Annotated in this window: 56 protein-coding genes (2 of these 56 only partly in view); 27 read left to right on the top strand and 29 right to left on the bottom strand. The window is 58.6% G+C overall.

Annotated elements, in window-relative coordinates:
• The 3 genes from HDF09_RS07335 to trpD form a co-directional block, all read right to left on the bottom strand.
• Positions 1-153, bottom strand: the beginning of a protein-coding gene (locus HDF09_RS07335) for a YbjQ family protein (RefSeq protein ID WP_183764042.1). 207 nt of this gene lie to the left of the window's left edge; 153 of the gene's 360 nt are visible here — the first part of the coding sequence; the start codon lies at positions 151-153; its stop codon lies off the left edge, out of view.
• A 62-nt stretch (positions 154-215) separates the two neighbouring features.
• Positions 216-569, bottom strand: coding sequence for an L-rhamnose mutarotase (locus HDF09_RS07330; RefSeq protein ID WP_260181009.1), 354 nt, complete (start codon positions 567-569; stop codon positions 216-218).
• A 25-nt stretch (positions 570-594) separates the two neighbouring features.
• Entirely contained in the window at positions 595-1,653 is a 1,059-nt protein-coding gene (gene trpD, locus HDF09_RS07325; RefSeq protein ID WP_183764039.1) for an anthranilate phosphoribosyltransferase, read from the bottom strand.
• 205 nt (positions 1,654-1,858) lie between these two features.
• Between trpD and HDF09_RS07320 the strand changes: the two genes are divergently transcribed.
• Positions 1,859-2,191, top strand: coding sequence for a hypothetical protein (locus HDF09_RS07320; protein WP_183764036.1), 333 nt, complete (start codon positions 1,859-1,861; stop codon positions 2,189-2,191).
• Between the two features lies 1 nt (position 2,192).
• On the top strand, positions 2,193-3,002 hold the full coding sequence (locus HDF09_RS07315) for a hypothetical protein (protein WP_183764033.1): 810 nt from the start codon (positions 2,193-2,195) through the stop codon (positions 3,000-3,002).
• Between the two features lie 47 nt (positions 3,003-3,049).
• Here the strand turns inward: HDF09_RS07315 and HDF09_RS07310 are convergent, their stop codons facing one another.
• The gene (locus HDF09_RS07310) at positions 3,050-4,663 is read right to left on the bottom strand and encodes a B12-binding domain-containing radical SAM protein (protein WP_183764029.1); all 1,614 of its coding nucleotides are present in this window, start codon (positions 4,661-4,663) and stop codon (positions 3,050-3,052) included.
• A gap of 265 nt (positions 4,664-4,928) precedes the next feature.
• Here HDF09_RS07310 and sucC point away from each other — a divergent pair, with 265 nt between their 5' ends.
• Both sucC and sucD read left to right on the top strand, forming a co-directional pair.
• Positions 4,929-6,107 carry an ADP-forming succinate--CoA ligase subunit beta gene (sucC, locus tag HDF09_RS07305; protein WP_183764026.1) on the top strand — a complete coding sequence of 393 codons (1,179 nt, stop codon included), beginning with the start codon at positions 4,929-4,931 and terminating at the stop codon, positions 6,105-6,107.
• A complete protein-coding gene (gene sucD / locus HDF09_RS07300) occupies positions 6,107-6,982 on the top strand; it encodes a succinate--CoA ligase subunit alpha (RefSeq protein WP_183764023.1) in 876 nt (291 codons plus the stop codon). The genes sucC and sucD overlap by 1 nt, the downstream gene beginning before the upstream one ends.
• Positions 6,983-7,447: 465 nt before the next feature.
• On the opposite strand, the gene HDF09_RS07295 is transcribed toward sucD, so the two are convergent.
• Positions 7,448-10,285, bottom strand: a complete 2,838-nt coding sequence (locus HDF09_RS07295; RefSeq protein WP_183764021.1) for a M16 family metallopeptidase — start codon at positions 10,283-10,285, stop codon at positions 7,448-7,450.
• A gap of 147 nt (positions 10,286-10,432) precedes the next feature.
• Between HDF09_RS07295 and HDF09_RS07290 the strand changes: the two genes are divergently transcribed.
• Entirely contained in the window at positions 10,433-12,184 is a 1,752-nt protein-coding gene (locus HDF09_RS07290; RefSeq protein WP_260181008.1) for an alpha/beta hydrolase, read from the top strand.
• A gap of 211 nt (positions 12,185-12,395) precedes the next feature.
• On the top strand, positions 12,396-13,430 hold the full coding sequence (gene egtD / locus HDF09_RS07285; protein ID WP_183764018.1) for an L-histidine N(alpha)-methyltransferase: 1,035 nt from the start codon (positions 12,396-12,398) through the stop codon (positions 13,428-13,430).
• 1 nt (position 13,431) lies between these two features.
• On the opposite strand, the gene moaC is transcribed toward egtD, so the two are convergent.
• From moaC to HDF09_RS07235, 10 genes are all read right to left on the bottom strand, one after another.
• Positions 13,432-13,995, bottom strand: a complete 564-nt coding sequence (gene moaC, locus HDF09_RS07280) for a cyclic pyranopterin monophosphate synthase MoaC (RefSeq protein ID WP_260181007.1) — start codon at positions 13,993-13,995, stop codon at positions 13,432-13,434.
• Positions 13,996-14,004: 9 nt separating this feature from the next.
• Positions 14,005-15,240, bottom strand: coding sequence for a molybdopterin molybdotransferase MoeA (locus HDF09_RS07275; RefSeq protein ID WP_183764015.1), 1,236 nt, complete (start codon positions 15,238-15,240; stop codon positions 14,005-14,007).
• Positions 15,241-15,330: 90 nt separating this feature from the next.
• A complete protein-coding gene (locus HDF09_RS07270; RefSeq protein WP_183764012.1) occupies positions 15,331-16,524 on the bottom strand; it encodes a tetratricopeptide repeat protein in 1,194 nt (397 codons plus the stop codon).
• A gap of 93 nt (positions 16,525-16,617) precedes the next feature.
• Entirely contained in the window at positions 16,618-17,310 is a 693-nt protein-coding gene (gene queC / locus HDF09_RS07265; RefSeq protein ID WP_183764009.1) for a 7-cyano-7-deazaguanine synthase QueC, read from the bottom strand.
• Positions 17,300-17,632 (bottom strand): putative signal transducing protein, encoded by a 333-nt coding sequence (locus HDF09_RS07260; RefSeq protein ID WP_183764006.1) that lies wholly within the window; start codon positions 17,630-17,632, stop codon positions 17,300-17,302. The genes queC and HDF09_RS07260 overlap by 11 nt, the downstream gene beginning before the upstream one ends.
• Before the next feature lie 19 nt (positions 17,633-17,651).
• Positions 17,652-18,431, bottom strand: a complete 780-nt coding sequence (locus HDF09_RS07255) for a DUF3108 domain-containing protein (protein WP_183764002.1) — start codon at positions 18,429-18,431, stop codon at positions 17,652-17,654.
• Between the two features lie 99 nt (positions 18,432-18,530).
• Positions 18,531-19,106, bottom strand: a complete 576-nt coding sequence (locus tag HDF09_RS07250) for a methyltransferase family protein (protein ID WP_183763999.1) — start codon at positions 19,104-19,106, stop codon at positions 18,531-18,533.
• Complete coding sequence (locus HDF09_RS07245) at positions 19,103-20,254, bottom strand: glycosyltransferase family 9 protein (protein ID WP_260181006.1); 1,152 nt, start codon at positions 20,252-20,254, stop codon at positions 19,103-19,105. Before HDF09_RS07245 ends, HDF09_RS07250 begins: the two co-directional genes overlap by 4 nt.
• 38 nt (positions 20,255-20,292) lie before the next feature.
• Positions 20,293-21,321: a tetraacyldisaccharide 4'-kinase gene (gene lpxK, locus HDF09_RS07240; protein WP_183763996.1), complete on the bottom strand. Its 1,029-nt coding sequence runs from the start codon at positions 21,319-21,321 to the stop codon at positions 20,293-20,295.
• Entirely contained in the window at positions 21,318-22,610 is a 1,293-nt protein-coding gene (locus tag HDF09_RS07235; protein WP_183766087.1) for a 3-deoxy-D-manno-octulosonic acid transferase, read from the bottom strand. The genes lpxK and HDF09_RS07235 overlap by 4 nt, the downstream gene beginning before the upstream one ends.
• Before the next feature lie 136 nt (positions 22,611-22,746).
• On the opposite strand from HDF09_RS07235, the gene HDF09_RS07230 reads away from it, so the two are divergent.
• Both HDF09_RS07230 and HDF09_RS07225 read left to right on the top strand, forming a co-directional pair.
• Positions 22,747-23,370: a hypothetical protein gene (locus HDF09_RS07230; RefSeq protein WP_260181005.1), complete on the top strand. Its 624-nt coding sequence runs from the start codon at positions 22,747-22,749 to the stop codon at positions 23,368-23,370.
• A gap of 44 nt (positions 23,371-23,414) precedes the next feature.
• Entirely contained in the window at positions 23,415-23,915 is a 501-nt protein-coding gene (locus HDF09_RS07225) for a GNAT family N-acetyltransferase (protein ID WP_183763990.1), read from the top strand.
• Positions 23,916-23,924: 9 nt separating this feature from the next.
• Here the strand turns inward: HDF09_RS07225 and HDF09_RS07220 are convergent, their stop codons facing one another.
• Positions 23,925-24,458 (bottom strand): hypothetical protein, encoded by a 534-nt coding sequence (locus HDF09_RS07220; RefSeq protein WP_183763987.1) that lies wholly within the window; start codon positions 24,456-24,458, stop codon positions 23,925-23,927.
• A 337-nt stretch (positions 24,459-24,795) separates the two neighbouring features.
• Between HDF09_RS07220 and trmFO the strand changes: the two genes are divergently transcribed.
• Complete coding sequence (trmFO, locus tag HDF09_RS07215) at positions 24,796-26,154, top strand: methylenetetrahydrofolate--tRNA-(uracil(54)-C(5))-methyltransferase (FADH(2)-oxidizing) TrmFO (protein WP_183763984.1); 1,359 nt, start codon at positions 24,796-24,798, stop codon at positions 26,152-26,154.
• Positions 26,155-26,205: 51 nt separating this feature from the next.
• Here the strand turns inward: trmFO and HDF09_RS07210 are convergent, their stop codons facing one another.
• Positions 26,206-26,523, bottom strand: coding sequence for a hypothetical protein (locus tag HDF09_RS07210; protein WP_183763981.1), 318 nt, complete (start codon positions 26,521-26,523; stop codon positions 26,206-26,208).
• Positions 26,524-26,744: 221 nt separating this feature from the next.
• On the opposite strand from HDF09_RS07210, the gene HDF09_RS07205 reads away from it, so the two are divergent.
• Complete coding sequence (locus HDF09_RS07205; RefSeq protein WP_433977743.1) at positions 26,745-27,788, top strand: DUF7544 domain-containing protein; 1,044 nt, start codon at positions 26,745-26,747, stop codon at positions 27,786-27,788.
• 10 nt (positions 27,789-27,798) lie between these two features.
• On the opposite strand, the gene der is transcribed toward HDF09_RS07205, so the two are convergent.
• Positions 27,799-29,718 carry a ribosome biogenesis GTPase Der gene (gene der / locus HDF09_RS07200; protein WP_311718957.1) on the bottom strand — a complete coding sequence of 640 codons (1,920 nt, stop codon included), beginning with the start codon at positions 29,716-29,718 and terminating at the stop codon, positions 27,799-27,801.
• A 123-nt stretch (positions 29,719-29,841) separates the two neighbouring features.
• Between der and yoaA the strand changes: the two genes are divergently transcribed.
• From yoaA to HDF09_RS07175, 5 genes are all read left to right on the top strand, one after another.
• Complete coding sequence (gene yoaA / locus HDF09_RS07195; protein ID WP_183763972.1) at positions 29,842-31,890, top strand: DNA repair helicase YoaA; 2,049 nt, start codon at positions 29,842-29,844, stop codon at positions 31,888-31,890.
• A 31-nt stretch (positions 31,891-31,921) separates the two neighbouring features.
• A complete protein-coding gene (locus HDF09_RS07190; RefSeq protein WP_311718955.1) occupies positions 31,922-33,721 on the top strand; it encodes a glycoside hydrolase family 13 protein in 1,800 nt (599 codons plus the stop codon).
• A gap of 41 nt (positions 33,722-33,762) precedes the next feature.
• Entirely contained in the window at positions 33,763-34,008 is a 246-nt protein-coding gene (locus HDF09_RS07185) for a hypothetical protein (RefSeq protein WP_183763969.1), read from the top strand.
• A 112-nt stretch (positions 34,009-34,120) separates the two neighbouring features.
• Positions 34,121-34,501: a 6-carboxytetrahydropterin synthase QueD gene (gene queD, locus HDF09_RS07180; RefSeq protein ID WP_183763966.1), complete on the top strand. Its 381-nt coding sequence runs from the start codon at positions 34,121-34,123 to the stop codon at positions 34,499-34,501.
• A gap of 58 nt (positions 34,502-34,559) precedes the next feature.
• Entirely contained in the window at positions 34,560-35,243 is a 684-nt protein-coding gene (locus HDF09_RS07175) for a 7-carboxy-7-deazaguanine synthase QueE (RefSeq protein WP_183763963.1), read from the top strand.
• Between the two features lie 6 nt (positions 35,244-35,249).
• On the opposite strand, the gene HDF09_RS07170 is transcribed toward HDF09_RS07175, so the two are convergent.
• Positions 35,250-35,507, bottom strand: coding sequence for a hypothetical protein (locus tag HDF09_RS07170; RefSeq protein ID WP_183763960.1), 258 nt, complete (start codon positions 35,505-35,507; stop codon positions 35,250-35,252).
• 127 nt (positions 35,508-35,634) lie between these two features.
• On the opposite strand from HDF09_RS07170, the gene HDF09_RS07165 reads away from it, so the two are divergent.
• Both HDF09_RS07165 and HDF09_RS07160 read left to right on the top strand, forming a co-directional pair.
• On the top strand, positions 35,635-36,735 hold the full coding sequence (locus HDF09_RS07165) for a purine nucleoside permease (protein ID WP_311718952.1): 1,101 nt from the start codon (positions 35,635-35,637) through the stop codon (positions 36,733-36,735).
• 75 nt (positions 36,736-36,810) lie between these two features.
• Positions 36,811-37,542: a hypothetical protein gene (locus tag HDF09_RS07160; RefSeq protein ID WP_221270065.1), complete on the top strand. Its 732-nt coding sequence runs from the start codon at positions 36,811-36,813 to the stop codon at positions 37,540-37,542.
• Between the two features lie 47 nt (positions 37,543-37,589).
• Here the strand turns inward: HDF09_RS07160 and HDF09_RS07155 are convergent, their stop codons facing one another.
• The 5 genes from HDF09_RS07155 to rph form a co-directional block, all read right to left on the bottom strand.
• On the bottom strand, positions 37,590-38,069 hold the full coding sequence (locus HDF09_RS07155; RefSeq protein WP_183763957.1) for a DUF1440 domain-containing protein: 480 nt from the start codon (positions 38,067-38,069) through the stop codon (positions 37,590-37,592).
• A 144-nt stretch (positions 38,070-38,213) separates the two neighbouring features.
• A complete protein-coding gene (locus tag HDF09_RS07150; RefSeq protein WP_183766079.1) occupies positions 38,214-39,203 on the bottom strand; it encodes a tagatose 1,6-diphosphate aldolase in 990 nt (329 codons plus the stop codon).
• A 152-nt stretch (positions 39,204-39,355) separates the two neighbouring features.
• A complete protein-coding gene (locus HDF09_RS07145; RefSeq protein ID WP_183763954.1) occupies positions 39,356-39,715 on the bottom strand; it encodes a hypothetical protein in 360 nt (119 codons plus the stop codon).
• A 560-nt stretch (positions 39,716-40,275) separates the two neighbouring features.
• Positions 40,276-41,613 (bottom strand): sugar MFS transporter, encoded by a 1,338-nt coding sequence (locus HDF09_RS07140; protein ID WP_260181004.1) that lies wholly within the window; start codon positions 41,611-41,613, stop codon positions 40,276-40,278.
• 213 nt (positions 41,614-41,826) lie between these two features.
• Positions 41,827-42,594 carry a ribonuclease PH gene (rph, locus tag HDF09_RS07135; protein ID WP_183763951.1) on the bottom strand — a complete coding sequence of 256 codons (768 nt, stop codon included), beginning with the start codon at positions 42,592-42,594 and terminating at the stop codon, positions 41,827-41,829.
• Between the two features lie 331 nt (positions 42,595-42,925).
• On the opposite strand from rph, the gene HDF09_RS07130 reads away from it, so the two are divergent.
• From HDF09_RS07130 to HDF09_RS07085, 10 genes are all read left to right on the top strand, one after another.
• On the top strand, positions 42,926-43,882 hold the full coding sequence (locus HDF09_RS07130; protein WP_183763948.1) for a sensor histidine kinase: 957 nt from the start codon (positions 42,926-42,928) through the stop codon (positions 43,880-43,882).
• The gene (locus HDF09_RS07125) at positions 43,876-45,483 is read left to right on the top strand and encodes a sigma-54-dependent transcriptional regulator (protein WP_406704533.1); all 1,608 of its coding nucleotides are present in this window, start codon (positions 43,876-43,878) and stop codon (positions 45,481-45,483) included. The genes HDF09_RS07130 and HDF09_RS07125 overlap by 7 nt, the downstream gene beginning before the upstream one ends.
• 291 nt (positions 45,484-45,774) lie before the next feature.
• Positions 45,775-46,035: a UBP-type zinc finger domain-containing protein gene (locus HDF09_RS07120; protein ID WP_183763946.1), complete on the top strand. Its 261-nt coding sequence runs from the start codon at positions 45,775-45,777 to the stop codon at positions 46,033-46,035.
• 221 nt (positions 46,036-46,256) lie between these two features.
• A complete protein-coding gene (locus HDF09_RS07115; RefSeq protein ID WP_260181002.1) occupies positions 46,257-46,880 on the top strand; it encodes an alpha/beta hydrolase in 624 nt (207 codons plus the stop codon).
• A gap of 208 nt (positions 46,881-47,088) precedes the next feature.
• Entirely contained in the window at positions 47,089-47,313 is a 225-nt protein-coding gene (locus HDF09_RS07110; RefSeq protein WP_183763940.1) for a CDGSH iron-sulfur domain-containing protein, read from the top strand.
• 11 nt (positions 47,314-47,324) lie between these two features.
• Complete coding sequence (locus HDF09_RS20665; RefSeq protein ID WP_260181001.1) at positions 47,325-47,849, top strand: arsenate reductase/protein-tyrosine-phosphatase family protein; 525 nt, start codon at positions 47,325-47,327, stop codon at positions 47,847-47,849.
• Positions 47,737-49,869 carry a CocE/NonD family hydrolase gene (locus HDF09_RS07100; protein WP_260181000.1) on the top strand — a complete coding sequence of 711 codons (2,133 nt, stop codon included), beginning with the start codon at positions 47,737-47,739 and terminating at the stop codon, positions 49,867-49,869. Before HDF09_RS20665 ends, HDF09_RS07100 begins: the two co-directional genes overlap by 113 nt.
• Positions 49,870-49,890: 21 nt before the next feature.
• Positions 49,891-50,457, top strand: coding sequence for an NUDIX domain-containing protein (locus tag HDF09_RS07095; RefSeq protein ID WP_183763937.1), 567 nt, complete (start codon positions 49,891-49,893; stop codon positions 50,455-50,457).
• A gap of 72 nt (positions 50,458-50,529) precedes the next feature.
• A complete protein-coding gene (locus tag HDF09_RS07090) occupies positions 50,530-51,939 on the top strand; it encodes an amidohydrolase family protein (RefSeq protein ID WP_260180999.1) in 1,410 nt (469 codons plus the stop codon).
• Positions 51,940-52,108: 169 nt separating this feature from the next.
• On the top strand, positions 52,109-53,686 hold the full coding sequence (locus HDF09_RS07085; RefSeq protein ID WP_183763933.1) for an AsmA family protein: 1,578 nt from the start codon (positions 52,109-52,111) through the stop codon (positions 53,684-53,686).
• A gap of 3 nt (positions 53,687-53,689) precedes the next feature.
• Here HDF09_RS07085 and HDF09_RS07080 read toward each other — a convergent pair whose 3' ends face one another.
• From HDF09_RS07080 to HDF09_RS07060, 5 genes are all read right to left on the bottom strand, one after another.
• Positions 53,690-53,908, bottom strand: a complete 219-nt coding sequence (locus HDF09_RS07080; protein WP_183763930.1) for a hypothetical protein — start codon at positions 53,906-53,908, stop codon at positions 53,690-53,692.
• 10 nt (positions 53,909-53,918) lie between these two features.
• Complete coding sequence (locus HDF09_RS07075) at positions 53,919-54,677, bottom strand: COG4280 domain-containing protein (protein WP_183763927.1); 759 nt, start codon at positions 54,675-54,677, stop codon at positions 53,919-53,921.
• Between the two features lie 200 nt (positions 54,678-54,877).
• Positions 54,878-56,122, bottom strand: coding sequence for a vWA domain-containing protein (locus tag HDF09_RS07070; RefSeq protein WP_183763924.1), 1,245 nt, complete (start codon positions 56,120-56,122; stop codon positions 54,878-54,880).
• Positions 56,123-56,131: 9 nt separating this feature from the next.
• Positions 56,132-56,551, bottom strand: a complete 420-nt coding sequence (locus HDF09_RS07065) for a hypothetical protein (protein WP_183763921.1) — start codon at positions 56,549-56,551, stop codon at positions 56,132-56,134.
• 76 nt (positions 56,552-56,627) lie between these two features.
• Positions 56,628-56,677 carry the 3' portion of a sigma 54-interacting transcriptional regulator gene (locus HDF09_RS07060; RefSeq protein WP_183763918.1) on the bottom strand. Its footprint extends 1,483 nt past the window's final position, so 50 of the gene's 1,533 nt are visible here — the last part of the coding sequence; its start codon lies off the right edge, out of view — the gene reads right to left on this strand; its stop codon occupies positions 56,628-56,630.

Below are 56,677 nucleotides of genomic sequence, written 5' to 3'. Positions count from 1 at the left end.
GCCGGCACCGATCGTGGCAACGATGTTGCGCGAGCGGACGACGATGCCGCGGACGATGCCGAGGTTCTGGACGATGCGGTAGCCGGGGAGCTCGAGGGCAGAGGTGACGAAGGCCGGGTTGATGGAGTTTGCGGGCGGCGGGTAGGTCGACATTTGGAGCAGGCTCCTGACTTGCTGGAGAAGATACGGGTTGGGGGGTGGTTTGGTTCCGGCGGCTAATCGATGTGGAAGACTTCGTCGAGGGGGGACATGAGCTGGTCGGGGTCTTTGCTGGTGGTCTGGACGAAGAAGTCCTTCATCTCGGACTGCCAGAGGGCGTTGATGGGTTCGTAGCGCATTCTGGTTTGGGCCAGCTGGAAGTCGTTGGTTTCGAGGTAGCCGATGAGCTGGCCGCTGGGCGTGAGGAAGAGGGAGTAGTTGTGCCAGCCGGTGCGCTGGAGGGCGGCGATCATGTCGGGCCAGACGGCGGCGTGGCGGCGGCGGTACTCGTGGAGGCGGTCGGGCTTTACCTGGAGGAGGAAGCAGACTCTTTGTTTGGTGGGGTGTTCTGGGTTCATAGGGTTGGTCATGGGTTTCTCTTGTTGGCTGCTTGATTCAGGTGCGGAGGTTGGCGATGAGTCTGGTAACGGCTCCTGAGTCAATGTTTTTGGCGGCGAGGGCGATGCCGTTGGGGAGGTCGAGGGCGAGGTCTGCGGCGACGAGGACGGCGGCGGCGTTGAGCAGGACGATGTCGCGGCGGGGGCCTTGCTCGCCGGAGAAGATGGCGGTGAGGATGGCGGCGTTGGTCTGCGCGTCGCCGCCCTGAAGGGTCTCGATGGGGGAGCGCTGGAGGCCGAGGTCTTCGGGGGTGATGGTGGCGATGGTGATGGCGCCGTGGTGGACTTCGGCTAGTTGGGTGGGGCCGCTGATGGAGATCTCGTCTAAACTCCCGTCTGGGCTCCCGGCAGGACCCTTTTCGCGGAGGGTGCTGCCGTGGACGACGAAGGCGTGATGGGTGCCGAGGAGGCACATGGCTTCGGCGACGATGGGGACGAGATGCGCGGAGTAGACGCCCATGACCTGCGCGGAGGCTCCGGCGGGATTGGTGAGGGGGCCGAGGATATTGAAGACGGTGCGGACTCCGAGGGCGCGGCGGACGGGCATGACGGCCTTCATCGCAGGGTGCAGGCTGGGAGCGTGGAGGAAGGCGAAGTGGTGGGTGCGGAGGGTGGTCGCGGCTTGGTCTGGGGTGAGGTCGACGGGGATGCCGAGGGCTTCGAGGACGTCGGCTGAGCCGGTCTGCGAGGTGATGGCGCGGTTGCCGTGTTTGGCGACCATCAGGTTTGCGTCGGGGGTGGCGGCGGCGACGAGGGCGGCGGCGGTGGAGATGTTGAAGGTGCCGCTGGCGTCTCCGCCGGTGCCGCAGGTGTCGACTAGATTCTTCCGCTCGGCGTCGGTGAGGGGGATGGGGGTGACGGCGGTGCGCATGACGTCGACAAAGCCGGCGATCTCGGAGGCGGTTTCGCCGCGGGCTGCGAGAGCTCCGAGGAGGGCGGCGATCTCGAGGTCGGTGAGCTGGCCGGAGAGGATCTGCTGCATGAGGTCGCGGGCTTGTTCGCGGGTGAGGGTGGAACGGGCTTCGAGGATCTGCTTGAGATGGGGCTGGGGCGGCATCGGTTTAAGCGTAGCAGGTGGATGGGGCAGCGAGTCAGCAGTTAGCAAGTTAGCAAGTCAGCGGGGCAGCGGAATTGAGGCAGGTGTTGCTTGCTAGAAAGGAGTAAGTGCAAATGTAGGGGATACTTTACTGCGTTCAGGGTGAAGACTGCCAAAAAACGGGAAATGGAATGCCTCCTCCATTGGACTCGCTCTAGCTGGCTGGATGACGCTTATTGATCTGCTGACTGGCTGGTGTTTGCAGCGAGCTGATAGGCATCGAATCTCCATAGAAAACCACCGCGAAAGATGGTTGGTTTACTGCGTAAGTTGTAATTCGGCGCTTTATTCTGCTGCTAGGCTTGAGAGCATGAAAGCTTTTGCGCTGCTTCTACTGCTGAGTACCACTGCGTTCGATAGAAAAAAGCCAGATCCTGCTGACTATAAAGACGGAATGCTGGTATCTCTCAAAGAAGTGATCACAGGTAAAACCTGTTCGCACTACTCTCTAAAAGTGGATGACAGGGAATCTAAGTTCGATATCGTTGAGGCTCGCTAACATGAAAAGCCTCGTTTGGGCCATTACAAAAATGGCTTCCAAGTACGCGATAGCTCTATCTGTCATGCACTATTTAGGTGGCTTGAATTGGTTGACGGGCTTGTCAATCGCCATATTTCTACCCCTTTATCTGCCATGGTCTTCATCAAACAAGGTAGATATCTCTCATTTCACGCCGCACATAATTGACCTGAATCCTCATATAGCGTCAATGCTGATCGATTTGGGCCTAATTACTGATGAAAAATGGAAACAACTCGTTTCAGAGGATGTCGCCCGTAAACCATGGGACGGCCTTTCTTTCGCGGTTCATGGCATTCGCGGAGTGGTGCTATCGGTAGATCCGAATGGCGATAACGTCGTTCACTGGACTGGATGGGATTACTACACCACGCAGACAATGATTGAGGTGCCGTTAGATTTTGTGCAATTCTCAGGTGCGTATTTTCCTTGGTCTCCTAGATTCTTTTTCAGGACAGGCAAAGGGGGCTATCACCTTGGAATCGAAGTGAACGATACATGGCTAAAAGAAAAACGAAAAGACCTGGAACAGAGTGGGATCGTTAAAGAATTTGACACTGATTACAGGTTCGGCACGACCAGACTTACTCTTGATGTTCTTCCGCCCGACGTGTTTTGGAAATTCTACAGAGAGCATGACAAGAAACAATGGGAGGCAGCAAAGCAAAAAGCTATCTCTTCAGGATGGAAACCGGAAGAGATCGGGATTGAAGAGATCGGTTATTTTGGCGATAGATACGAAGGCAAATATGGAACAGTAAATTTAAGATTTATGCCGGATGGTCGATAAAATCGTGGTAACCCCGTCAACTCGCTGACTCGCTAACCAACGACCCGCTACAGCTTTGTGATGACGGTGAAGGGTGACGGATTCTCCTGGGGGCCGAGGAAGGCTGGGCGGCGGAGGTTTGCCGAGGAGAAGGCGTGCTCCCATGCTGGGGATTGGAGTTCGGGCATGGGTCTGGCGGCGAAGAGTTTGCGGCATTGCTTGGCGGTCCAGCGGGCCCAGGTTTTGGATTTTTTGCGGCGCGCGCTGTCGGTGGAGATGCCGGTGCCGGCGTACATCTGGCGGTAGAGCTTGGAGAGGAACATGAAGGCTACGCGTGCGCGGAGTGTGGGTGTGCAGGCGGAGCGCTCCCAGATGGAGGACCAATCGTAGAAGCGGTCCCAGACTTTTTGCGTGCGCTGGCTGATTTCCAGCGAGCTCATCGTAGGGTGAGGGGTGAACATCTTGGGGCGGATGGCGGTGGGGATGAGCCAGTAGCGGGTGATGGGGATGTCGCCGGTCGGTGTTGCGACGACTTCGGGAGCTTTGGCTTGTTCTATTTCCCAGCGGTTGAAGTCGACGGTGCCGGGGAAGGGCGTCATCATGACAAATTGGGCGAAGGTGACGCCGGCTTTGAGGGCCATCTCGACGGTGGCGTCGAAGGTGGCGGGCTTGTCGGTGGGGAGGCCGAAGATGAAGGAGCCGAGGACGTGGACGCCGTGCTTCTTGAAGGTCTGGAGCTGGTTTGCGAGAGCAACGCCCGAGTAGTTGAAGTCTTTGAAGACGGCCTTGAGGCCTTCGGGGGTGACGGCCTCTACGCCTACGAGCGCGCCTTTGATGTTGGCCTTGCGCATGGCGTCGAGGTATTCGCCGTCTTCGCCGGCTTCCATGGTGATCTGGGTAAAAAAGACCATGTCTTTGGGGAGCTTGGCGAGTTCGGCCATGAGGAGGAAGCGTTCGGCGCGGATGGCGGTGAGTTCGGCGAGCTTGGCTTCATTGTTTTGTTCGCGGGCGAGGCGTAGGTCGGTGAGGGTGACGGGGTAGAAGTTGTCGTCGGCGAGGGCGATGAAGCGGAAGCCAATCTGGCGGAGATTGACGATCTCGTCGATGACGGACTGGTGGGGGCGCTGACGGGGCTGCTGGCCGTCGGTGCGCCAGACGCTGCAGAAGGAGCAGTGCTTGGGGCAGCCACGGATGGTCTGAACGGAGGCCCACATGTACTTGTCGCGGGGCATGAGATCCCAGCGGGCGGCGAGGAAGTCGGTGCCGCTGATGCGGCCGCCTTCGTAGATCTTTTCGGGTTGAGCGCCGGAGAGGATGTCGGTGACGGCTTTGCCCCAGGCTATGTCGCCGTCGCCTTTGACTACGGCGTGGGCTTCGCCGCGCTCGAATGCTTCTTCGGGGAAGAGGGTGGCGTGGATGCCGCCGTAGATGACCCAGGCTCCGCGTTCGCGGGCGATGCGGCCGACCTCGTAGCCGCGGAGGGCGTTGCCGGTGTGGACGCTGATGCCGACGATGTCGCCGGACTGGATGGAGTCGGGGATGATTTGTTCGATGGATTCGTCGATGAGGATGGGGTCGCCTGCGAGGGAGGGTGTGGCGGCGGCGAGGACGAAGAGCCAACGGGGTGTGATTACAGCGGTCCCAAAAGAGTTGTCGCTGGGATTTACGAGATGAACACTCAAGAATCCAACCTTGCTAGGTACGGTGGTTTCACAGAGTGTTTGAGACTGGAACGAATCAACGCGGAGCTGCGGCTGGGCGGTGAGTGCTGGCCGGGAAGATTCCCGCCGGACTAATGTCGTCCATCATACAGAGGCAAGATGAAGAGAACCTTAAGGTTACGGGTTAAAGTGCGGGCGGTAACCGCACGGTTGTGCGAGATTGTGATTGCGGGCGGTTGTTGGAGTCCGCTACACTTCTCGCGCGAGCGTAATTTCGAAGGTATCCATGAAAATTCACGAGTATCAGGCGAAAGAGATTCTGCGGAAGTACAGTGTGCCGGTTCCGGGCGGCGAGATGGCGACCACGCTGGAGCAGGCGGACACTGCTGCGAAGAGTCTGTTTGGCGCGGGGAACAAGGTTGTGGTGGTGAAGGCGCAGATTCATGCCGGTGGGCGGGGCAAGGGCGGCGGCGTGAAGCTGGCGCGGACGCTTGAAGAGGCGAATGCGGCGTCGAAGGCGATTCTGGGGATGCAGCTGGTGACGCACCAGACGGGGCCTGCCGGTCAGAAGGTGCAGCGGCTGCTGATTGAAGAAGGGTCTGCGATTGAGCGGGAGCTTTACCTGGGGTTGGTGCTGGACCGGGCTTCGGCGAAGGTGGTGTTTATGGCTTCGCAGTCGGGTGGGATGGAGATTGAAGAGGTGGCGCATGCTACTCCGGAGCTGATCTATAAGGAGTACATCGATCCGGCGGTGGGGTTTGCGCCGTACCAGGCGCGGAAGCTGGCGTTCAAGCTGGGATTGAAGACGACGCAGATCAATGACGCTGTGAAGTTTATGACGGGCTTGTACAAGGCGTTTGTGGAGACGGACTCGACGCTGATGGAGATCAATCCTTTTATTACGACGAAGGATGACAAGCTGCTGGCGCTGGATTGCAAGATTAATTTTGACGACAATGCGATGTTTCGGCATAAAGATCTGAAGGAGCTTCGTGATCTGGCGGAGGAAGATCCGCTGGAGGTTGAGGCGAGCAAGTTTGCGCTGAACTACATCAAGCTGGATGGCACGATTGCGTGCATGGTGAATGGCGCCGGGCTGGCGATGGCGACGATGGACATCATTCAGTATGCGGGTGGGAGTGCGGCGAACTTTCTTGATGTCGGTGGTGGTGCGAACCAGGAGCAGATTGAGAATGCGTTCGGGATTCTGTTGAGCGATCCGAATGTGAAGGCTATCTTCATCAATATTTTTGGTGGGATTTTGCGGGTGGATGTGCTGGCTCAGGGCGTGGTGAATGCCGCGAAGAAGCTGGGCGTGAAGATACCGATCATTCTTCGGCTGGAAGGCACGAACGTGGAAGAGGGCCGGAAGATTCTGGCGGATTCGGGATTGAACTTTCAGGTGGGGCAGACGATGAAGGAAGCCGCGGATTTGGCTGTGGCTGCTGCGAAAGGTGGCAAGTAATGGCGGTTTTGGTTGATAAGAATACGCGGCTGATTGTGCAGGGGATTACGGGGCGTGAGGGGACTTTTCACGCTAAGGGCTGCGCGGAGTATGGGACGACGGTTGTGGGTGGGGTGACGCCGGGTAAGGGTGGGACCACGCATGAAGGTTGGCCGGTGTTCAACACCGTCGAAGAGGCGGTGAAGGAGACGGGGGCGAATGTTTCGGTGATCTTTGTGCCGCCGCCGTTTGCTGCGGATGGGATTCTGGAGGCTTCGGCTGCCGGGGTGCCGCTGGTGATTTGTATCACTGAGGGGATTCCTGTGCTGGACATGGTGAAGACGTGGGAGTTTGTGAGAGGGACGAAGACGCGTCTGATTGGGCCTAACTGTCCGGGGGTTATTTCGCCGGGGAAGGCTAAGGTTGGGATTATGCCGGGGCGGATTCATAAGGAAGGCTCGGTGGGGATCGTTTCGAAGTCGGGCACGCTGACGTATGAGGCGGTGTACCAGTTGACGACGCGGGGGATTGGGCAGTCGACGGCGATTGGGATTGGGGGCGATCCGATTATTGGGACGACTCATATCGATGCGCTGAAGCTGCTGAATGAGGATCCGGAGACTGAGGCGATCATCATGATTGGGGAGATCGGCGGGTCGGCGGAAGAGGCTGCGGCGAAGTACATCAAAGAGCACGTGAAGAAGCCGGTGGTTGGGTTTATTGCTGGGCAGACGGCTCCTCCGGGACGACGGATGGGGCATGCTGGCGCGATCATCTCTGGCGGTGAGGGGACGGCTGCGGAGAAGATGAAGGCTATGACGGAGGCTGGGATTACGGTGGTGAAGTCTCCGGCGGAGATTGGCGAGGCTATGGCTCGGGTGCTGGGGAAGGCTTGAACTGACTGGCGAGGAAACGGCTGAAGGTGAGTAAAAGGTTCGGTCGGTTTGGGTGAGCGAAGTTCTTCGGGATCCTTCGCTGCGCTCAGGATGACAGCAAGAACGAGTCGTGGTGAGGCTACGGAATAGGCTGTGGGTGAGGCTATGGCTCGGGTGCTCGGGAAGGCTTAGCGTCTTCGTTTGCGATTGCAGATGTGGCAGGGAGGAGACGGCATACCCCAGGGGCTAAAGCCCCTTCTGCTGCTGTTGATTTAGAGACCCAAGGCTGAAGCCTTGGGGTACCTAGAGGCAAAGGCAAAGGCAAACGCAACTGCAACTGCAACTGCAAAATACGGGGATCTCTCCACTGCGCTGCTCACGATGAGACTGTGAGCAGCTTCGGTCGAGATGACGAAGTCAGGGGTGGGGAAAAAGAGGCCGGAGAATGATCTTCTGCGGCCCTTTGCTGCGTTTGACTGGTTGAAGTTATTTGATGATGTTGCCGGTGGTGTCTCGGTACTCGATTGGGCCGAGGTTGAGTTCCTTCAGGCCGGGCTCGATTTTTGCACGGTCGCCTACGGCCATCAGGATGAGCTGGTCGGGATGGACGTCGGTTTGGGCGGCTTTGGCGACTTCGGCGGGGGTGACGGCTTCGAAGCGGGCGGGTAGCTTGGCGAAGTAGTCGGTTGGGAGACTGTAGATGAAGATTTGACGGAGGCCGCCGACGGAGGCTTTGGTGGTTTCAAAGTCGCCGGGGAGGGAGTGGAGGAGAGAGTCCTTTGCGAGCTTGAGCTCGGCTTCGGTGGGTGGTTCGGTGCGGATGCGGTTGAGTTCGAGCATGAGCTGTTTGGCGGCGGGGGCGGTGACGTCGGTGCGGACTTGCGCTCCGCTGTAGAAGGGTCCTCCGGTGCGGTACATCATGAAGCCTGAGCTGGCGCCGTAGGTGTAGCCGTGTTCTTCGCGGAGGTTCATGTTGATGCGGCTGGCGAAGAGGCCGCCGAGGACGTTGTTCATGATCATGACGGCGGGGTAGTCGGGCGTGGTGCGGGGAAGGCCGAGGCCGATGGCGTAGAGCGCGGTTTGCGGTGCGCCGGGCTTGTCGACGATGACGATCTTGAGGCCGGGTGGGGCTGGGGCGGGGGGGACGGCGGTGGCTGTGGCTGCGGAGGCGGACCAGGGGGCGAAATACTTGTCGGCGAGGTGTTTGACCTCGGACTCGTTGACGTCGCCGGCGAGGACGAGCGCGGAGTCTTTGGGGCCGTAGTGGGCCTGCCAGAAGGTGGCGATGTCGTCGCGGGTGATGGATTTGATACCGTCGGTGTTACCAATGGAGCGAATGCCGTAGGGGTGGTCGCCGTAGAGGGTGCGGAAGCCAACGCGGAGGACGGAGGCTACGGGCTGGTCGCCTTCCTGGAGAATGGCGACGAGGCGCTGCTTGCGGATGCGTTCGACTTCTTCGGGTGCGAAGGCGGGATGCTCGATGACATCGGAGAGGAGGTCGAGGCCGGCTTCGGTGTTGTTGCTGAGGGCGCTGAGGCTGGCGTTGGCGCTGTCGACGTCGGCGGTGGAGGTGAGGGTGGTGCCGATCTGCTCGGCGTTGTCGGCGAGTGTGGTGGCGGAGCGCTGGGTGGTGCCTTCGGTGAGGAGGCGGGCGGTGAAGCCGGCGAGGCCAGCTTTGGCGGTGGAGTCGGACTCGCTGCCGGCGCGGGCTACAACTGCGGCGCTGTAGACGGGCAGGGAGTGATCTTCGAGGAGATAGACCTGGAGGCCGTTGGCTAGCGTGAAGGTTTTAGGGACCGGGAGGTGGAAGGCGGTGGTGGGGCCGGGTGCGGGTGCGGTTTTGCGCCAGTTCTGCTGGTCTTCGAACTGCGCGGTGTAGGGGGCGGTGAGCTTGACGTCGGCGTCGGTGTTGTCGGGGCTGCGGGGGACGTCGTCGACTACTTTTTTGCCGGGGACGCAGTTGACGACGACGCTTTGATCTTTACCGAGGTACTGCGTGGCGGCCTGCTTGACGGAGGCGACGGTTGCGGCCTGGTAGCGGGCGATGTCTTTGGGGAGGTAGCCGGGGTCGTCGAGGAACTGGTTGTAGCGATCGAGGGTGTCGGCTACGCCGCCGAAGCCACCGAGGCGCTGGAGGCCGGTGATCTTGGCGGTGACGTCGACGGTGCGGGCGCGGTCGAGTTCGGCTTGAGTGGGTCCGTCGGATTGGAGGCTGGCTACTTCTTTCCAGAGGGCGGCTTCGAGGGTGTCGAGCGAGACGCCGGGTTTGGCGGTGATGTCACAGTCGGCGATGGAGCCTAGCTTGAGGGCGTTGAGATTGCAGGTTACGGTCTGGGCAACTTGTTGTTCGTAGACGAGCTTGCGGTAGAGGCGGCTGGCCTTGCCTCCGCCGAGGATATGGACGAGGAGGTCGGTTTCGGCGTCGCCGGGAGTGAAGACTGGAGGGGTGAGCCAGGCTACAGACAGGCGCGGGAGTTGGACGGAGTCGGTGACAGTCGCGCGTTTCTGCGTGGTGATGGGCGGGGTTTTGACGGTGACGGGTTCGACTGCGGGACCTTGCGGGATGGGGCCAAAGTATTTGGTGAGGAGAGCTTTCAGCTTTGCGGGATCGAAGTCGCCGGCGATGGCGATGCTGGCGTTGTTGGGGGTGTAGAAGTGCTGGTGAAAGTCGCGGATGTCGTTGATACGGGCGGCTTCGATGTCGGCGTGGGAGCCGATGACGGAGGCGTAGTAGGGGTGCTCATGCGGGAAGAGCATGTGGTAGGCCTGCTCGTCGGCGAGCGCGTAGGGAGTGCCTTCGCCCTGGCGGCGCTCGTTGCGGACGACGTCGCGCTGGTTGGTGAGCTTGACGCGATCGAGGCCTTCGAGGAGGAAGCCCATACGGTCGCTTTCGAGCCAGAGGCCGAGCTCGAGCTGATTGCTGGGGAGGGTCTCGAAGTAGTTGGTGCGATCGAAGTCGGTGGTGCCGTTGATGTCGGTGGCGCCGGCGCCTTCGAGATATTTGAAGTGGGCTTTTTCGCCGACGTGCTCGGAGCCTTCGAACATCATGTGCTCGAAGAGGTGGGCGAAGCCGGTGCGGCCGGCGCGCTCGTTGAGCGGACCGACGTGGTACCAGAGGTCGATGGCGACGAGGGGGAGGCGATGGTCTTCGTGGGTGAGGATGACGAGGCCGTTGGGCAGGGTGTACTTCTCGTACTTGAGTTCGGGGAGCTTCAGCGGCTTGGCTGCCGGAAGATCATTTGCGGCGAAGGCCATCGAGGCAGATGCAAGGCCGCATAGAAGTGTCGCTGCGGCGATTTTCTTGAACGCAAACAGAGGTGTCATCTTTTCTCCACGGAGGGCCCGGCCAGGTCTTTTAGAGAGTGCCTGCGTACTCGGATAGAAACGGTGAAAGGATGATACCAATTTGATGGCTGGCTGGCCCGGAAGATATTGCCGTGCAGCTGCTCTCAGGGTTTGTATACTTCCGCAATGCGTCTTCCTTCGATTGCTCCCGTCGTCATGCTGGCTGCTGCCTTTCTGTGTTTGAACTCTGAGATTGGCAGTGCTCAGACCGGTGTTCAGGCGGTTTCGGTGTCTTTTCCTGCTGCGCGGTCGGCGAAGCCGCTGGATGGGCGAGTTCTGCTGCTGTTGTCGAATGATCCGTCAGACGAGCCTCGGATGCAGATCGACGATACGCCGCGGAGCCAGATGATGTTTGGCGTGACCGTGGATGGGCTGAAGCCCGGACAGAGCGTTGCGGTTGACGATAAGGCTGCGGGATATCCGATTGGAAGTCTGAAGGATGTTCCGGCGGGCGAGTACACGGTGCAGGCGGTGTTGGATGTGTATGAGACGTTTCACCGCGCGGATGGAAAGACGATCAAACTGTCGCCGGACCGGGGCGAAGGAAAGCACTGGAATCTGGCACCGGGGAATTTGTACAGCAAGCCCGTGAAGGTGCGCGTGGGAAGGGACGGTGCGCCGATTGCGATTTCGTTGGACCAGGTGATTCCGCCAATTGTGCCTGAAGCGGATACAAAATATGTTCGGCATATACGGATTCAGAGTGCGCTGCTGACGAAGTTCTGGGGGACGCCGACGTATTTGAGTGCGGTGGTGCTGGTGCCGGAGGGGTTCGACGAACATGCGGAGGCGCATTATCCGCTGATGATCTTCCATGATCATTTTGTGACGGGCTTCGATGATTTTCGGACGACGCCGCCTGATCCGAATTTGAAGCCAGACTATTCGGAGCGGTTTCATCTTGCGGGGTACAACCGGATTCAGCAGGAGGAGGCTTACAAGGAGTATCAACAGTGGATCAGTCCGAAGTTTCCACGCGTTTTAGTTATGAAGATTCAACATGCGAATCCGTACTACGACGACTCGTATGCGGTGAACTCTGCGAACCTGGGGCCCTATGGCGATGCGATTGAGACGGAGCTGGTTCCTGTGGTGGAGAAGCAGTTTCGCGGGATTGGACAGAGCTGGGCGCGGTTTATGTATGGCGGCTCGACGGGCGGATGGGAGTCGCTGGCGGTGCAGATCTTCTATCCGGACCACTACAACGGGGCTTTTGTGGCTTGTCCTGATCCGGTGGACTTTCATGCGTATATGACGCGGGATCTTTATAAAGACGAGAATATGTTTTATCTGCAAGGCGCGAACAAGCGGGTGGAGCAGCCGGCGATGCGGGATTATCTGGGGCATACGCTGATCTCGATGAGGGACAACATTGCGTATGAGGCGGCGCTGGGCGATCGCGGACGGTCGGGCGAGCAGTTCGATATCTGGCAAGCGGTGTATTCGCCGCAGGGGAAGGATGGATATCCGGAGCCTATCTTCGACAAAGAGACCGGGGCGATCGATCATAAGGTCGCGGAGTACTGGAAGGAGCACTACGACCTGAACGCGAAGTTGCAGCGGGACTGGGAGACCCTGGGCCCGAAGCTGCAGGGAAAGATCCATCTGTATGTGGGTAGTGACGACACTTATTTTTTGAATGACGCGGTTTATCTGATGGAGGATTTTCTGAAGACGACTGGCACGCCTGGGCATGGTGTGCCTTATGACGGCGAGGTGCTCTATGGGCCCAGGGCGGAGCACTGCTGGAATGGGGATCCAACGCTGCCGAATGCTCTGTCGCGGCTGCACTACAACACGATGTACCTGCCGAAGATCATGGATCGGATCGCGAAGACGGCTCCTGCGGGCGCGGATGTGACGAGCTGGAGATACTAGAAGCGGAGCTGGGCTCCTCGCAATAAAGACTTTTGACTGTTGCAAATAGGCGGGATTGTCTTGTCTTTCTCCCGATTTTGGCTGCGCAGAATCTTCTTTTGTAAAGATTAAGTTGCACAGAATTCCTCGCAGATGCATCCAACTTCCACAGCGGTGGGGTTTCGACGCTTGTGCGCCTTCCACTCAGCTATCGATCTTCAGGGGACTAGACGTGCCATCAACGACCTTCGCGCCAGACGAACCGCTGATTAGTACTATTGATGCTGTGGCGTACGAAGCACGCACGGGCCTGTCCGCCACACCGAAGACCCTTTCCCCCTGGCTCTTTTATGACGAGGCTGGGTCGCATCTCTTCGAACAGATTACGGAGCTGCCGGAGTATTATCTGACTCGGACTGAGCGAAGCATCTTCGCGGCTAATGCCAGCGAGATTCTGAGCGAGGCTGCGCTTGGGCAGGGGCCCAGCGGAAAACTTACCCTGATCGAGCTGGGCGCTGGAACGGCAACCAAAACGGGCATACTCCTGGCCGAGGCCGTTCGGCAGCAGGGGAGTGTGGTCTATCAACCTGTGGATGTCTCCGAGACCGCCCTTGCAGAGGCGAGTGAAAATATCCTTTCGAACATTCCTGGCGTTACCGTTCGCTCGCAGGTTACCGACTATACTCGCGAGGCGCTTCCGCTCAATCGTCTGCCCGATACGCGGACGCTGGCGCTTTACATCGGCTCGAGTATCGGTAACTTCATGCCGGAGGATGCGAGGGATGTTCTTCGTAATCTTCGCGCTCAACTGCTTCCCGGGGACACTCTCTTGCTTGGCACGGACCTTGCGCCCAATGGTGGCCCTGTCGCCAATAAGACGGTGGCCACGCTGCTTGCCGCGTACGATGATGCTGCTGGAGTGACTGCGGCTTTCAATTTGAATGTGCTTACCAGGCTCAACCGCGATCTTGGCGCTGATTTTGTGCCGGCAAACTTTCGCCACCGTGCTTGTTGGAACCCTGCAGAGTCACGCATCGAGATGCATCTGGAGTCGCTGATCGCTCAGCGCGTGCATATTCCCGTGAACTCCAGCGGTCGGGCGTTCACGGTTGACTTTGCGCGTGGCGAAAGTATTCATACCGAAAACAGTTACAAATTTACCTCGGCTGCAGTGGACGCTCTGCTGGCATCGGCGAAGTTCAGGAAGATGAAGTCCTGGGAGGACCCGCAACATCTGTTCGCGGTGACGCTGGCGACTGCGGTTTGACTTAGGGGCTTTCGCGCCGGTATTCGCCGCTCTTGCCACCGCTCTTGCGTATCAACCCCACCTCGCGAATTCGAATTCCTTTGTCGAGCGCTTTGGTCATGTCGTAGACCGTCAGCGCTGCGATGGAGGCGGCCACCATGGCCTCCATCTCGACACCTGTTCCGGCTGTTGTTGCTGCTGTGGCTTCGATCGCGACGCCGCCTTCGACGATCTTTGTTTGTATGTCTACGAAGCTCAGCGCGATTTGATGACACATCGGAATCAGGTTGGAGGTTTGCTTTGCCGCTTGAATTCCTGCGAACCGTGCTACCTCCAGCGGATTGCCTTTGGGGTTTTGCGGCAACGCCTTGAGCACTGCGGGGGAGAGCTCGACGAATGCTGCTGCGACTGCCTCGCGTCGCGTCAGCGTTTTCTCGCCGACGTCGACCATGTGCGCTTCGCCCGCTTGATCGTAGTGCGAGAGATGCAGCGGCACGGGGGCCAGGGGAGGGAAGTCCGCATCGTTGCCTAGCGGTTCCGGGTCGTCGTCCATCAGCTGTTCGGAGGTGTAGTCTACGTCGTCCATCTCACAAGCCTACCGCAGGAGAATCGTGATGACATCCCCGGCTGCGAAGTGATCTTTGTCGGGCGGGAGCACGGCGTAGCAGTTTGCCCGGGCGTTAGCGGCGAGGTCGCCCGATCCCTGCCATGCTACGAGTCTTACTTCTGGGCGAATGCGGTCGGAGGTCCATCTGGCGGGGAGAACACGCATCAGGCCGGCCTTTCCAGCGACGTCTTCCGCCAGCGTTGCCTGAAGAAAGCGGGGCTGTTGCACGCCTGCTCCGGCCATGGCACGCAGCATCGGCTCGACGAAGCAATGGAAGGTTACCTGGGTGGAGACTGGGTTGCCGGGCAGTCCGAAGAAAAATTGTGGAGGCAGGTTGCTCTCGGCTGGCAGGCGGCCGAGGACGAGGGGCTTGCCGGGCTGCATCCTGACGCCGGTGAAGAAAAACTCTGCGCCGAGAGCTTGTAGAACCTCCTCCACGAGATCGTATTTGCCCATGGAGACGCCACCGGAGAGAAGCATAAGGTCGCAACGGCGCGCGGCGCGGATGGTTTGTTCCAGCTCGGGTCGCCGGTCCGGTGCAATGGGGAGCTGTATCGGTTCTCCTCCTGCGCGCCGGATCAACTCGGCCAGACCGTAGCTGTTTGAGTTTCTGATCTGCTGGGGGGCGGGCGTTGCGGTCAGGTCTACCAGCTCGTCTCCGGTTGCGACGATCGCTACCTTCGGCTTGCGAAATACTTGTAGCTCTGAGTATCCGCACGAGGCGGCGAGTGCGATTTCTGCGCCCTCGATTGGGGAGCCGGGGGCCAATACGGTTTGGCCGGCACGAGCCTCGCTTCCCTGGGGAACGATGTTCTCTCCGCTTCGAATCGTTCGTCCGGCGAGCAGGCGGATCGAGCCTTGGTCGCGTTCAACGTGCTCGATCATCACGACGGCATCGGCACCTTCAGGAATCGGTGCGCCAGTCATGATTTCAATTGCGGCGTTGGGTTCGAGCGTGCTGCCCTGCCACTGTTCGCCGGCCCTTACCTGGCCTACTACCTTGAGCGGGCGGGGTGTGTCGGACGCCCGCAGGGCGAATCCATCCCGGGTCGATCGGTGGAACGGCGGCTGATCGCGGTCCGCCAGAACGGGTTTGGCTAGGACGCGATTCCCGCAATCAAGGAGCGCAAGTGATTCGCTCGGCGGACGCGGCACAGCCGTTGCGTGTTGCAGCACCATCGCCAGAGCTTGATCGAAACCTAGAACTGCGGCCGCTGGCTGCATCGTCTCTCCTTGCCTATGAGCTTGACTGTAAGCGGGACAAACAAAAAGGCCCCGAGCAGTGTCGCCCGGGGCCTTCTGCTGTTTGAAAGACTACTTCTTTCCAGCCTTGAAGGTCGACTTGATCGGTGCACCGATGCCTTCGAGGATACCCTTCACGTCGGCGGCGTGGGCACCATCTGGAGCCAATTCGAGGTACTGCTGATAGGCTTCGATGCATCCCGGTGGGGCTACGATCTTCTGGGTTTTGGGATCGACTGTAGCCTGCGGAATGAGCGCCTGACCCTTGATGTAATAAGCATCGGCCTTCTTGGGGTCGGCTGCGATAGCCTTGTCGGCGGCAGCGCTTGCTTCAGGGAGTTTGCCTGAGTTGTAGAGGGTTGCGGCTTCGTTGAAGTAGTACATGCCTGCCTTTTCCGGTTGGGCCTTGGCGGCCTGTTCATAGGCGTCGGAGGAAGCTTTGGCGTCGCCCAGTTTGGCCTCGGCCTGTCCCAGCTGGTTGTAAGCCACACCGGCGGTCTCGGGGTTCGGCTTCTTGGAGGCTGCGTTTAGATCGGCAGCCTTTTTATAGGAGGTTGCTGCATCGGTGTACTTCTGCAAGATCGCCGGATCGGTGGGCGAGGTGCCGGCTGATTTGGCTGCTTTTGCGGCGGTTTCTCCGCTGCCAAGCTGTGCGTCGCCCAGGGTAACCCAGAGGATGCCCTCGTCTGGCTTGGTGTCAGTGGCCTGCTTCATGGCGGTAATGGCTGAATCGTAGTTGCCCGCCTTGTTATCCGCGCGCGCCTGAGTGAGCAGCGCATTCAGATTCTGAATCTTCGCGTTGGTGGCACTCACTTCAGAGTTTTTCTTCTTGTATTCTTCGATCTGCTTGCGCTCTTCCGGAGTCATCTTGCTGAGGTACTCCGGGCGGGACATGTCGAAGTTCACCAGCTTGTCTTCCTCTTTGGCGATGGGAACATTTTCGTTGAAGTCGAGGCTCTTGTCGTCCTGGAAGACGAAGACGATGTAGTTCCCGGCTACAATTCCTGAGCCTTTGTAGTCTCCGTTGGCGTCGATCGGAAAGGTGTAGAGATACTTTCGATCTTTGGCCTCAGAGGTTCTATCGGTCGACAGGCGGACCTCACCTTTTGTAAGAGGGAATCCCGCAGGATTGAGAATGTGGCCGTGGATGCTCGAGGTTCCGGCGGGGGGCGCTGCCTGGGCTTTCAAGAGGGCAGGCGTTGCCATCGCCAGGACTACCAGCAGAGCGGCTGCCAGGGTGCTTATCTTCCATCCGATACGTTTCATGCTATTGTCTTCTCCTGGCCCATGGGTGCGGGCGAAAGTCTTCGTTGAAAAACGACTGCTGCTTCCTCAAAATTTTGATGCAAAATGCAACGGTCACGCGACCGCATAGGGTATGGGATCGACCGCTCCGGCCTCGCGAAATGCCCGCAGTCGCAGAACGCAGCTCTCGCACACGCCACAGGCTTCGGTCTCGCCGGAATAGCATGACCAACTTACATGGAACGGTGCACCGAGTTCAACTCCCAACCGGACGATCTGACTCTTGCGCATCTGGATCAGCGGCGTGACGACCTGGATCTGTCCGTCTTTGGTGCCCATCCGGATGAGTTGGTTGAACGCCTCGTAGTACGCCGGGCGGCAGTCGGGGTATCCCGAACTATCCTGCTCGACTGCGCCGATAAAGACTTTTTCTGCGCCTAGAACCTCGGCCCAGCTTACGGCGGCGGAGAGAAAATGCGCGTTGCGGAAGGGAACGTAGGTGACGGGGACTTCGTTTCCGATTGCCGCTTCGTCTGCCGCGATGGGCACGGCGATTGAGGTATCGGTGAGCGCAGATCCTCCGATCCGGCGAAACAGATCGATCTTCAGATGGAGCAGCTCTTTCACTCCTATGATGCGGGCAACCTCCTGGGCGGAGTGCAACTCGCGCGCTTCGGTCCTCTGGCCGTAGCTGAAGTGGACGGCGAAGACGTCGTAGTCCCGGGCAGCGAGTGCGGCGCAGACGGAGGAGTCCATTCCGCCTGACAGGCAGAGTACGGCCCGGGGGCGGCTCGGTTCAGTCGTCATCGCCCGCCTCGAGCTCGTGCTGTTCCGCCGGGGTCAGATCATCTCCTGTCAACTCGCCAACGGATTCGCCGAGAATCTCGCGTGCGGTTTCTTCGTCCTGCTTGTGCACCAGCAGACGCGCTCGAAACGCCAGTGCCAGCAGGCTGTTCGCGTTCTCGCCTTGTAGAAAACACTCGATTCCCGCCGACTCGAGCAGCCCCTTCGCCATCTGGGCGTTCACGGGCTCGAGAAACTTGCCTACGGTCACGAACTTGTCGGGATCTCTGTCTGGATCTAATGCTGCATCGTGCTTTGGATCTGTCGGATCTGTCGGATCTGTCATCAAAAAGCCGTCTTTCTTCTTATTTCGTATCGTACGACTGGAGGTGGAAGGTGATCGTTCCCCAAAACAGTCGAGCCTGAATCTGCACGGGCATGTGGCGCGCGTCGTCGGTGTACCAGACCCAGATGTGTCCGCGATTTTTTACGATGCCCTCATCCGCGGTTGGCTCTACTTTGAGGGTCTGGAAGGTTCCTGCGGGGGTTTTGATCTCTTCTTTGGACTCGACCTTCATCGCCACGGTCACGGTGCGCATCGAGTCTGCCAGGGGAAATCGGATGCTTTGACCGACCGCCATGGGCTGGGATGCGGCGTAGAAGATCGCGGAGAGGGAGTCGGTTACGCAGGCTGGAATCGAGGCTACCTGCTCCTTCGACGTGCCCCTTACGAGGTTCTTTTCGATCTGCTTCTGCTTGCCCTGGGAGTAGTCGAAACTCAACTCGCTGGAGACCTTGCGCCGTCCCTCCTGAAGCTGTTTGGTGAAGCCGGTGGAGCAGCCGGTCTTCGTGTCGAATCCGGCCTGGAACTTATCTATAACGGGGAAGAGCATGGTTACGGCACCGGTTGAGTCGGCGGTGGCCGCAATCTTTTGCACTGTCCCCTGTTGCTCGAGCTGAAAGACCGCGGTGCCGGCCGTAAAGACGCGCCAGTCCACGGTAAAGGTCAGGGTTTGCTTCTCGGGGAAGGTGAAACCGGGCTGCGGAGGCTGCAGCGTTGGAATGACAACAGGAGTCGGCGTCGGCTTGGGCCCTAACCCTAGAAGCTGCGCTCTCGCCGTTAGCGAACCCGTGGAACACAACATCAGTAAGAAAAATGCAAGAAAAGACCGTTCCGGCTTCAGCAAAGGGCAGCACTCTCACGAGTTGAAGTTTGTGGGCTGCCCCAGCCTCAGATATCTCCATTACCCACGGGGATGGAGAAAAAGCCGGACCGCCAGCGCCAGATAGATCGCGCCAGCACCCATTAGAGCATTGTACTCGCGGTGGTGCTGCCACTGCTGCCAGGAGAACCTGCCGCCGCTGGCGTTCTGATTGGCGGGAAACGTCGCCGGGGTCAGTCGCGGCAACAGGCGGGGCACCTTGGCGGAGTAGTCGTCGAAGCCTGCAAAGTGCTCTCGCAGATAGGCTTCCTCGCTCTGGATGGTGGGGATGTAGATGGCGGCGAAGAGCGTGGTCAGCGCAATCAGGATCACCCAGCTGCCTGCCGCTGCTGCGAATCCGAAGGCGATCAGCATCGAGCCCAGGTAGAGAGGATTTCGCGTGTAGGCGTAGGGGCCGGTGAAGGTCAGTTCGGCGTTCTTGCGCACGTACCCCGCCGCGTAGGCTCGGAGCCATACGCCCGGCACTACCAGCAGGAGGCTCAGCAGCATAGTCTTCCCGGTCGGTCTGGCCAGCCACAGAAATACTGCGGCAAAGACGAATCCCAGCGGGACGCGAATCCGCCGTGCGATTTTCTGCCATGTCGTTCGTTCGCTCACAGTCTTACCTTATCCTGTCCATCGCGAAGCAGCTCGAGCGCTGCTTCTACTACCTCTTCCGTCGAGATCTGCATAAGCCCCGTCTCCGTCTCCCTGTGGCGGGAGTGGTCTGTCCGGCTGGACTCGTGGCGCAACACTCGTACCTTTGAACTGTCGGGCATGTAGGGGCCGTTCCGGAAGGGATCGGTGGGGCCGTATAAACCGACTACTGGCCGCTCCAACGTGGCTGCCAGATGCAGTGGTCCGGTGTCTCCGGCTATCACTACACCGGCTCGGCGTTGGAGAGCGATCATCTGCTCGATGGAGCAGGGAACGGCGGTTGCAAAACCTTCACTTGCGTTGACGACGGCATCTGCGAATCGATGGCCTGGAGCTTCGTTGACCAGCGAATGATATCCGGCGTGGCCCAGGGCGGCAGCGACGGCACCGTATCGCTCCGGGGGCCATTGCTTGGCCCCCCAGCCGGCAGTGGGCGCGAGGAACGCAAATCTTTCTCCGGTCAGGGATATTTGAGCCAGAAGTCTGTTGCACCATAGCTCCGCCTTCGGGTCTACCGGAAGCGTCACGGCCGCTGGTCTCAGAGTTTCTCCCACGGCAGCGCTGAGCAACTCACATCCCTGCTCGACTACATGGGTCGCGGTGGTTGGTATTCGTTGGGTATAGAGCCAGCGCGCGGGTGTCTCCCGCGGGTTCTCCGGACCAGCGAATACTGGTGCGGCGGCCATTCGCCCGACGAATGCTGACTTGATGGAACCCTGCATGTCGACACAGAGGTCATACCGGGCCATTCGGAGCTCGCGACGCGTCATCTTGATCTCCGCCAGCGTGGATAGAGCGAAGGGGTCCTTGCTCCAGGCTCTGGTCGGTACAGAGTGCCATCGGTCGACCAATGGTTTCCTGTCGCTGCGTCCGGCTTTTTGGGGGATACGGTTGAAGTCGATTGAGGACTGCAGCAGTCCACTCCAGGCCGGCTCGATCGCCCAGCCGATAACCCATTCGGGGTGCTGTTGCCGTAGTGCAGCGACGGCAGGCATCGCGTGGAGCACATCTCCCATCGCACCAATCCGTACGATCAGGACGCTTCGCGAATAAGCAGACGCATGGGTTGCGACACTGAGCGAGGGAGAGGGCTTGAGTTCGGTGGCCAAGGCATCATTTTCTCATGCGGGTCCGATCCCTAATGATTCTAGTGGCGGCGGCGATCCAGTCTTCCCACCATCGTTACTAACTGCTCCAGCGACTGCTTCTCGTCCAGCAGCTCCACACAGAGACGCGCGACCACAATGGGTCCCACCGTCTCGAGCCTGTCTCGCAGGATAGGTGTCAGCTTCACGGCGTCCTTCTCAGTGGTCACAAATCCATTCGCTTCGACTGCGCGCGCTTGCTGCATCAAATGCGCGATATCGTCCTCGTCGTAAGCATGGTGATCTTCGAACGCCACTGTCTTTACGGCCTCATAACCCTGTGCCGCGAGCATTCGGATAAAGTTTTCGGGTCTTGCAATTCCGCAGAAGGCAAGCGGCATCGTGGGCAGAGCTACCTCGCCGCCCTCGCCCAGGCTGAGCATCCGGCGAATGGTCCAGATCGAAGGCTTGTTCTTCGCCTCGCTCAATCCGTTGACTACGCTTCTAAGAGAGTCTGCCTCCTCCTCGCGGAGAACCACTACGTCCGCCTGCGATATGGTCTCGAGCGGTTCTCTCAGGTTCCCGGCCGGCAGCAGCGTGTCGTCGACATCCTCCTGCGTTAGCAAAACGATGTCTATGTCGCGGGCGAGGCGCCGGTGTTGAAATCCGTCGTCCAGCAGATGAACGACGAGTTTCTCCGAGGGCTCGCCCTGCTCGGCCATCACGCCAGCCTGATAGCGGTCTGCTCCCACATACACCGGCACTCCGGAGCGCTGTGCCAGCAGGACGGGTTCATCGCCATGCCAGCGGGCGTCATCGAACGGTTCGACCCTTGCGACCATCTCCGAGCTGCGTTTGTAGCCTCGTGTAAGGATTCGCACCGCGTAGCCGCGATGGCGCAGAATACCAGCCAACATCAACACAAAAGGCGTTTTGCCTGCGCCGCCCGCTGAGACGCTGCCCACGCTGATCACGGTGCTCTCGAGGTGGCTGCGCTTCAACCAGCCCCATGCAAAAAGTTGCTTCTTCAACGCAAGCGCAGCACCGTAGAGGGGAGCCAGCGGAAGCAGCCATGGCCGTCGCACGCTCATCGCGCGGTCTCCACCTTCTCCTCCAACAGCGAGACGATAGCCTGTGCCGTTTGCGCCGTCGATCCTGACTGAGATTGAAATACCGCTCTGCCGCGCTCCCCAAGTGCCTGCGAGTCGTCTTTCTGACGCAACATTTCGATCAACGTCTCAGTAAGCCTCTCCCTGGCTACGATACGAATCGCGTCTTCCCTTTGCATGGTCTCAACGATCTCACGAAAGTTCTCAAAGGAAGGTCCCATGACGACCGGCACGCCAAACTGTGCGGGCTCCAGCGGGTTATGTCCGCCTCGGGGAACCAGGCTCCCCCCGACGAAGGCTACGGACGCCAGGGCGTAAACCGATGCAAGGTCTCCTATTGTGTCTAGAAAGAGAATTGTTCCGCCGACAATGGGCTCAGCGTTCTGCATGAGTTCGCTGCATCGAACGAACGGGGGTCCATTTTTTCGAATCAACTGTAAGACCTCATCGAAACGATCGGTATGGCGTGGGGCTATGAGTAGCGCTGCATCTGGAACAGCCTGCCGGATCACAGGCCACGCAGCGAGAAGCGTCTCCTCTTCGTCGGCAAGTGTGCTCCCCGCGACGATCAGTGTGGTCCCGGACAGTATCGACGCGATCCGTTTCGTCATCTCGTTGTCGGTTCTTGTCTGCACGTCATACTTAAGATTCCCAGTCACACGAACGCGCGTCTGGGGAGCGCCGATTTTTATCAACCTGTCAGCGGTCTCGGTACTCTGTGCGAGGAAGAAGGAGATCATCTCCAGGAATGGTCGCCAAAGACGCCGCAGTCGCATGTAGCGGGGAAACGAACGATCCGAGATCCGCGCATTTACTACTACGACCGGAGTTCCATCTTTGGTGCACTCGGCGATGAGCCGCGGCCACAGCTCACTCTCCATAAGCACCAGCATCTGTGGTCTCAGCACGCGCAGATACCTCCTTACGGGAGATTTGAGATCCAGTGGCAGATAGAACACGGGCGAATCGGGCAGTCTCTCCTTTGCAAGCCTCTGACCTGTTTCCGTGGTCGTCGAAACCGCCACTAGCGAACCCGGCAGCCTCACGTTCAGTTCGCGTATCAACCGGGTTGCGGCCATTACCTCACCCACGCTTACGGCATGCACCCAAATAACGCTTCGCCCGGCGACCGCCGCTTGCAAGCTCTGCGGTACAAGTCCCAGCCTTCCTCGTAGTCCTGCTCGGTATCGCCCGCTGGTTGCCATCCGCACCAGCCAGTAGGGAGCGCCCACCGCCAGCACGGCTACCAGCAACGCGCTATAGACCACCATCATCACCGTCGCCGAGCCCTCGCTTTACGTTGTATGCCAGCGGAGATGATAATCAACCCTGGCTATGAAGTCCCACCGGTTCCCCACGACTCCGATCCTACTAGTAACTAGTTTCTGCTTTTTTGCAGGCAGTGCTTTGGCCGCCGATAAGAAAGCTCCGCCGGTAAAACCTGCTAACCAGTACGCTGCCTTCGAGACGCACCCCAACGAAAAGGTTACCGTTGCGGCTGATCCTTGCGACAACCCTAAAGACTGTGACTTCTTCCGTCTTCCCTATGTTCAGCACGGTTTTGTCGCTGTCCGCGTCATCTTCACGAATGACAGCGATGCGGCGCTCTCACTCGACGACGCCCGCATCCAGTTCATCTCGGTCAACAACGACAAGATTCCTGCTGCGACCGACGATGATCTTCAACGCAGGCTTTTCTCCACCAAAGGTACGGCCGGCCGGAAGATTCCCCTTCCGCTGCCTTTACCGCCTGTCACCGTTCACGACAAGCCTGTCGATAAGCAGATCACCAAAGACGATAACGACTTCGGCTTCAATGGAACCACGGTCAACCCGCACAGCACCCTGGACGGCTATCTCTTTTACGACGTTCGCCAGCTGCCTGATCAGCCACTGAAGGGCGCTGAGCTCTACGTCAAGATGGTTCACACCGTAGCGGACAAAGACGGCAACAAAAAGCAACTCTTCGACTTCAATATCCCATTCGACAAGTGGCTCGCTGCCCAATCCGGAGCAAAGTCAAACCCATAACTTGAGTACGCCGCAAGCCACAATCGAATAATCTGTTTCAGACCATGGAATCCATCACCCTTCGTACCGCCACCCCAGCCGACGTCCCGCAGATACTGCGGTTCATCCGCGACCTCGCCCTCTACGAGCGCGAACCGGACGCCGTCCTCGCCACCGAAGACGACCTTCTGCGCGACGGCTTCGGAGAGACTAGGCGCTTCGATTGCATCATGGCGGAGTTGACCGACGCAGACGCGGCCACCCCCGCTGGCTTCGCTCTTTACTTCTACAACTATTCCACCTGGCGCGGTCACGCAGGCATCTATCTCGAAGACCTCTACGTCAGCCCCGAGTATCGCGGGAAGGGAATCGGCAAAGCTCTCCTCACTCGCGTCGCCGCAATCGCCGTAGCAGAAGGTTGTCCTCGCTTTGAGTGGAGCGTGCTCGACTGGAACCAGCCCTCCATCGACTTTTACCACTCCCTGGGAGCAGTCATGAAAACCGAGTGGAAGGGCATGCAGGTCTCCGGCAAGCCATTGAAAGCCCTAGCCGCGCTATCTAAGTAGAAACATGGGCTAGACGCCCATGAATTTGCCCATGGTTCCGTAAGTGCGTTGGGGCTTCGTGTCGTCATGGAGTTGCAATCTTGATGATGGTTTTGTGCTCGGAGCAGCCTGCGGTGGTCTTTTGGCGTTTTGAACGCAGTCGCCAACCATCGTCACGATGCGCGCCGCTGCCAGACGCCGGGATGCCGGTTCGGTCTTCGTTCCACCTTGGAATTCGCTAAGCACCTGCGGCTCACGGCCGTCTGCGATCACCTGAAGCGTCCATGTATTGCTTTCATTTGGGGACAGCAGAAAGATGGCCCGCAGACTCCTGACCACAAACTCGACGACTGCAACGCCGTCCTGAACATCAAGGCGCGGTTCAAACTCCAGCTTTTCCTTGCTGGTGAAGTCGAAGGCATCTTCGATGCGGACGCCGAGCTGCTGCATCAGACTCTCTCGCTCACTCTCTCTGCGCCGTTCCTCTTCTTCTGCAACCTTACGGTCTGCATCGGCGACCACTTTGCGGGCCTGCTCAAAAACATCTACCAGCGTCTGGTCCATGGGAGACCTCTTAAGTTGTCATTATGACCGATACCCAACCATCTCCCCACTACACGAACGGGGTATTCCCAGAGAGGGGATTTTTCAGTCGAGACTTCCGCTTATCGGGTCTGCATGGCTAGGTCTCGCGCTCGGGAGCTTGACGCAGCCCGTATAATTAGAGGCAGGGGGCAAGATCAAATCCAAGTTAATTCATCCTGCAATATCGCAGGTAAGTCCTGTGGATGGAAGACTTTGCCAAAAATCCCCCCCCCCGGGCCAATAGCTACGAGCTAAGTCCACGGGTAAGTTGTTTCGTTGGAATACTTTGACAGAAAACAAGGGAGGAGGGGGAGGCATGACGACCAGAAGAATTAAGATCATCGGCGGCGGTCTGGCCGGCCCCGAAGCAGCACTCCAGGCAGCAAAACGTGGCTGCGAGGTCGACCTTTATGAGATGCGCCCGACGCGTTCCACTGAAGCCCATCAGACCTCTGATTTTGCTGAACTCGTCTGCTCCAACTCACTGAAGTCCGAGTCCGAAAATACTGCTCCGTGGCTGCTAAAGCAGGAGATGCGCCGTGCGGGGAGCATCCTGCTCGCTGAAGCGGATGCTACGGCTGTTCCTGCTGGACATGCGCTTGCGGTTGACCGCGTTGAGTTCTCCAAACGCGTTGCCGAACGCATTGCCGCGGAGCCTCGCATTCGTGTTCACCGTGAAGAGGTGACTACGCTCAACGAGGCTGATCCCGACACTCTCACGATTCTTGCGTCAGGTCCGCTGACCAGCGCGGCGCTAGCTGGCGAACTTCAGCGGCTTACTGGGTCTGACCATCTAGCTTTCTATGACTCCATCTCCCCTATCGTCGAGGCCTCGACCATCGATATGTCGAAGGTCTACTTTGCGGCGCGATATGACAAAGGCACTGCCGACTACATCAACTGTCCCTTCACCAAAGAAGAGTATGAGCGGTTCATGGAGGCTCTGACGACTGCAGAGGCGGTGGAATCGAAGGACTGGGAGAAGTTTCCTGTCACCGGGACGGCCGAGAAGCTTCAATACTTTGAAGGGTGTCTCCCCATTGAAGAGACGGCGCGTCGCGGTCGCGATACGCTTCGCTTCGGTCCGATGAAGCCCGTTGGGCTCACCGATCCAAAGACAGGCCGCTGGCCTTATGCGGTCGTTCAGCTGCGCCAGGAGAATCTCCGCGCCGACTCTTACAACCTTGTAGGCTTCCAGAATCATTTGAAGTACGGCGAACAAAACCGTGTTCTCAAACTTATTCCGGGTCTCGAGAACGCTACTTTTCTGCGCTACGGCCAGATCCACCGCAACACCTACATTCACGCCCCGTCGCTGCTTACTGAAAGCCTCCAGCTCAAAGGCCATGCGGGCATTATGATCGCCGGCCAACTCAGCGGCGTTGAAGGTTATACCGAGTCGATCGCGTCTGGGATGCTTGCGGGAATCTATGCTGCGTCGATCGCGAACGGCAACGCGCCTACCATCGCGCCGCGCCTAAGCGCTAACGGCTCGCTCACCCACTACATTACCCACGCCGACACGAAAAAGTTTCAACCGGCCAACATCACCTTCGATCTCCTGCCCCCTCTGGAAGAGGATCTTAGAAAAACAATCCGCGACAAAAAAGAGCGCCACAAACTCCAATGTGACCGTGCTCTAGCGGCTTGGGGGCAATGGCTCGACACCGACTAAGCGACAGCGAGCCATTCCGCAACAAGAACGTCTTCGTCTCTTACCACTCGATCAGGCTGTGTTTTTGCTCATCTGTGTCTTGATCAATCCCACGATCGCCATTACTACCGCGCCCCCCACACCGCCACCAGCCACATTTCCTAGAATCGATGACATATCCATTCCGCCTGAGGCCGCGGCAGATGTAGCTGCGCCGGCTGCCCCGCCCGACAACAACATACTCAGCAGTTGTCCACCGCCGGCACCTCCAACGAGACCGGCAACTGTATTCCCAATGGGGCCCAGGTCGAACTTCTTCAACACTGCGCCGGCAATATTGCCGCCAACTCCTCCGGCGATCAAATCTGTAACGATACCCATTACATTCATGGCATTTTCCTCAGTCTTCTAGATGCGGAGATAATTCCCGGGCCCGGTGGAGCATCTACACATGCGGCTGCTAAGACACATTTGGGAAGTTCTTGGGGAGAATGATATTTACCCACTGATCGGGAAAGAATGCAACATTTATCTGAAGTGGACTCGACAAACAGCCTACGATTGGCAGTTTTTGAAATTGGACCTCCGAGGTATCCTCATCGCATCTACCTATGCGAATACTCTCAGCCACCGAAGCTATCACGCCTGCAATAGAACGCACTAAGTCGATGTTTTTGCCTTTTTCTCTTCGAAGCGTCGTCAAGCTGGGGCTGGTAGCACTGCTTGCGGAGATGAGTGCGCAGTTCATCTTTCCTCCGGTCGGTAACTTCCGCCCGCATTCGAACTCTACCGCTGGCGCGGTCTCGTGGAGTATCAATCAGCACGCTGTAATTGCGTTGGCAGTTATCAGCATCCTATTTCTTCTAATAAGCCTTTGTCTGCTCTATTTCGGGTCTCGAATGCAGTTTGTTCTTATGGACCTCGTTGCTTATCGCACCACGGTGGTCGGCCCGTCGTGGCGTCGGCGTGGTACCAGAACCTGGCATTGGATCGGCCTCAAAATTGGTACCTTCCTGTTGGCATTTCTGGTTATCGGCGCGGTCGCAGGTTGGCCGCTATTCCACTTGATCCGGTCGATGCCGGCCAAAACAGGCCAGCCACCAGACGCCGCCTTCTTCGAGACCTTTCTTCTCTTGTTCGCGATGATCGCAGGCATGGTCCTAGTGCTGATGCTCTGCCTTTGGTTCCTGCGGGATATGGTCCTGCCATTTTTGGTCTTCGAGGACGCGACTACGCGAGAAGGCGTCACCAGCGCTGTCGAGCTGATCCGACGTGAGCCGGGCAGCGTTCTGCTCTACTTCCTGATGAAGTTTGTGTTAACTCTGGTCGCAGGTATTGCTGCTGAGCTGTGCCTTGTCGCTGCGGTATTTATCGCAGGCATCCCTGTCGGCCTTATCGGCGGAGGCCTATGGCTCCTTCTCCGCCATGCCGGACCCTTCGGTACAGTCTTTCTCTACATAAGTCTCGGCCTGCTCGGCTTGACCTTCTTCGCGTGTCTTATGCTCGCGTTCGTTTGGATCGTAGGGGCGATACTGGTCTTCTATCAAGCCTATGCGCTCTATTTCGTCGGTGGACGTGTCTCTGCGCTTGGAGATCTGCTGGAGCCGCCGCCTCCGTTCCCTGAAGCGGCTTCTCAGCAGTTCAGTCCAATTTGACTCTCTGTTCCTATTCCGTCTTTTTCTTGTTTCGAGCTTTGATCTTGAACCAGATCGGGCTTCCGATAAACCCGAAGTTCTCCCGGATCTGGTTGCCCAGAAACCGCTCGAAGGAGAAGTGCATCTTCACATCCTTATCGGTGAAGAGCACAAACGTCGGAGGAGCAACCGCAGCCTGCGTCATGTAGTAGATCCGGACGCGCTTGTTCATCGGCACGCTCGCTTTTTGGAAGTCTACCTTCTCTAGAAAACGGTTCATCTGGCCTGTGGTTACGCGCTTCCGTCTCTCACGCGCGACCAGCTCTACCTTTTTGAACACAGACTCTATGTTTTTTCCGTCGGCTGCAGAGATAAACAGCAGCGGGGCGTAGTCGAGGTACTTCAACTTATCCCGAACGTCCTGCTCGTAGAGCTTTTGATCGGCGGGCGGCTTGCCATCGAACAGGCGCATGCCATCCTTACCGGTGCGAGTCATCAGATCCCACTTGTTGACAACGATAATTACACTGCGGCCACTCTCGTGCGCGTAACCGCCGATGTTCGCGTCGAGCGCGGCAACGCCCTCTGTCGCATCGATGATCAGCAAGGATACGTCTGCCGCCTCCAGATGTTTTCGGGCCATGATGACTGATAGCTTTTCGGCCATCAGCTTCGTCTTGCCCTTCCGGCGAATTCCTGCGGTATCGACAAAGCGGAATGCATGGCCGTCGCGCTCCACCACCTCGTCGACTGCATCGCGAGTGGTTCCTGCAATCGGTGAGACGATGGCGCGCTGGGTTCCAGTGAGAGCATTCAGAAGCGTGCTCTTGCCGACGTTTGGTCGTCCGATGATCGCGATCTTCGTCTCGCGGCTCTCATACTCGCCGTGCGATCGGAGCATACGTGGGCGCCTCGGTGCAGTAACCTCTGACGCTTCCGTCATAAGGGTTGCCGCTGGAGAGATGGAAAAGTCCGGGCCCGTCTCATCTTCTTCCGCTTCGTCGTTTTCTGTGAGCATCACCTCGGGCTCTTCGATGAGTTCCTCTGACTCGGGCAATACCTCGAAGACCGCATCCAGCAGATCGCCCATTCCTGAGCCGTGTTCCGCTGAGATAGGGAGCACATTTCTGAATCCGAGTCGGCGGAAGTTCTCCGCCTGCGACTGCATCGCATCGGTGTCCATCTTGTTTACAGCGAGAAACACCGGTTTTCCGCCGCGCAGAAGCAGTCGCGCAAGTTCGAGATCGGGCGAGGCCAGCTCGGTGCGGCCATCCACGACCATCACAATAGCATCGGCCTCTTCTAGTCCAACCTTCGCCTGTCGGAAAATCTCGGATGGGATCAGAGCTTCGTCGTCCGGTACGACGCCGCCCGTGTCGACGATTCTTGCTGCACGGTTCATCCACTCGATCTCGCCATAGATGCGGTCGCGGGTAATTCCCGGCTCATCACCAACGATCGATCGACGCGAACCCGTCAGACGATTGAAGAGGGTGCTCTTACCCACATTGGGACGGCCACAGATTGCGATCAACGGCAGTTCGCGAGCGTCGGCGCTCTCGGTTTCGGTGACCATCTGGGAGGCCAGCAACTCGATATCCCGCCAGTCGTCGTCAATTCTTTCGCGACCTGCGACGTTCGCCGAACGTGGCGTTTGTCGCCCGACGATTCCGTCCGCGGGTCTCTCCAGCTTTGGACGGACTACTCCCGCGGGCTTTTTTGGGGTCGCTCCGTCGGGACGGATCGCCTTCCGCTTCTCCCGGTCGGGGGACTGTTTGGTAACTCGCGAAGCTTTGTCGACGGCAGCGCGCTTGGTCGAAAGGATCTTCCGCTTTCGCGGATCGACCGCCCCGGTGGTTGGGGTGGACTTCGCGGCGCGACCCTTTTTGGGCCGTGTGCTGGCCTGCCTGTGCTTTTTGCCTAACCGCTTTCTATCGTCTTTCTGAGCCACGGAACGTCCAACTTTCTCCCGCGCACGCATCAGGCGGCCAGGCTTATTACGCTAATTCTTCGCTTCCCCCTCTATTATAGAAATTGCAAAGCCTCTGTGCCGCCGATCCTCAAGCAAATCGCCTTGTCTACGACCGCTCCCATCTCGATTACGCCCGCGAAGCCGGAGAATCTGCCGAATCTTCACGATTTCTTTGCTCCCGGCGGCATCTTGTCTCGATCTTCGCTGGCATTTGAGCATCGTCGAGGGCAGTACGACATGGCAAGAGCTATTGAATCCGCTTTCAAGGAGAAGCGTCACCTGATTGTTGAAGCTGGGACGGGGACGGGGAAGACGCTTGCGTACCTTCTGCCTGCCCTACGGCTAGCCCGAGAGCGGGGCCAGCGCGTCATCATCTCTACGGGCACCAAGAATCTGCAGGAGCAGCTTTATTTCAAGGATGTTCCCTTTCTTGAATCTCTTCTTGGTCCGCTCAAGGTTTGCTATATGAAGGGGCGCGCCAACTACCTTTGTCGGCACAAGCTCTATGCGCTCAGGGACAACCCTCTGCTGAATGGTCTCGAAGAGATTGATCAGTTTCATCAGATTGCGTCGTGGGAGAAGACGACTGAGACCGGAGATCGCGCTGAGCTCGATCATCTTCCGGAGTCCTCCGCCTTGTGGCATAAGCTCGATGCTCGCACCGAGGTTTGCCTTGGCCAGAGCTGCCCGGACTGGGAGCGTTGCTTTGTCACCGGGATGCGGCGCAAGGCGGTTGAGTCGGACATCGTCATCGTCAACCATCATCTTTTTTTTGCTGACCTGAACATCAAGCAGCAGGCGGCGGGCGCACCTGATGCCGGTATTTTGCCTGAAGCTGCTTGTGTCATCTTCGACGAGGCGCATGAGCTGGAAGAGATTGCCTCGAATTACTTCGGCATTGGACTCTCTACTCAGCGCGTTGACGAGCTCACACGCGATGTAGAGATGATGCTCAAGGCAAAACAGGCCAGCACGTCAGCGATCGAGAGCGCCTGCGCTACGCTCAAAGACCGCTCGCGCCTGTTCTTCTCTGTTCTCCCGACAGACCCGATGGGGATGCCGAATAGCGGGGGCCGCATGCCATTCCTCCACCGCGAAGCTTTTCTGGAAGAGAGTGGCGATACCTACACGGCCACCCTGAATGCGCTTACTCGACTCGAAGGCGAACTCGATCATCTCAAGAATGTTGAAGAAGCCTCTGGTTTACGCAAGCGTGCGGCTGATATTCGCGCTCACCTGGCGTTTTTGCTCGAATCGACCGACCGTAACACCGTCTTCTGGATTGAGCGCCGCATCGCGGGTGGGGTGCGGAACTTTGCGCGCGGAGCAGGGCAAGCGAGCTTTCACACGCATCTGCAAGCGACTCCCATTGATGTCTCCGAGTTGCTGACTACGTCGCTCTTCGATAGCTATAGCTCTATCATTCTCACTTCGGCGACGCTTACCGTCTCGGGAGGATTCGACCACATTCGCAAACGTCTCGGCCTTACTACGGCTCGAGAGTTGGTTGTGCCTTCGCACTTTGACTACGAAAAGCAGGCCTTGCTCTATCTCCCACCCAATATGCCGGACCCGCGCGAACCAGATTTTCCGGAACGCGCCGCCGAACGCATCCGCCGGGTACTTGAGATTACGAAGGGCCGCGCCTTCTGCCTCTTCACCAGCTATGCGCAGATGCGCAACACTTACGAGCGACTGCTCGTCGAACTCCCTTATCCGCTTCTGTTGCACGGCACTGCGCCACGTCACGTTCTGCTGCAACAGTTCCGCGATACACCTAACGCGGTCCTCTTCGGCACCTCCTCCTTCTGGCAGGGAGTCGACGTGCAAGGCGAGCAACTATCCTGCGTCATCATTGACCGCCTTCCGTTTGCAGTTCCCTCCGACCCGATCGTCGAAGCGCGCATGGAGGCCATCGAAGCACTCGGCGGTAAACCTTTCTTCGACTACCAGATTCCCAACGCCGTGATTACCCTCAAGCAGGGCTTTGGTCGTCTGATCCGTTCGCTCAACGATCGGGGTGTTCTCATGCTCCTTGACCCGCGTATCCAGCGTCAGCGCTATGGCCGAATCTTTCTCGAGTCTCTCCCGCCCTACCGGCTCACGCAGGAGATTACAGACGTCGAACAGTTCTTCGAGCGCCCCGCTTGACTCACTCGATCGATGCGTAGAGCATAGTCCGGTGAAGCCACCCACACTCACCGCCCTCGCTCTATTCCTGGCTACTCTAGCGCCTATGACCTTGCTGCAGTCACAGAGCCCGTCCTCTGCGCCCGCTCTTGTGAACGGCTACCAGCCCACCTGGTGGAAGGAGGCGGTTGTTTATCAGATTTATCCGCGATCCTTCAAGGACTCAAACGGAGACGGGATCGGCGATATTCCCGGCATCACCTCGAAGCTCGACTATCTGCAGAAGCTTGGAGTTAACGTCATCTGGCTCAGCCCACACTACGACTCGCCCAACGCCGACAACGGCTATGACATCCGCGACTACCGCAAAGTGATGGCCGAGTTCGGAACTATGGCTGACTTCGATACGATGCTTGCCGGTATCAAGCAGCGCCACATGCGCCTGATCATCGACCTCGTCGTCAACCACACCTCCGATGAACACCATTGGTTTGTCGAAAGCCGCAAATCCAAAGACAATCCTTACCGAGACTATTATTTCTGGCGTGATGGTAAACCCGGCCCCGCTGGCTCGAATGGCAAGCCCACAATGCTGCCACCTAACAACGATCCGTCGTTCTTCTCCGGCTCTGCATGGCAGTTCGATCCCACGACGGACCAGTACTATCTCCACTACTTCGCCGTCAAACAACCAGATCTCAACTGGGACAATCCCAAGGTTCGCGAAGAGGTTTACAGCCTTATGCGATTCTGGCTGGACAAGGGCGTCGATGGCTTTCGTATGGACGTGATTCCGCTTATCTCGAAGAATCCGGCCTTCCCGGACCTGACTCCCGACCAACTCCACAACTACGGCAACGCCTATGCCAACGGGCCCCACATGCATGACTACCTGCAGGAGATGAATCGCAACGTCATGGCCAGGTATGACGTGATGACCGTAGGCGAAGCTCTTGGCATCTCCCTGGAACAGACTCCGCTCATGGTGGGGGACAATCGCAACGAACTGAACATGATCTTCAACTTCGACGCTATCCGCTCTAACCGCGATGGCATCAAGCTGAAGCCCTTCGATCTGCTCACGCTCAAGGCGATCTATGCCCGCCATGCGGAAGTGCTTGGCATCCATAGTTGGGATACGGTCTTCCTCTCCAACCACGACAACCCGCGAATCGTTTCCACTTTCGGCGACGACTCTCCTGAGTTTCGCGTTACTTCTGCTAAATTGCTTGCGACGATGCTGCTTACTCTCCGGGGAACGCCGTTCCTTTACCAGGGTGATGAACTCGGAATGACCAACTACCCTTTCCGCAGCATTAATGATTTCGACGACATTGAAGTCAAGAATGCTTATAAGGCGAACGTTCTGACTGGGAAGGTCCCCGAAGAAACTTTTATCACCGACCTTCGGCATACGAGCCGGGACAACTCGCGAACTCCGATGCAGTGGGACGGATCTGCGAATGGCGGCTTTACGACGGCAGCTAAGCCCTGGCTTGCGGAAAACCCAAACTATACCCAGATCAACGCCAGCGTCGAGGTAGCCGACCCGAATTCTATCTATAACTACACTCGGAAGCTGATCGACCTTCGCCATGCCCACCGGGCCTTTGTCTATGGTGAATATAAAGATCTTGACCCCGAGAACAAATCCATCTTCGCCTACACTCGCACTCTTGGTTCGGATCGATATCTCGTCGTCCTGAACTTTAGCTCAGGCCCGGTGGCCTACACCCTACCCGCCAAAGTGAAGGTGGACTCCCTTGTCCTGTCGAATCTCGACTCTGCGGGTCTTGTTACCGATACCTTCAATCTTGCAGGCTGGGAGGCTCGCATCTACAAGCTGAGGTAAATTCGTGCGTATCGCTCTCACCGTAAAATAGGACTACTCGCATGGGACGCAACCTCTATATCCTCGCTGGCAGTCTTGTCTTGTTTGCTTTCATCTCTTGCGGCGTTGCATACACGAACATCGCCCAGCAGCCTGGTTCGCCTGGCGATGCCTCTCTCTGGCGCACCATGGGCCTCGGCCTCTTTGTCGTTGGTCTGCTCGTCGCGCTCGCTGGCATCCTGTCTTCGCTCTTTGAACAGGCTGAGCGCCGCGACGAAGAAAGCCGCCGCGCCAAACGCCGCCGCTAGCCCCACCTTTCCGCGCAAAACGGTACAATCGAAGAGAGGCTGCCGCCACGTCCTCAGCCCACTCTCACTCCTCCAGACGCGGCACTGAAAGACCGAAGGGATTCCTAGACTCATGTTCGAAGTAACTGTAGAAGCCGGCTTTTCTTCCGGCCACTACCTCCGCAACTACCGAGGCAAGTGCGAAAACCCGCATGGTCACAACTATAAAGTCTTCGTCACGCTTGTTGGAGAAGAGCTTGACGAAGCTGGGATGCTACTTGATTTCAAGCTTCTTAAGCAGGTGATGCGCCCTACTGTCGACTATCTTGACCACTTCATGATCAACGACCTTGCGCCCTTCGACAAAGAGATCAATCCCAGCGCCGAAAACCTTGCCAAATACTTTTACGAACAGACAAGCAGTCAGCTTCATGAGATGACCGGCGGACGCGTCCGCGTGAAGGACTGCACCCTCTACGAGACCGACACTAGCTTTGCCCGCTACTACGAGTAGTGAAACTCATGGGTTTGGCCCACTCTTCCCCCTTTGCCATTGAAGTATTTTTCACGAAATGCATTTAATCGAACTTTACAAATCCGTCCAGGGCGAGTCTTCCTTCGCTGGCCTTCCATGCATCTTTGTCCGCCTTGCAGGCTGCAACCTTCGCTGTGCCTGGTGCGACTCCGAGTACACCTTCTCGGGCGGTAAGGCCCACACTGCCGATGAGATCGTCGCGCAGATTGAAGCTCTTGCTCCGTGTCGTCTCATTGAGTTTACGGGCGGGGAACCCATGCTTCAGGCGAAGGAACTCCTGCCGCTGATGGAGCGGCTGCTGGCACAAAACTACACCTTGATGATGGAGACCAGTGGCGAGCGTCCTTTGGCGGATGTTCCCAAGGCGGTTCACAAAATTGTCGACGTGAAATGTCCCGGGGCGGGCAGCGCAGCCAACAGCTTTCGCATGGAAAATCTCGACGCCCTCACGAAAGATGACGAGATAAAGTTCGTGATCTCGGATCGGGCAGACTATGATTTTGCACGCGACTTCATCCGCACTTACGCTCTCCATGAGAAAGCCGGCCAGATCCTTTTGAGCCCCGCCTTCAATAAGGCTCCTAGCTTGCTCCGAACAACCGACAACGCCATTCTCGATCCCCGCATCCTCGTCGAGTGGATGATGGCCGATGGAATTGACGCTCGTTTGTCACTACAGATTCACAAGTTCATCTGGGAGCCGATCAAGAAAGGCGTCTAGCTCGAATCAGTTCAGCAGGGCCAGCGAACACAGCGATGTGATCATCGTAATCAGCACGACCGTCTCGTATCCGTGTCCTTTTTTGTCGCGGGTCTTAGGCTTCATCTCGGACTTCATCTCGAAGACCCGGGCATTCTTGCTTTGTCGCTCGGGCTTCGGTTGCTTTCGCATCGTCCTCCTACAACACTCGACTAAAGGAATCCAAGCGGCCATCACCGCAAAGAAAGCGATAGTCACCACAACTGCAGCAGTGTCTTCAGACATGTCAGTCTCCTTCCTTGCATTGAGATAGTGCAGGCGCTCGTAAGTTCGTTACAAGGGGCAGGCTGTTGCTGCGATACCATTCCCCATGCGTCTCTTTTTCATTCTCCTTTTGTCCGCGATGTTGAGCGTGTCTGCAAATGCCTGTTGTCCCTCCCCGCTTGCTCCAATCCTCACCATCGATCAGCACCTGACCGATCTCATTGATATTCCGGACAAGACCTCGATGCCTATCGAGATCAAAGTGGTGGTCATCAACATGTTTGAAGTAGGCGCCGATACTGGCGATGCGCCTGGCGAGTACCAATATTGGGTTGAGCGAGAACACCTCGATACGGTTATCCCCTTTCCCGCTGGCTATCACGACCTCCGACTCAATGAAAAGAACGGGATTCTCGGCGTGCTGACTGGCGTCGGAACCGCCCGCACTGCCGCTACTATCATGGCGTTAGGTCTGGACCCGCGCTTCGACCTTACGCATGCCTACTTCCTCGTTGCCGGCATAGGCGGCATCGACCCTCGTATGGGTTCGCTCGGCTCTGCAGTCTGGTCTGATTACATCGTCGATGGCGACCTCGCCCACGAGATCGACGCTCGGGAGATTCCCAAAGACTGGTCTACGGGATACGTGCCGCTGGGCAAATCCACGCCGTATGAACAGCCCCGTGCTGCGAGGTTTGGTGACGACGGCAACATCTATCACCTCAACACCTCTCTGGTTGACTGGGCCTTCGCACTTACCAAGGACACGCCGCTTCCGGATACACCGGCAATAGCGGCTCGCCGCCAGCAGTACGCCGAAGAAGCGGCACATCGCGCTCCTTTTGTTTTGCGAGGCGATAATCTTTCCGCGTCGACCTTCTGGCATGGCAAACTGCTCAACCAGTGGGCTCGGGATTGGGTGAAATATCAGACTGATGGCCACGGCACCTACGCGATCTGCGGCATGGAGGATACGGGCACCATGCAATCGCTCACCTGGCTTGCTCATGCACACAGGCTCGATATCAACCGTGTCCTTGTACTCCGAACTGCGTCGAACTTCGATCAACAGCGGCCTGGAATCACCGCCGCCGAAAGCCTCGGCGAAACGAAAGTTCGCCAGTACAGCGCGTACCTTCCCGCGCTCGACTCCGCTTATCGCGTTGGCCGCCTTGTCGTGGATAACCTGGTTGCCAACTGGCCGCAGACTCGTGACCACATCCCCGGCGGCACTGGCCCGGTAAAATAGGCTCTGGAGCCTACACTGAAGATCCTTGTCCTCTCTCCGCACCGCGATGACGCGGCTTTCTCGCTCTCGCTCGCCATGACTCATTGGCTCACCGCGCGCCATACGGTCACTCTGCTGAATGTCTTCACGCGCAGTCGCTATGCTCCTTATTCGGATGCGGCCTTTGTCCACGAGAATGATGAGCTTTCGTACGTCTCGGCCATGCGTCTGCGTGAAGACGAGCTTTTCCTCCGGCGGGTGAAGGAGTCCTTGCCGAAGGGGCTCAAGAACAATCTTCACATGCTTGATCTGAACCTCAAGGACGGGCCAATCCGGCTCAGAGTGCCGCTCGATCAGTTGTGTGCGACTCCGGTCAACCCTGCCGATCCGTCTATTGAAAAGATTCGTAAGGCTCTCGCCCGGCAATCCGAGCTAGGGGCGATGGAGGCCCTTGTCGTCCCGGCGGCTGTGGGCAACGAAGTCGACCACCTCACAGTACGTGAAGCTGCGGTGCCGTTTGCTGCGTCGCTTCCAACTGCTTTCTATGAAGACCTGCCGTACCTGGCTACCGATGCCTCCGCTTCTGATGACCTCGAGGCACTGAGAGCGACTGCATCTGAGCTTGGCAGTCCGCTTACCGCGGTTGTCCTTCATGCGGGCGAAGCTACAGACGACGCGATCGTTCGCAAGCGAAAGCTGGTTCTCAATTACGCATCGCAGATTGATGACGAAGCCGGCGCCGTCATCAGCGGCTTTGCTGCCAACTATCACGGTGGTGAACGCCTCTGGGCGAATCAACCCTGGCTCACCTGCTTCGCCTCGGAGTGAGTTGGTTTGGCGGACGTTGGTAGATGTTGCGATCTAACCAACATTTTCTAGCCCAGCATCTTTCTTACTACTCGGCGGACTGTCTCGGTGACCATGCCGTAGACGACATAGGTGGCCATCTCGCTGGTGCGCTCGCGGGTGGTTTGATCTTCTGGTGCAGCCGAAAGACCTAGCGCGGGCAGTGCTGTGCCGTGAGTGAGGGATGTGAGTGCCATTCCGAAGCCTGCGCCATCCTTTGCTGTAGATTGCGGGTAGTACTCGGCGAGGGCTCCGTAGGCAGCGCCGGTTAGTGCTCCAAATCCCCAGTGGAGCCTCTCTGCAGCGATCTCCTTTTGTGCGGCTGCCAGCTCATGTCCGGCCAGCTTCTCGGCCAGCAGGGCGAATGGTTCCGGCTCTCCGTGAGTGCGTGGGGGATAGATCTTTTCGGCAAATGACTTTGCTGCTGTTGCCACCAGGCCGCCAATCAATCCTGCCAGCAGGCCTTTCGCCAGCGACTTTGTTACTGGTTTCTTCTGCGAGCGTTTCATCCGTTGAACCTCTTCTGAATTTATCTAGCTTACGATGCGCGCGAGGCTCCTTTGGGGGTGTTGAACGCAACATCTTTCAACGCCATCACGCAAGGTAAAGGCGCTGCACGAATGCAGCGCCTTGGTGATGCGCTTCGCTGAGAGTTATTTCGATTCGACTTTTTCGTGCCAGGAGTGGGCTTGTTTGAGGGCGTTGTTGACGTTGGTGATGTTTTCTACGCCGGTGGTGTTGAGCCAGTCTTCGAAGGCCTTGGCGCCCTGCTTGGCGTAGATGGCGATGCCGTCCTTCCAGGTGGCGCGGCCGCAGAGGACACCGTTGAAGCTGGTACCGGATTCGACGGCCAGCTCGAGGGTCTCGATGAAGACGGGGTTGGAGACGCCGGCCGAGAGATAGATGAAGGGCTTGTGGGTCATGGTGGCGGCGTCGCGGAAGTGCTGCAGGGCCTCGGCTCGGGTGTAGGCCTTCTCTCCCTTGAAGGACTTGGTGCCTTCGACGAAGGCCATCTCGACGGGGACTTCGACCTTGAGGACGTCGACGTGGTACTTCTCTTTGCCGAACTCGGCCATGGAGCCGGAGACGATCTCGGGCTTCTTCTTGGCGTAAGCTATCGACTTTTCGTCTCCTCCATCGGCGTCGTAGCCGACGAACTCGAGGAAGAAGGGGATGTCGTGGGCGATGCATTCAGCGCCGATGCGCTCGATCCACGCCTGCTTGAGATCGTTGACGGGTGACTTCTCGTAGGGGGTGTAGTAGAGGAGGATCTTGATGCAGTCGGCTCCGGCTTCTTTGAGGCGGGCTACGCTCCAGTGGTCGAGGAGGTCGGGCAGGCGGCCAGGGGTGGTGGCATCGTATCCGGTCTTCTCGTAGGCGAGCAGGAGGCCCTTGCCGTTGCGGTGCTTGGAGGCAGGGAGGCCGAACTCGGGGTCGAGCAGGATGGCGGAGGCGTATCTGGTGAGGACCGAGGTGACGAGGGTCTTGAACTCCTCGAGGTCGTGGGCGTCGGCGGCGGCTCCGCGCTCTTTGGCGAGGGACTTCTGAAGGGATCCGCGCTGGTCCATGGCGGCGGCGGCGATCACGCCACGATGGTCGGAGACGGCTTTGAGGCCGGCTAACTTTCCTGGGGTCAACTTGATCATGGGGTGCTTGTCTCCTGAGACGGTTCGAGTGATGGAAGGACTACGAAGGGCCATTTTACACAGCGGAGGATATCTTCGGCGTGAAGCGCGAGGCCGGGTGGAATCGATGGGAATCTTCCCGCATTTTTGATACGGGAAGGCGGAGTTGGTTACGCATGGGATGCTGTCTGGGGGAACTCGGCGTCATTGCGATCTGGATTCGGCGGGGTGGCGGCTTCGAGGAGTGCGGCGTTGCCGGAGGCCATCTGCAACGCAGTGAGCAGCTGTCCGGCGCGCCTGGTGCTGAGCTCTCCGTTGGCGATGGCGGTGATGACGAGGGACAGGGCAGACTGAACGGACCTGCGGTCTGGCACGGGCGGCAGCTTGAAGTTGCGGTTGGTGCTGGGCAGGGCTGGGCGACGGCGCTGGTGGAGGTGTTGATGGAAGTAGCACCAGACTTTGCCGGTGAGGGCTGGGGATTGGCACCGGTATCCGTTGGGCTTGAGGTGGCGGCAGAGTGGGAATGGCATGTGTCCTCCGGGGGGGACCCCCCTCCTATTACCCGCGTGTAAGTTGCTTCTTTTGCGGGAGATACGGAGGGTGGCGGGCTGTAAAAACGAGATAACAAAAGGGTTGGCTGCAGATTCCTCTTAACAAAGGGGTTACGGGTTGACGTTTAAATAGAAAAGCCCCGGGAGCGGCCCCGAGGCTTTGTGTTCCGATGCTGCTTATAGTTTATCAAATGCGGGGGAACTCATGCGCCACGCGTAAGTTATTGTGCGGTTTTGGTTTAGCCGGGATTGGGACTTGACAGGTTTTTCGGGTCTTCTGTGAAGATGTGTCGTTTTGCGGCGGCACAAGGACTGCGCTGGGGAAGGTCTATTCCTCCCACCCATCGCAGAGAACGCGATGGATGGGGCACCCGATCGGTTCGGGTTGGGTGAGAGAGAACATGGCTTCGTGCGAGCCTTGTCACTTCGCGGGTATGGGTGGAGAGCGGATTTGCTGTTGGTGTGGAGGAACCGCAGATTCCCTTCCGGAATGACAAACAAAAGGGCACGCCAGACTCTACCTCAACTGCTACTTTGCTCTAGTGGCCGGAAGGGGCGTGTGAGGGGTGCCTGGGGTCCTGGTCTATGTCTTTGCGGCGGGAGGCGAGGATGCCGAAGAGCGCGATGTAGACGTAGCAGACGGCGGGGATGATGAAGGCGTGCTGGACGCCGACACGGTCGGCCAGGTGGCCTTCAGCTAGCGGGAGGATGGCGCCGCCGACGATGGCCTGGACGAGTAGGCTTGAGCCTTTGCTGGTGAGTTCGCCGAGACCGGCGAGGCCGAGGCTGAAGATGCTGGGGAACATGATGGAGTTGAAGAAGCCGATGGCGAGAACGCTGTAGAGGGCGACGGGTCCTCCGGTGGCCATGGTGGTAAGGACGAGGCAGAAGGCGATGAAGGCTGCGGCTGCGAGGGCTTTGCCGGTGCTGATGTAGCGGAGGACGTAGGATCCGATGAAGCGGCCGATCATGGCTCCGCCCCAGTAGAAGGAGACGTAGTGGGCGGCGGTGCGCTCGGGGAAGCTCATGATGTGGGGCAGGCCGAGGTAGTTGATGAGGAAGCTGCCGATGGAGACCTCGGCGCCTACATAGACGAAGATGCCGAGTGTGGCCATCAGAAGATAGGGCTGCTTCCAGATGCTGCCGGCGGCGCGGCCGACGAGCTCGCCGGGGCGGAAGTCGCGGGTGAAGTCGGTGGTGGGAAGCTTGATGAGACCGATGGCGACGGCGAGAACGAGGAGGGTGAGAGCGATGCCTAGATAGGGCAAGCGGACGGAGGATGCCTGCTGCTCGCGATAGGTCTGGAGGGCTGCGGTGGAGAAAGATTTGAGAGTCTCGGGCGAGGCCTGGATGGCGCCGAGGATGAGCGCTCCACCGAAGAAGGGAGCGATGGTGGTGCCGAAGGAGTTGAAGGCCTGGGCGAGGTTGAGTCGGCTGGCCGCGGTGGCCGTGGGGCCGAGGTTGGTGACGTAGGGGTTGGCCGAGACCTGGAGGCAGGTGATGCCGGCAGCGAGGATGACGAGGGCAGAGAGGAAGAGCGGGAAGGACGCAGTGCTGGCGGCGGGAAGGAAGAGCAGCGCTCCGCAGGCCATGACGATGAGACCGATCACCATGGCTTGTTTGTAGCCACGCCAGTCGACGAGTTTGCCGGAGGGCATGGCGAAGATGAAGTAGGAGGAGAAGAAGGCGAACTGGACGAGCAGAGCCTGCCCGTAGTTGAGGCTGAAGATGCCTTTGAGATGCGGGATGAGGATGTCGTTGAGACAGGTGAGAAAGCCCCACATGAAGAAGAGTACGGTGGCGATGCTCATGGCGCGGACGTCGGTGGCCTGGGGGTCGCGGGTGGTGGCGGTCTGCTGGGTGGTAGTTATGTTCAAGGTTTTCCCTGCCTGTGCAAGTGTGTAATGTCGGCGTCACAGATTCTACAGGTTTGGAGTGCGGCGATGGGGATTTGGTGGCAAAGAGCTGCACATTCGGCTAGGTGATGTCCTGCCGGACGGGCCCACTGCGCGTGGGGCGGTCACTTCGTGACTTGTATACCTTTTTGCGGTGGGTAGACTGCGCCGGTCCTCCCGTTGGTCGGGATGTGCTTACGCTTGGCCTTCCTGGTCCAGGATCTTGCGTTGCGCGGCTAGAAGTTCGTGGATGCCCTTTTCGGCGTAGTCGAGCATCTGGCCAAGCTGGGTGCGGGTGTAGGAGTCGTGCTCGGCGGTGGCTTGCGTTTCGACAAGGCCTCCGTTGGCCAGCATGACGACGTTCATGTCTACGGCGGCGCGGGAGTCTTCTTCGTAGGCTAGGTCGAGCAGGATGTTGCCGTCGACGATGCCGACGGAGGTGGCGGCTACCATTTGTTTGAGTGGGGACGTTTTGAGGGTGCCGGCTTTGACCAGCTTGCCTAGAGCGAGGGCGAGCGCGACGCAGGCTCCGGTGATGGCTGCGGTGCGGGTTCCGCCGTCGGCCTGGAGAACGTCGCAGTCGAGGATGATGGTGCGCTCGCCGAGAGCCTTCATGTCCACCACGCTGCGGAGGGAGCGGCCGATGAGGCGCTGGATCTCGTGGGTGCGGCCGCCGACTTTGCCGCGTTCGCTCTCGCGTGCGGTGCGGGTGAGGGTGGCTCGAGGGAGCATACCGTACTCGGCGGTGACCCAGCCGCGGCCGGAGTTGCGGAGCCAGCCGGGGACGCCCTGCTCGATGGTGGCGTTGCAGAGGACGCGGGTGTTGCCGGACTCCATGAGGACGGAGCCTTCGGCCATGGCTATGTAGTGAGGGGTGATGCGGACCTGGCGGAGGGCGTCGGCGGGGCGGTGGTCGGGGCGGAAGAGCTGGGGGGAGGCGGTGGTTACGGTGGTTACGGACATGGGGGAATTATAGTTGCGGGGTTTTTCGCGGGACGGGAGGGTGGCGTGTGAGTCCTTTGGGGGAGTGTTCCGAAATGGGATTGGTTCCATAATGGGAAGCCTGAATTGGATTGGTAGTTTGTTGTGGATTTTGCGCGAGTGGGGGATTTCGAGTTCGTTCGTTCTCATATTGGGACGGTGCCCATCTGGATGGAGGAGATGGGTTGGAGGCATTTCGGATTGATGTGGAATCACTTAGGAAGGGAGTTCCAGTTTGGCACTTGAAGTGATTACAGAAGTGCATCTGCTAGGTTACTAAGCAGGAGAATGGTGGATTTACGGAATGCAGGCAATGCAGAGCAGTACTGCCTCGGGGCCAGAGATTTATTCAGGGAAGTTTGCAGCGCTTCGCCACGTGACACGCCAGATGGGTCTTGGTGGGTCGGCGATGCCAACGGTGCGTAAGACGGTGGATGCGCCTGCTGCGGAGATGGCGGCGATTGTGGGTGTGGCGGAGGGCGCGGGACTGGCGCATGACGCGGGGAATCTGCTGGGGGCGCTGAGTCTTTATTCGGATCTGCTGGCGCTGCCCGGAGTGCTGCATGAAGAGCACAAGGAATATGCCAACGAACTGAGGATGTTGAGCGATCGCAGCTGGGCGATGATTGACCGGCTGGTAAATCACGCGCGTGCGGGGCGCTCGACGAAGGTGCAGGGTGAGTTTGCCGTGCTGCCGGATGTGGTGGATCGGTGCAGAGGGTTGTTGAGCCGGGTGGCCGGGCGGACGGTGGAGATCTCTTATGGCGTGGGTGCGTTTCAGGCGGTGAAGGTGCCGGTGGAGTCGGTGGAACGAATTCTGACGAACCTGGTGAAGAATGCGGCGGAGGCGACGCCGTGGGTGGGAGCGATCTCGATCCATGTGGAGGGCGTGCTGCAGCAGGCGGAGAACGAGGGCGAGGAGCCGCGGCGCAGGGTGGTGATGACGGTAAGCGATCGTGGTTGCGGGATGGATAAGGCAGCGGTGCGGCGGTTGATGCAGACCGGCGGGATCTCTTCTGCAAACGGGCGGGGGCTGGGCTTTCGCGTGGTGCGGGAGCTGGTGGCTATCTCGGGTGGAGCTCTGGATATCGAGAGCCAGCCGGAGGTGGGGACGAGCATCTCGGTGGAGTGGAGTGCGATGAAGCGGTTGGACGCTGTGGTCGAGCAGGAGAGGTTTGAGATGGAAGGGCTGGAGATGGAGAGAACAAGGATGAATGATTCGGGAGTGAAGACGGTAGTGCGGGGAGAGGCTGGATGGATCGCATGTTGAGGACGACAGGTTTCGAGACGGCGGGAGCCGGAGTCAGTGGAGGTGTTTCGATGTTGAGCGAGAGAACGAATGGCGAGCGAATGAGAGATGACGGAGGCGCGGATTCGCCGTCAGGAGTGCTGGTGGGCGTGTCGCCGGTCTCTGCGCCGGATGCGAGAGCCCATGCGGTGAGCTCTGCAGAACATCTGGGGCTGCTGCATGTGCTGGTGGTCGATGATGATGAGGCGGTGCGGAAGGCTTGCTGCCAGATTGCTGCGGGGATGGGGTTTGAGGTAGTCGGGGCGGAGAGCGCTACGGCGGCGCGGGCGATCCTGAAGCAGAGGCGGATAGATCTGTTGCTGCTGGATCTGAAGTTGCCGGGTGGTGGCGGGCTGCCGTTGCTGGAGCAGGTGAAGGCACTGCATCCGGACATGGCGGTGATTGTGATGACGGCGTTTGCTACGGTGTCCTCTGCGGTGGAGGCGATGCGGATTGGTGCGGGAGATTATCTGACCAAGCCGTTTGCGCTGGAGGAGCTGACCGCGGTGCTCGAGCGCACGGGGCAGCAGCTGCATATGGATGTGCAGAGCCGGCAGCTGCGCGAGAGGCTGAGGACGCAGCAGGGAATGGGCGGGCTGGTGGGCCGGTCGCCGGAGATGGAGAAGCTGTATCGGATCTTGTCGAAGGTGGCTTATTCGACGCATCCCGTTCTGATCCTGGGTGAGAGTGGGACGGGCAAGGAGCTGGTGGCACGGTCGATTCACTTCAATGGGCCGAATGCGGCGAAGCCGTTTGTGCCGGTGGACTGCGGGTCGCTGGTGCCTACGCTGATTGAGAGCGAGTTGTTCGGGCATGTGAAGGGAGCGTTTACCGGGGCGGATCGCGCGAAGGAGGGGCTGCTGGCCTCTGCCGAGGGCGGGACGGTGTTTCTGGACGAAATTGGTGAACTGCCGCTGGATCTGCAGGCGAAGCTGTTGCGGGCGCTGCAGGAGAAGGAGGTTCGGCCTGTAGGGGCGACGCAGGCGAGGCCGATCTCGGCTCGGGTGCTGGCGGCGACCAATCGTGATCTGGCGACGATGGTGGAGCAGGGGAGGTTTCGCAAGGATCTCTACTTTCGGTTGAACGTGGTGAATCTGCGGATTCCTCCGCTGCGGGATCGGCGAGACGATATTGCTGTCCTGGCGACGCACTTTTTGAAGCAGATGGAGAAGGAGACGGGGGTGGTGCGAAGTTTCTCGGACTCGATGCTGCGAACGATTGCGGAGTATGACTGGCCGGGCAATGTGCGGGAGCTTGAGAATGCGATAGAGCGGGCGTGCGCGCTGTCGTCGGGCCCGGTGCTGCATCTGGGCGATCTGCCGACACAGCTGCAGAACTTTCGTATGCAGCAGGGACCGGCGATCCACGCGACGGAGGAAGATGAGCCCATGCGGAGTGAGGCGATGGGCTCTTCGCAGGACGGGATTGTGTCGATTGCCGAGATGGAGAGGCAGGCCATCCTGGGGACGATTCGGCAGTTGAAGGGCGATAAGCTGATGGCGGCGAAGCTGCTTGGGATCGGTAAGACGACGCTTTACCGGAAGCTGAAGGAGTATGGGATTACCGAAGGGATGGGGGATTAGAAGACTGGTCCTGCCGGACGGCCCACTACGCTAGGCCACCCCACAAACGAAGACCTGTTTGTGGGGACCCCGGTTCGGGCGGGCGTTCGCACGCCTTTTTAAAGCTTCGCCCGTTCCTCCCGTTGGTCGGAATCAACTTCTCCTCCGACCAACGGGAGGACCCTTGTTGATGAGGTGACACGACCAGTATACGTGTCACGAAGTGACCGCCCTCCGCGCAGGAGGCCTGTCCGGCAGGACGGTTTCTATGCAGCCTCTTAGAGATAGAATCAGGCGAAGGCAGGTGCGCGAATGGAATGTACTCATCTGAATCAGATTCGTAAGGTAAAGCCGTCAGCTAAAGGCTGCGAAGAGTGTTTGAAGATTGGCAGTAGCTGGGTGCATCTGCGGATGTGTCTGGAGTGTGGGCATGTGGGGTGCTGTGATTCGTCTTTGCACAAGCACGCGACCAAGCATTTTCATACGACTCAACATGCGATTATGCGGTCGATTGAGCCGGGCGAGAGCTGGGGCTGGTGTTATGTGGATGAGATGGAAGTTGATGTTGTGTGATTGAGAGGCTAAGAGGCCTTGTCTTTGAGTAGAGATCGAATTCCTGACTGAGCAGCTTTTACGAATAGAGGAAGCCGATGCGATCCGCGCGACGGGTATTCACCATCACGGCCGAAATCGTGGTAGTCCTATATGCGCTGGTCTGCGGGGCATTGTTCGCATTTCAGCGTTCGCTGATCTACTATCCGCAACCAAGGTCCAATCGCGAAGCGAGCACCTTAATGACCCTTCAGGTCGGAACTGCGACAGTCCAAGTGTCCACCCATCCCCACGCTGGGTCCGCTGCGCTCATCTATTTTGGAGGGAATGCGGAAGATGTTTCGTTGGATATTACGGATATTATCGATGCGTTTCCTGGCAGAGCCATTTATGCACTTCACTACCCGGGCTACGGCGGAAGCTCCGGCAGTCCGTCACAGCAGGCCGTCTTCGCCGACTCGCTGGCGCTATTTGACCGAGTGCATGCCGAGCATCCAAACATCGTAGTTATCGGGCGAAGCCTTGGGTCCGGCGTCGCCGTCTGGATAGCCAGTCAGAGGCCCCTCGCGCGCTTTATCCTGGTCACACCCTTCGACAGTCTCGGGGACGCCGCCGAGGAGCAGTATCCTTTCGTGCCAGTACGCTGGCTATTGCGCGATAAGTTTGAATCGTGGAGATACGCGCCTCAGGTGACGGCTTCAACTCGGATCATCGTCGCAGAAGACGACGAGGTAATTCCACGCTCCAGCTCCGAGCGCCTGCGCACACGATTTCGAGAGGGCATTGTTTCTTATGTTGTCGTGCCCAAAGTTGGGCACAATACCGTCCAGAACAACCCAGGCTATTGGGTTCTTCTGAACCAGTGAATAGGGACAATTGCTCTGCACGTTCCCTGAAACGGGGTTATAGGTAACTTTGGTTGCCACAGAGTTCAAATTGACCCACTACCGATGATTGGGAGGAGCAGAGATGTTCTTTCGCTGTAGGGCCATGGCCTCTTCCTGGCTGGGTGATGCGGCTGCCGCGATTTTGCTATGCTGAACGCATCCTTTGTAAGAGAGAGAGTAACGAACGATGTCAGAAGAAGCGGTAAAGATTACGGTTCGGCCCAATGGTCCGCTGCGGGTTGAAGGACATATTGTTTTGAAGGATGCAGATGGCAAGGAGTGGGATCTGACCGGGAAGCCGGCGATCTCGCTTTGCCGCTGCGGAGCTAGTGAGAAGCGGCCGTTTTGTGATGGATCGCATAATCGAGTGGGCTTTCAGTGCGCGGCTGGTCCTGGAGCAGTTCTGACCTAGTAAGAGTGAGATTGACCACGATCCTGTTCGTGTGCGGAAAGAATCGCCGCCGAAGTCCAACGGCGGAGGAGATCTTTGCCGGGATGGATGGGATCGAGGTCAGCTCTGCCGGCACCAGCGTCGAAGCAGAGTGTCCTGTGAGCGCGGATTTGCTGCAGTGGGCCGATAGAGTGTTTGTGATGGAACAAAGACAACGGCGACACCTGCACGCTCATTTTGCTTCCGTCTTGAAGGACAAGAAGATTGTTTGTTTGAATATCCAGATATTTACTCGTATATGCAGCCTGAACTCGTCGAGATACTTCGGAAGAGGGTACTTCGATACTTACGCGGGTGACAGGGTGCTCGAACGTGATTTCACTTTGAGGGTTGAGCTTGATGAAGATTCGCGGCTGCTGTGCTTTGGTTCTTTGCGGATGGTTGATGGCTTCGGTGGCTGTGGTGGGGGCGCAGGAGGCGCAGACCGCGGAGAAGCATTCTGCGATTACGCTGCCGGTGGGCGCGCTGGACGCGTATGTGGGGCAGTATCGGAATGAGGTGGAACCCGATGTGGTGAGCTCGGTGTATCGCGAGGGCGACAAACTCTACATCGAAGGCGAACGGCGGGCGCGATTGGAGCTGCAGGCTGAGTCGGCCGATCATTTCTATGCGCGTGGGCTGCGGGTTGTGTTTGCGCGGAGTGCGACGGGTAAGGTGTCTGGTTTGACCAGCACGTTTGGCGAACGTGGGGAGCGAGGCGTTGAGACGAAGGAAGAGCGCTTCAGCCAGGCGGGGATGCGGTTGAATCATTTCCGGGAGTACACGCGCAGTGAGGCGATGATTCCGATGCGGGATGGAGTGAACCTGCATGTGGTGATTCTGCGGCCGGCGGGGTCGGAGACGAACGGGGAGGCGTTACCGTTTTTGATGCAGAGGACGCCGTATGGGACTTCGTGGGCGTCGTCGGCTGCAGTGAATGGCAGCAAGCCGGAGCTGGCGGCGAGCGGATACATCTTTGTGTTTGGCGATATTCGCGGACGGTACGAGTCGGAGGGGAAGTTTGTAATGAACCGCGCGATCGTTGCGCATACGACGAAGAGCGATGTGGATGAGACGACCGATACGCGCGACACGATCGACTGGCTGCTGAAGGGTGTGCCGAATAATAACGGCAAGGTGGGAGTACTGGGAGTGTCGTATCCGGGATTTCTGGCGATGTCGGCGGGGATCGAGGCGCACCCGGCAGTGAAGGCGATCTCTCCGCAGGCTCCGATGACGAATGTTTGGATGGGAGACGATTTTTTTCATAACGGGGCGTTTCGCGAGACGTATGGCTTCGACTATGTGCAACAGTTAGAGGCACAAAAGACGGATGCACGGGTTGAGAGCAAGGAAGACACCTACGATTTCTTTTTGCGCAATGGGAACTTCGCGGGGGCTGCGGATGCGGCGAAGATGGAGAACCTGCCGACGGCAAAGATATTTCTGACGCAGCCTGCTTATACGAAGTTCTGGCAGGACATGGCGGTGGAGAAGCATCTGACGAAGGTGGAGGTGCCGACGCTTGAGGTGGGAGGTTGGTGGGACCAGGAGGATATGTGGGGGACGCAGGCGGAGTACGCCGCGTTGAAGCCGCATGATACGACCGGTGAGGTGTTCATGGTGTTGGGGCCGTGGAACCATGGTGGGTGGGGGCCGACGACGCGGCATCTTGGGGTGCTCGATTTGGGCGCGGCGACTGGGGATCAGTACAGGAAGACGATGGAGGCTCCTTTCTTTGAGAAGTATCTGAAGGGGCGCGCTGGGTTCGACCTGACCGGCGTGGCCAGCTTCAGGACTGGTGTCAATAAGTGGGAGCGGTATGAGGCGTGGCCTCCGAAGCAGGGGTTCAAGGAGGCGGAGCTATTTTTGAATGCTGATGGCGCGTTGTCGAGGAACGCGCCTGCGGCTGCGGGAGATGGGAAGGCTGCGGTTAGCTACAGCGCAGATCCGGCGAATCCTGTGCCGTATCGGAATCGACCGATTCAGTCGACGTATGGAGATGGGTCGAAGTGGCGGACGTGGCTGGTGGAGGATCAGAGATTTGTGAGCGGGCGGAAGGATTTGGCGAATTTTTCATCGCCGGTGTTGGAGAAGGATGTCACTGTGACGGGAGATGTCATTGCGGATCTGTTTGCTTCGACGACAGGAACGGATGGCGATTTTGTGGTGAAGCTGATCGATGTTTATCCGGAGGATGCGCCGGCTCCGATGGCGGGATATCAGCTGATGATTGTGGATGAGATCTTTCGCGGGCGGTATCAGAAGAGCTTTGAGACGCCCGAGGCTTTGACGCCGGGGAAGGTGACTGAGTACAAGTGGAGTCTGCATGGTGCGGATCATACTTTTCTGAAGGGGCACAAGATGATGGTGGAGGTGCAGTCGAGCTGGTTTCCTCTGTACGATCGGAACCCGCAGACGTTTGTGCCGAATATCATGACGGCTCCGGCGAGCGCGTATCGGGGGCAGACGGTGACGATTTACGGATCGGAGGAGTATCCGTCGCATCTGGAGTTTTCGGTTCCTGACGGGGATTGAGTCGTGGTGGACGGGGGTGTCGTGGCGATAAAGACGATTAGCAGCCGGGAGGTCTATCGGAATCCGTGGACCAGGGTGCGCGAAGATGTGATCGAACGGGCGAATGGCAAGCGTGGGATCTATGGGGTCGTCGACAAGGATCCCGCTTGCATTGTGATTCCGCTGGAGGTGGGAGCGGAGGGCGAGTTTGTTTATCTGATTGAGCAGTTCCGGTACACGGTGGGGGCGCGGCACTGGGAGTTTCCGCAGGGCGGGTGGGAGTTGGCCGAGGTGGTGCCGGAGGAGTTGGCGCGGGGAGAGTTGCTGGAGGAGACCGGGTTGACGGCGGAGCGTATGACGCTCCTGTCGACGCTGCAGATCGCGTATGGAGTGATGAATCAGATGCAGCATGTGTTTCTGGCTGAGGGGTTGACGATGGGGAAGCCAGACCCAGATGCGGAGGAGAGCGATCTGGTGGTGAAGCGGGTGAGCGTGTTGGAGTTGGAGGCGATGATTCTCCATGGCACGATCGTGGATAACTGCTCGGTGGCAACCTGGGGTCTGTATAGGCTCTGGCGAGAGCGACGGGAGCTGGATCTGCGGCGGTGATGGGGTTACGGGCAGAATGTTGCTTTGATGATTGCGGACTCTTGATGTGATGTTTGCATCTAAGAAGCTACTATGGCTCTGCGATTGAAGATGGCTCTGATTATTTTCTCTCTTGGCAGTCCTGTTGCGCTTTGCAGTTCTGTTGCGCTTGCGCAACAGGGAGCCGCGGCGAACGTGCCCGGGAGGCAGTCCCCTGCGCAGGAGGTGGTTGTGCTGCGGAATGCACGGGTGATTGACGGGACGGGTGCGCCGCCGCGGGAGCATGTTTCGTTGTTGTTGCGGAATGGAAAGATTGAGCAGGTTGGTGGAGTGGAGATGGCTGCGCCGGCGGGAGCGCAGGTTCGGGATCTGACGGGAAAGACCGTGATGCCGGGGTTGATCAGCGCGCACTCGCACCTGGGTTTGCTGGTGGAGGATGCGGAGTCTTCTGCGACCGGGTACACGCGGGAGAATGTGACGGCGCAGCTGAAGCAGTATGAGCGATATGGTGTGACTACGATCCTGTCGCTGGGCTTGAATCGCGATCTGGTGTTTGTGTTGCGGGATGAACAACAGGCGGGACGGTTGGGCGGTGCTTCGATCTTTACTGCGGGGAGGGGGATTGGAGTGCCGGATGGCGCGCCTCCGCTGCCTGCTGCGGCGGATCAGATCTATCGTCCGGCAACGGAGAAGGAGGCGAGGCGAGCTGTCGATGAAATGGCGGCGGAGCGTGTGGACATCATCAAGATCTGGGTGGACAAGCTGCATGGCAGGGCACCGGAGATGACGCCGGAGATCTACAAGGCCGTGATTGACGAGGCGCATAAACGGCATGTGCGTGTGGCCGCGCATGAGTATGCGCTGGAGGATGCGAAGCAACTTGTGGCGGATGGCGTGGATGTGCTGGCGCATTCGGTTCGGGACCAGGTGGTGGATGATGCGTTTGTGCGGTCGATGAAGCAGCACCATGTCTGGTATGTTCCGACGTTTACGGTGGATGAGTCGGCTTACATCTATGCGGAGGATCCTGACTTTATGAAGACGGCTTTCTTTCAGCAGGCCGCGGGTTCGAAGCTGATGGCGAAGTTTGACGCGGCTGGATACGCGGAGAAGATCATGCAGGATCCGCAGACGACGCAGCACAAAAGAGACTTCGAAGTGGGGCAGCAGAATTTGAAGAAGCTGTTTGATGCTGGTGTGAACGTTGGGTTTGGAACCGACTCGGGCGCGCTGCCAGGGCGCATTCCAGGGTTTGCAGAGCATCATGAGCTTGCCTTGATGGTGAGGGCGGGGCTTACTCCCATGCAGGCGATAACTGCGGCTACGGGGGAGAATGCGAAGCTTCTGCATGCGGCGGATCGCGGAACCATCGAGGTTGGCAAGCGTGCAGATCTGCTGGTGCTCGACGCTGATCCGCTGGTTGATATCGGGAACACGCAGAGGATCTTTGCGGTGTATCACGATGGGCATAACATCGCCGATCTGCCTTCGCGTGTGAAGTAACTCAGCTTCGCCGTTATTGTGCGGATGCGTTTTCTCCGTAGACGACGTTGTTTGCAGCGCTATCACGGGACTTGATTGGTCGGGTTGTGTTGGCTTTGATTCTTTTGCCCCCAAACCGCCCTTCAGCTTTTCGGCATCAAAAAAGATCACGAAAGTTGTGATTGAAAACATGAACGAATCGATAAGTGATTTGACGGTTCGGAAGCATCGAGGGATGTGGGGTTGGATTTTGATCTCTTTGCTGATTGCGGTCATCGTTCTCGCAGTGATCGGCGAGATTGTAGTTCATCGGGCGATGCCGATTTTGAAGGGGCGCGTGATCGAGACGCTGAGCACTCGCTTCAACAGCAGGGTGGAGATGGAGGGCTTTTCGGTCTCGGTGCGGAAGGGGCTTGAGGTAGCTGGAGATGGGCTGCGCCTCTATCCGCAGGACGAGGTGGTTGCGGCCGGGGCGACGGATCCTCTGATCACGCTTGGCCATTTTTCGTTTCATGCGAGTCTGTCGGGTTTGTTTGTGAAGCCTATGCATGTTGGAACGGTGCATGTTGCGGGCATGGCTATTCACATTCCGCCGCGTGAGATGCGTCAGCAGACGCCAAAGGGACAGCGGCATCTGGGTAAGATTAAGATCCTGGTGGATGAGATTGTGTTCGATGATTCGAAGCTGATCCTCGGGACGATCAAGCCGGGCAAGGAGCCGAAGGACTTCGAGTTGAGCCGCATTGTGATGCGGAATGTTGGGCCGGATGCGCCGTGGAGGTACGATGCGACGCTGGTGAATGCGATTCCGAAGGGAGATATTCATGCGGCGGGAACGTTTGGTCCGTGGAATAACGAGAGCCCGGGAGATTCGACTGTGACGGGAAGATACACGTTTGATCATGCGGATCTGAATACGATCAAAGGGATTGGCGGGATGCTGTCTTCGGTCGGTGAGTTTAGTGGGCAGCTAAACCGGATTGTGGTGGATGGGACGACCGAGACGCCGGACTTTTCGCTGGATACGGCGAATCATCCGGTTCCGCTGCATACGAAGTTTCATGCGATTGTGGATGGGACCAGCGGGGACACGTATCTGCAACCAGTAGAGGCACAATTGGGAGGGTCGGAGTTTACGTGCAGCGGCGCAGTGGTGAATGTGAAGGGCAAGGGGCACATTATTGATTTGGATGTGAACGTGCCGGCGGGGCGGATTCAGGACTTTCTGCAGGTTGCGGTGAAGACGACGCCGGTGGTGATGACGGGGCGGCTACGGATGAAGACCAAACTGCATATTCGTCCGGGGCCGGAGAGCGTGTCGAAGAAGATTGGATTGAAGGGCGGCTTTACGCTTGAGCAGATTCATTTCACCAATCCCGAGGTGGAGGACAAGGTGGATATGTTGAGCCTGCGGGCGCAGGGAGATCCTAAGGCCGCAAAACCTGGTGCGGAGGACGTGCACTCGGAGATGGTGGGAGAGTTTGTGATGGATGCTGGAAGGCTTCGTTTCAGCAAACTGAACTACAGTTTGCCAGGAGCGGATGTGATGCTGGCGGGAGAGTACACGCTGGATGGAGAGCGCTTCGAGTTTGAGGGGAAGGTGCGGACTAAGGCGAAGGTGTCGCAGATGGTGGCTTCGAGGTGGAAGTCGATTCTGCTGAAGCCGGTTGATCCATTCTTCAAAAAAGATGGGGCTGGTGCGGTGATTCCTGTGAAGGTGAGTGGGACGAAGTCAGCGCCGAAGTTTGGGCTGGACCTGCATCACTAGGAGTTACTTGAGAGTCCGCCGCCTGGAGTAGCGGGCGGCGCTTTCGATCAGGATGAGGGCTAGTCCGAAGAAGAGGATGGGGCCTGACCATGCGGAGGCGTTGCCGAGATGAGGCGAGAGGGTCCGCACGACAAAGAGCCAGAGGAGGATGGCGAGGGCGAAGGTGCCGTCGTCGACGAAGAGGCCGAAGATCTCGCGCAGGATGGTTTTGATCGGGTTCATGGCGGTCTCCTTATGGGATCGATGCTACAGTTTGCGAGCGGTTGCGGCAGAGGGGCACCGTCGCCAGGGCGAGGAGCAGGTAGGCTGCGATGAGGGCGAGGATGGACCAGTCGGCTGCTGGCCATTGGAGGTGCAGGCCCTCGCCGACCCAGAAAGTTCCGAAGGCGGAGAGCAGGACACCGACGATGAACTTGAGGGTGTTCTCGGGGACTCGCGCGAGCGGGCGGTGAAGGATGAAGCCGAGGGCGGTGACTACGAGGAGCGCTGCTACGGCACCGAGGCTGGCGGGGAGGAGCGTGCCGGCGCGGCCTGCACCGATGGCGATGACGATGAAGACGACCTCGGTGCCTTCGAGCATGGTGATGTTGAAGGCGGCGGCGAAGGCGATCTTGTCCCAGGCGGCGGGGAGGTTGCCGTGCTGACGCATGGCCGCGGTGTTCTTCGAGAAGGCTGCAGCTTCGTCGTGAAGGGGGATGAGGCCGGCGGCTCTGAGGATGGCTTTGCGCAGCCAGCGCAGACCGAAGAGGAGGAGGAGAGTGCCTACGGTGAGTTGAAGGATGTGCAGAGGGATGTGGGTGAGGGCAGTCCCAAGCGCTGCGATGATGAGGAGGAGAACGGCGATGGCTGAAGCGCTGCCGATGAGGGCCGAGCGCCAGCCGCGGACGCTGCCCACGGCGAGGACTACGGTGAGGGCTTCTACGCACTCGACAAGGGAGGCCAGGAAGGAGGCTGTGATTGAGGTGCCGATATGTGCCCAGCCTATGCCCATCGTTCTCCTTTTGGTGATGATAGATGAGTGTTGTCCTGCCGGACGGGCCTCCTGCGCGGAGGGCGGTCACTTCGTGACTTGTATACCTTGTCGTGGCTAGTGAAGGTCGGGGCCTCCCGTTGGTCGGAAGGATTTTTGTTTGGGATCTAGTGGATGGTCTTCATTGGCGCTTAGCGAGCTGCTGAATGGTCCGCTCGATTTTAGTGGATGGTTTTCATGCGGCGGGACATGAAGTCCATAAGCAGATAGTTGCCTAGATTTTCCGGGGTGGTGAAGTAGGCTTTGCCGCGGCACATCGCGCTGACCTGCTGGACGAACTGCACGAGAGAGAAGTCGCTGGCGAGCATGAAGGTGTTGATCATGATGTTGGAACGCTTGCAGCGGGCTACTTCTTCGAGGGTCTCGGAGATGACGAGGGGGTCGAGGCCGAAGGCGTTTTTGTAGATGCGGCCGTCGGGGAGGGTGAGGGCCGAGGGCTTGCCGTCGGTGATCATGACGATCTGCTTCATGTCTTTGTTCTGGCGGGCGAGGATGCGCTGCGCCATGCGGAGGCCTTCGCGGGTGTTGGTGTAGTGCGGGCCGACCTTGACGCGGGAGAGTTGCGAGACGGGGATCTCTTCGGCGGTGTCGTGGAAGAGGACGAGATTGAGGGTGTCGCCGGGGAACTGCGTGCGGATGAGGTGCGAGAGGGCCATGGCGACGCGCTTGGCGGGTGTGAAACGATCTTCGCCGTAGAGGATCATGGAGTGGGAGCAGTCGAGCAGGACGACTGTGGCGCAGGAGGATTGGTAGTCGGACTGGTGGACGTGGACGTCGGAGTGGTAGATGTTGAGTGGGGCGTGCTCTTCTCCCTCGATAGCAGTGGCCAGACCCTCGCGAGCGAATACGCTGGAGAGCGTGGCGGTGATATCCAGATTTAGGGTGTCGCCGAACTCGTAGAGCTTGGTGCTGCCGTTGGTCTCGACGCCGGCGGCTTCGTGGCGGGTGTCGTGGCGGCCGAGGTTGGATTTGCCGAGGGGGCCGAGGAGCTCGCGGAGGGCTTTGTAGCCGAGGAAGTCCATGCCCTTGTCGGTGACCTCGAAGCGGGCTTCGCCGTTGCCGTCGCCTTGTTCGCCCTTTCCTTGCTCGGGCATCTCGGCGTTGATGAAGTTCTGCTCCTGCATCTTCTGGATGATCTGGTCGATGAGTTCTTCGACCTGGTCTTCGGAGAGTGCTTCGTACTTTTCCTGGGCTTCGTCGTCGAAGATGTCGCCGGAGTCGAGGGCCTGGCGGATGGCTTCGCGGAGATTCTCCATGGTCTGGTCGCCGTCGAACTCCTGGAAGCGGGACATGGGGTCGTTGAAGCCGGAGTCGAGCAGGAAGTCGGAGAGGGCCTGCATGAGGTCTTCGAGGCCGAAGGAGGAGGCGAGGTCGCCGGTGAACTTTGTGTATCGAACGCGCTTCATAGTGTGGACCTAGTGGACCCAGCGGGTGTTGACGACGGTGAGTTGGGGACAGCCGGCCTTGGCTGCGAGCTGCTTGTCGGTGAGTGGGGGAGCTTGAGATTGCTGTCTGATTTTGGATTGGAACGACTTGATGTCGTCGAAGCGGAAGACCTGGCAGCCACGGAGGAAGTCGACTACGTCGCCGGTGGTGCGGTCGATGGAGTACATGCGGACGAGGTGGGCTTTTTTGTAGATACCGATTGAGTCGAAGCCGTCGTCGGTGTCGGGATGCATGGGGTCGAGCGTGTAGTCGGGGTCGCCCAGGGGCCAGCCTTCGTCGTGGGCGAGGATGGTGGCGATGTCGTTGAGTTGCGGATCGGAGATGTGGGGGCGCGGCCTCTCTGGGGTGACGGCGAGGGCGAGCAGCGCGAGGGTGGAGGTGAGGAGCATAGAGTTGGAGTTCGAAGCTGCTTGAGGAAAGTCCGGATCTGTCTCGGGATTTTCCTCAAGCGGTAGGGAAGTACGTCTAGTTGAAGCCGCGGCGGGTGCGCTTCGCGTAGTCGTCGCGTTCGATCT

The organism is Edaphobacter lichenicola, from assembly GCF_014201315.1.
GTDB classification, from domain to species: Bacteria; Acidobacteriota; Terriglobia; order Terriglobales; family Acidobacteriaceae; genus Edaphobacter; species Edaphobacter lichenicola_B.
The sequence above is the reverse complement of the archived record's forward strand: the minus strand, read 5'-3'. Positions and strand labels throughout refer to the sequence as shown.

Bases quoted from the DNA above. Each gene is read 5' to 3' on its own strand.
- HDF09_RS07090 (WP_260180999.1), top strand. From the start codon at position 50,530: ATGGCTCTGCGATTGAAGATGGCTCTGATTATTTTCTCTCTTGGCAGT.
- HDF09_RS07295 (WP_183764021.1), bottom strand. From the start codon at position 10,285: ATGACACCTCTGTTTGCGTTCAAGAAAATCGCCGCAGCGACACTTCTA.
- HDF09_RS07205 (WP_433977743.1), top strand. From the start codon at position 26,745: ATGCGAATACTCTCAGCCACCGAAGCTATCACGCCTGCAATAGAACGC.
- HDF09_RS07155 (WP_183763957.1), bottom strand. From the start codon at position 38,069: ATGAAACGCTCGCAGAAGAAACCAGTAACAAAGTCGCTGGCGAAAGGC.
- sucD (WP_183764023.1), top strand. From the start codon at position 6,107: ATGGCGGTTTTGGTTGATAAGAATACGCGGCTGATTGTGCAGGGGATT.
- HDF09_RS07290 (WP_260181008.1), top strand. From the start codon at position 10,433: ATGCGTCTTCCTTCGATTGCTCCCGTCGTCATGCTGGCTGCTGCCTTT.
- HDF09_RS07065 (WP_183763921.1), bottom strand. From the start codon at position 56,551: ATGCTCCTCACCTCCACCCTCGCGCTGCTCGCCCTCGCCGTCACCCCA.
- HDF09_RS07170 (WP_183763960.1), bottom strand. From the start codon at position 35,507: ATGTCTGAAGACACTGCTGCAGTTGTGGTGACTATCGCTTTCTTTGCG.
- HDF09_RS07085 (WP_183763933.1), top strand. From the start codon at position 52,109: ATGAACGAATCGATAAGTGATTTGACGGTTCGGAAGCATCGAGGGATG.
- HDF09_RS07100 (WP_260181000.1), top strand. From the start codon at position 47,737: ATGGCTTCGGTGGCTGTGGTGGGGGCGCAGGAGGCGCAGACCGCGGAG.
- HDF09_RS07185 (WP_183763969.1), top strand. From the start codon at position 33,763: ATGGGACGCAACCTCTATATCCTCGCTGGCAGTCTTGTCTTGTTTGCT.
- HDF09_RS07235 (WP_183766087.1), bottom strand. From the start codon at position 22,610: ATGGTGGTCTATAGCGCGTTGCTGGTAGCCGTGCTGGCGGTGGGCGCT.
- HDF09_RS07175 (WP_183763963.1), top strand. From the start codon at position 34,560: ATGCATTTAATCGAACTTTACAAATCCGTCCAGGGCGAGTCTTCCTTC.
- HDF09_RS07210 (WP_183763981.1), bottom strand. From the start codon at position 26,523: ATGAATGTAATGGGTATCGTTACAGATTTGATCGCCGGAGGAGTTGGC.
- HDF09_RS07080 (WP_183763930.1), bottom strand. From the start codon at position 53,908: ATGAACCCGATCAAAACCATCCTGCGCGAGATCTTCGGCCTCTTCGTC.
- queC (WP_183764009.1), bottom strand. From the start codon at position 17,310: ATGACGACTGAACCGAGCCGCCCCCGGGCCGTACTCTGCCTGTCAGGC.
- sucC (WP_183764026.1), top strand. From the start codon at position 4,929: ATGAAAATTCACGAGTATCAGGCGAAAGAGATTCTGCGGAAGTACAGT.
- HDF09_RS07320 (WP_183764036.1), top strand. From the start codon at position 1,859: ATGACGCTTATTGATCTGCTGACTGGCTGGTGTTTGCAGCGAGCTGAT.
- HDF09_RS07145 (WP_183763954.1), bottom strand. From the start codon at position 39,715: ATGCCATTCCCACTCTGCCGCCACCTCAAGCCCAACGGATACCGGTGC.
- HDF09_RS07260 (WP_183764006.1), bottom strand. From the start codon at position 17,632: ATGACAGATCCGACAGATCCGACAGATCCAAAGCACGATGCAGCATTA.
- HDF09_RS07330 (WP_260181009.1), bottom strand. From the start codon at position 569: ATGACCAACCCTATGAACCCAGAACACCCCACCAAACAAAGAGTCTGC.
- rph (WP_183763951.1), bottom strand. From the start codon at position 42,594: ATGTCCGTAACCACCGTAACCACCGCCTCCCCCCAGCTCTTCCGCCCC.
- HDF09_RS07315 (WP_183764033.1), top strand. From the start codon at position 2,193: ATGAAAAGCCTCGTTTGGGCCATTACAAAAATGGCTTCCAAGTACGCG.
- trmFO (WP_183763984.1), top strand. From the start codon at position 24,796: ATGACGACCAGAAGAATTAAGATCATCGGCGGCGGTCTGGCCGGCCCC.
- HDF09_RS07160 (WP_221270065.1), top strand. From the start codon at position 36,811: ATGACTCATTGGCTCACCGCGCGCCATACGGTCACTCTGCTGAATGTC.
- HDF09_RS07110 (WP_183763940.1), top strand. From the start codon at position 47,089: ATGTCAGAAGAAGCGGTAAAGATTACGGTTCGGCCCAATGGTCCGCTG.
- HDF09_RS07255 (WP_183764002.1), bottom strand. From the start codon at position 18,431: ATGTTGTGTTCCACGGGTTCGCTAACGGCGAGAGCGCAGCTTCTAGGG.
- HDF09_RS07130 (WP_183763948.1), top strand. From the start codon at position 42,926: ATGCAGAGCAGTACTGCCTCGGGGCCAGAGATTTATTCAGGGAAGTTT.
- HDF09_RS07275 (WP_183764015.1), bottom strand. From the start codon at position 15,240: ATGCAGCCAGCGGCCGCAGTTCTAGGTTTCGATCAAGCTCTGGCGATG.
- trpD (WP_183764039.1), bottom strand. From the start codon at position 1,653: ATGCCGCCCCAGCCCCATCTCAAGCAGATCCTCGAAGCCCGTTCCACC.
- queD (WP_183763966.1), top strand. From the start codon at position 34,121: ATGTTCGAAGTAACTGTAGAAGCCGGCTTTTCTTCCGGCCACTACCTC.
- HDF09_RS07220 (WP_183763987.1), bottom strand. From the start codon at position 24,458: ATGGACCAGACGCTGGTAGATGTTTTTGAGCAGGCCCGCAAAGTGGTC.
- HDF09_RS07070 (WP_183763924.1), bottom strand. From the start codon at position 56,122: ATGAAGCGCGTTCGATACACAAAGTTCACCGGCGACCTCGCCTCCTCC.
- moaC (WP_260181007.1), bottom strand. From the start codon at position 13,995: ATGGACGACGTAGACTACACCTCCGAACAGCTGATGGACGACGACCCG.
- HDF09_RS07270 (WP_183764012.1), bottom strand. From the start codon at position 16,524: ATGAAACGTATCGGATGGAAGATAAGCACCCTGGCAGCCGCTCTGCTG.
- HDF09_RS07225 (WP_183763990.1), top strand. From the start codon at position 23,415: ATGGAATCCATCACCCTTCGTACCGCCACCCCAGCCGACGTCCCGCAG.
- HDF09_RS07120 (WP_183763946.1), top strand. From the start codon at position 45,775: ATGGAATGTACTCATCTGAATCAGATTCGTAAGGTAAAGCCGTCAGCT.
- lpxK (WP_183763996.1), bottom strand. From the start codon at position 21,321: ATGAGCGTGCGACGGCCATGGCTGCTTCCGCTGGCTCCCCTCTACGGT.
- HDF09_RS07125 (WP_406704533.1), top strand. From the start codon at position 43,876: ATGTTGAGGACGACAGGTTTCGAGACGGCGGGAGCCGGAGTCAGTGGA.
- HDF09_RS07115 (WP_260181002.1), top strand. From the start codon at position 46,257: ATGACCCTTCAGGTCGGAACTGCGACAGTCCAAGTGTCCACCCATCCC.
- HDF09_RS07075 (WP_183763927.1), bottom strand. From the start codon at position 54,677: ATGGGCATAGGCTGGGCACATATCGGCACCTCAATCACAGCCTCCTTC.